The sequence below is a fragment of the Janthinobacterium sp. 64 genome (assembly GCF_002813325.1).
Classification (GTDB): Bacteria; Pseudomonadota; Gammaproteobacteria; order Burkholderiales; family Burkholderiaceae_D; genus Janthinobacterium.
Genome location: NZ_PHUG01000001.1, coordinates 2,621,575 through 2,679,245 on the forward strand (window position 1 = coordinate 2,621,575; position 57,671 = coordinate 2,679,245).

44 protein-coding genes and 1 tRNA gene (1 of these 45 running past the window's edge) are annotated in these 57,671 nt (G+C 64.6%); 25 read left to right on the forward strand and 20 right to left on the reverse strand.

Features of this window, described 5'->3' with window-relative positions; translation table 11 throughout:
- Nucleotides 1–107: 107 nt before the first annotated feature.
- The 3 genes from CLU91_RS11530 to CLU91_RS11540 are packed head-to-tail and all read right to left on the reverse strand — an operon-like array spanning nt 108 to nt 2,479.
- Nucleotides 108–653, reverse strand: coding sequence for a GNAT family N-acetyltransferase (locus tag CLU91_RS11530; RefSeq protein WP_232730708.1), 546 nt, complete (start codon nt 651–653; stop codon nt 108–110).
- Nucleotides 650–1,168, reverse strand: a complete 519-nt coding sequence (locus tag CLU91_RS11535; protein ID WP_100874263.1) for a GNAT family N-acetyltransferase — start codon at nt 1,166–1,168, stop codon at nt 650–652. Before CLU91_RS11535 ends, CLU91_RS11530 begins: the two co-directional genes overlap by 4 nt.
- 36 nt (nt 1,169–1,204) lie before the next feature.
- Complete coding sequence (locus CLU91_RS11540; RefSeq protein ID WP_100874264.1) at nt 1,205–2,479, reverse strand: amidohydrolase family protein; 1,275 nt, start codon at nt 2,477–2,479, stop codon at nt 1,205–1,207.
- Nucleotides 2,480–2,859: 380 nt separating this feature from the next.
- On the opposite strand from CLU91_RS11540, the gene CLU91_RS11545 reads away from it, so the two are divergent.
- The 5 genes from CLU91_RS11545 (at nt 2,860) to CLU91_RS11565 (ending at nt 11,652) form a co-directional block, all read left to right on the forward strand.
- Nucleotides 2,860–3,711, forward strand: coding sequence for a phasin family protein (locus tag CLU91_RS11545; protein WP_100874265.1), 852 nt, complete (start codon nt 2,860–2,862; stop codon nt 3,709–3,711).
- A gap of 165 nt (nt 3,712–3,876) precedes the next feature.
- Nucleotides 3,877–5,628: an ABC transporter ATP-binding protein gene (locus CLU91_RS11550; protein WP_100874266.1), complete on the forward strand. Its 1,752-nt coding sequence runs from the start codon at nt 3,877–3,879 to the stop codon at nt 5,626–5,628.
- The gene (locus CLU91_RS11555) at nt 5,618–7,423 is read left to right on the forward strand and encodes an ABC transporter ATP-binding protein (protein ID WP_100874267.1); all 1,806 of its coding nucleotides are present in this window, start codon (nt 5,618–5,620) and stop codon (nt 7,421–7,423) included. Before CLU91_RS11550 ends, CLU91_RS11555 begins: the two co-directional genes overlap by 11 nt.
- Before the next feature lie 341 nt (nt 7,424–7,764).
- Nucleotides 7,765–9,417 carry a methyl-accepting chemotaxis protein gene (locus CLU91_RS11560; RefSeq protein WP_100874268.1) on the forward strand — a complete coding sequence of 551 codons (1,653 nt, stop codon included), beginning with the start codon at nt 7,765–7,767 and terminating at the stop codon, nt 9,415–9,417.
- 111 nt (nt 9,418–9,528) lie between these two features.
- Nucleotides 9,529–11,652, forward strand: a complete 2,124-nt coding sequence (locus tag CLU91_RS11565; RefSeq protein WP_232730710.1) for a sensor domain-containing diguanylate cyclase — start codon at nt 9,529–9,531, stop codon at nt 11,650–11,652.
- 24 nt (nt 11,653–11,676) lie between these two features.
- Here CLU91_RS11565 and CLU91_RS11570 read toward each other — a convergent pair whose 3' ends face one another.
- Together CLU91_RS11570 and CLU91_RS11575 are read right to left on the reverse strand one after the other, a co-directional pair.
- Nucleotides 11,677–12,009, reverse strand: a complete 333-nt coding sequence (locus CLU91_RS11570; RefSeq protein ID WP_100874269.1) for a hypothetical protein — start codon at nt 12,007–12,009, stop codon at nt 11,677–11,679.
- A gap of 137 nt (nt 12,010–12,146) precedes the next feature.
- Nucleotides 12,147–13,424: a cytochrome-c peroxidase gene (locus CLU91_RS11575; protein WP_442906601.1), complete on the reverse strand. Its 1,278-nt coding sequence runs from the start codon at nt 13,422–13,424 to the stop codon at nt 12,147–12,149.
- 166 nt (nt 13,425–13,590) lie between these two features.
- Here CLU91_RS11575 and acpA point away from each other — a divergent pair, with 166 nt between their 5' ends.
- Nucleotides 13,591–15,711, forward strand: a complete 2,121-nt coding sequence (acpA, locus tag CLU91_RS11580; protein WP_100874271.1) for an acid phosphatase — start codon at nt 13,591–13,593, stop codon at nt 15,709–15,711.
- Between the two features lie 70 nt (nt 15,712–15,781).
- Here the strand turns inward: acpA and CLU91_RS11585 are convergent, their stop codons facing one another.
- Nucleotides 15,782–16,684, reverse strand: coding sequence for a hypothetical protein (locus CLU91_RS11585; protein ID WP_157814680.1), 903 nt, complete (start codon nt 16,682–16,684; stop codon nt 15,782–15,784).
- A 168-nt stretch (nt 16,685–16,852) separates the two neighbouring features.
- On the opposite strand from CLU91_RS11585, the gene CLU91_RS11590 reads away from it, so the two are divergent.
- Both CLU91_RS11590 and CLU91_RS11595 read left to right on the forward strand, forming a co-directional pair.
- Complete coding sequence (locus CLU91_RS11590; protein WP_157814681.1) at nt 16,853–17,749, forward strand: hypothetical protein; 897 nt, start codon at nt 16,853–16,855, stop codon at nt 17,747–17,749.
- The gene (locus CLU91_RS11595; RefSeq protein WP_100874274.1) at nt 17,746–19,248 is read left to right on the forward strand and encodes a hypothetical protein; all 1,503 of its coding nucleotides are present in this window, start codon (nt 17,746–17,748) and stop codon (nt 19,246–19,248) included. The genes CLU91_RS11590 and CLU91_RS11595 overlap by 4 nt, the downstream gene beginning before the upstream one ends.
- A gap of 76 nt (nt 19,249–19,324) precedes the next feature.
- Here CLU91_RS11595 and CLU91_RS11600 read toward each other — a convergent pair whose 3' ends face one another.
- Nucleotides 19,325–19,744 (reverse strand): hypothetical protein, encoded by a 420-nt coding sequence (locus CLU91_RS11600; protein ID WP_100874275.1) that lies wholly within the window; start codon nt 19,742–19,744, stop codon nt 19,325–19,327.
- A gap of 292 nt (nt 19,745–20,036) precedes the next feature.
- Between CLU91_RS11600 and CLU91_RS11605 the strand changes: the two genes are divergently transcribed.
- Nucleotides 20,037–21,107: a hypothetical protein gene (locus CLU91_RS11605; protein WP_100874276.1), complete on the forward strand. Its 1,071-nt coding sequence runs from the start codon at nt 20,037–20,039 to the stop codon at nt 21,105–21,107.
- Here the strand turns inward: CLU91_RS11605 and CLU91_RS11610 are convergent.
- Complete coding sequence (locus CLU91_RS11610) at nt 21,100–22,059, reverse strand: LysR family transcriptional regulator (RefSeq protein WP_232730711.1); 960 nt, start codon at nt 22,057–22,059, stop codon at nt 21,100–21,102. The genes CLU91_RS11605 and CLU91_RS11610 overlap by 8 nt on opposite strands.
- A 110-nt stretch (nt 22,060–22,169) precedes the next feature.
- Between CLU91_RS11610 and CLU91_RS11615 the strand changes: the two genes are divergently transcribed.
- A complete protein-coding gene (locus CLU91_RS11615; RefSeq protein WP_100874278.1) occupies nt 22,170–23,009 on the forward strand; it encodes a phytanoyl-CoA dioxygenase family protein in 840 nt (279 codons plus the stop codon).
- Nucleotides 23,009–23,830, forward strand: coding sequence for a sugar phosphate isomerase/epimerase family protein (locus tag CLU91_RS11620; RefSeq protein ID WP_100874279.1), 822 nt, complete (start codon nt 23,009–23,011; stop codon nt 23,828–23,830). The genes CLU91_RS11615 and CLU91_RS11620 overlap by 1 nt, the downstream gene beginning before the upstream one ends.
- On the opposite strand, the gene CLU91_RS11625 is transcribed toward CLU91_RS11620, so the two are convergent.
- Entirely contained in the window at nt 23,815–24,744 is a 930-nt protein-coding gene (locus tag CLU91_RS11625) for a LysR family transcriptional regulator (protein ID WP_100874280.1), read from the reverse strand. The genes CLU91_RS11620 and CLU91_RS11625 overlap by 16 nt on opposite strands.
- 120 nt (nt 24,745–24,864) lie before the next feature.
- On the opposite strand from CLU91_RS11625, the gene CLU91_RS11630 reads away from it, so the two are divergent.
- The 12 genes from CLU91_RS11630 to CLU91_RS11685 all read left to right on the forward strand — a co-directional run bounded on the left by CLU91_RS11630 (nt 24,865) and on the right by CLU91_RS11685 (nt 41,463).
- Entirely contained in the window at nt 24,865–25,740 is an 876-nt protein-coding gene (locus CLU91_RS11630; protein WP_100874281.1) for an aldo/keto reductase family oxidoreductase, read from the forward strand.
- 21 nt (nt 25,741–25,761) lie between these two features.
- Entirely contained in the window at nt 25,762–26,223 is a 462-nt protein-coding gene (locus tag CLU91_RS11635) for a MarR family winged helix-turn-helix transcriptional regulator (protein ID WP_100874282.1), read from the forward strand.
- Nucleotides 26,224–26,388: 165 nt separating this feature from the next.
- Complete coding sequence (locus CLU91_RS11640) at nt 26,389–28,764, forward strand: M1 family metallopeptidase (RefSeq protein WP_100874283.1); 2,376 nt, start codon at nt 26,389–26,391, stop codon at nt 28,762–28,764.
- Nucleotides 28,765–28,775: 11 nt separating this feature from the next.
- Nucleotides 28,776–29,249, forward strand: a complete 474-nt coding sequence (locus CLU91_RS11645; RefSeq protein WP_198521459.1) for a DUF6702 family protein — start codon at nt 28,776–28,778, stop codon at nt 29,247–29,249.
- 22 nt (nt 29,250–29,271) lie between these two features.
- Nucleotides 29,272–31,308: a TonB-dependent receptor gene (locus CLU91_RS11650; protein WP_100874285.1), complete on the forward strand. Its 2,037-nt coding sequence runs from the start codon at nt 29,272–29,274 to the stop codon at nt 31,306–31,308.
- A 105-nt stretch (nt 31,309–31,413) separates the two neighbouring features.
- A complete protein-coding gene (locus CLU91_RS11655) occupies nt 31,414–32,148 on the forward strand; it encodes a 2OG-Fe dioxygenase family protein (protein WP_100874286.1) in 735 nt (244 codons plus the stop codon).
- A 142-nt stretch (nt 32,149–32,290) separates the two neighbouring features.
- Nucleotides 32,291–33,652, forward strand: coding sequence for a hybrid sensor histidine kinase/response regulator (locus CLU91_RS11660; protein ID WP_100874287.1), 1,362 nt, complete (start codon nt 32,291–32,293; stop codon nt 33,650–33,652).
- 261 nt (nt 33,653–33,913) lie between these two features.
- A complete protein-coding gene (locus CLU91_RS11665) occupies nt 33,914–34,642 on the forward strand; it encodes a CerR family C-terminal domain-containing protein (RefSeq protein WP_100874288.1) in 729 nt (242 codons plus the stop codon).
- On the forward strand, nt 34,639–36,051 hold the full coding sequence (locus CLU91_RS11670) for an efflux transporter outer membrane subunit (RefSeq protein ID WP_232730712.1): 1,413 nt from the start codon (nt 34,639–34,641) through the stop codon (nt 36,049–36,051). Before CLU91_RS11665 ends, CLU91_RS11670 begins: the two co-directional genes overlap by 4 nt.
- Nucleotides 36,052–36,064: 13 nt before the next feature.
- Nucleotides 36,065–37,234 carry an efflux RND transporter periplasmic adaptor subunit gene (locus CLU91_RS11675; protein ID WP_100874289.1) on the forward strand — a complete coding sequence of 390 codons (1,170 nt, stop codon included), beginning with the start codon at nt 36,065–36,067 and terminating at the stop codon, nt 37,232–37,234.
- Between the two features lie 9 nt (nt 37,235–37,243).
- Nucleotides 37,244–40,360 (forward strand): efflux RND transporter permease subunit, encoded by a 3,117-nt coding sequence (locus tag CLU91_RS11680; protein WP_100874290.1) that lies wholly within the window; start codon nt 37,244–37,246, stop codon nt 40,358–40,360.
- Between the two features lie 131 nt (nt 40,361–40,491).
- Complete coding sequence (locus CLU91_RS11685; protein WP_100874291.1) at nt 40,492–41,463, forward strand: hypothetical protein; 972 nt, start codon at nt 40,492–40,494, stop codon at nt 41,461–41,463.
- Between the two features lie 51 nt (nt 41,464–41,514).
- Here the strand turns inward: CLU91_RS11685 and CLU91_RS11690 are convergent, their stop codons facing one another.
- From CLU91_RS11690 to CLU91_RS11715, 6 genes are all read right to left on the reverse strand, one after another.
- The gene (locus CLU91_RS11690) at nt 41,515–42,255 is read right to left on the reverse strand and encodes a tetratricopeptide repeat protein (RefSeq protein WP_100874292.1); all 741 of its coding nucleotides are present in this window, start codon (nt 42,253–42,255) and stop codon (nt 41,515–41,517) included.
- 91 nt (nt 42,256–42,346) lie between these two features.
- Nucleotides 42,347–43,741 carry an efflux transporter outer membrane subunit gene (locus CLU91_RS11695; protein ID WP_100874293.1) on the reverse strand — a complete coding sequence of 465 codons (1,395 nt, stop codon included), beginning with the start codon at nt 43,739–43,741 and terminating at the stop codon, nt 42,347–42,349.
- Nucleotides 43,738–44,907 carry an HlyD family secretion protein gene (locus CLU91_RS11700; protein ID WP_232730713.1) on the reverse strand — a complete coding sequence of 390 codons (1,170 nt, stop codon included), beginning with the start codon at nt 44,905–44,907 and terminating at the stop codon, nt 43,738–43,740. The genes CLU91_RS11695 and CLU91_RS11700 overlap by 4 nt, the downstream gene beginning before the upstream one ends.
- On the reverse strand, nt 44,894–46,588 hold the full coding sequence (locus CLU91_RS11705) for an MFS transporter (protein WP_198521313.1): 1,695 nt from the start codon (nt 46,586–46,588) through the stop codon (nt 44,894–44,896). The genes CLU91_RS11700 and CLU91_RS11705 overlap by 14 nt, the downstream gene beginning before the upstream one ends.
- A 207-nt stretch (nt 46,589–46,795) precedes the next feature.
- A complete protein-coding gene (locus CLU91_RS11710) occupies nt 46,796–49,207 on the reverse strand; it encodes a catalase (RefSeq protein WP_100874295.1) in 2,412 nt (803 codons plus the stop codon).
- 249 nt (nt 49,208–49,456) lie between these two features.
- The gene (locus CLU91_RS11715; protein ID WP_100874296.1) at nt 49,457–49,810 is read right to left on the reverse strand and encodes a DUF883 family protein; all 354 of its coding nucleotides are present in this window, start codon (nt 49,808–49,810) and stop codon (nt 49,457–49,459) included.
- A 331-nt stretch (nt 49,811–50,141) separates the two neighbouring features.
- Between CLU91_RS11715 and CLU91_RS11720 the strand changes: the two genes are divergently transcribed.
- Nucleotides 50,142–51,542: an aminotransferase-like domain-containing protein gene (locus CLU91_RS11720; protein ID WP_100874297.1), complete on the forward strand. Its 1,401-nt coding sequence runs from the start codon at nt 50,142–50,144 to the stop codon at nt 51,540–51,542.
- Between the two features lie 98 nt (nt 51,543–51,640).
- On the opposite strand, the gene CLU91_RS11725 is transcribed toward CLU91_RS11720, so the two are convergent.
- The 3 genes from CLU91_RS11725 to pepN all read right to left on the reverse strand — a co-directional run bounded on the left by CLU91_RS11725 (nt 51,641) and on the right by pepN (nt 55,575).
- Nucleotides 51,641–51,716, reverse strand: a tRNA-Thr gene (locus tag CLU91_RS11725).
- Nucleotides 51,717–51,832: 116 nt separating this feature from the next.
- Nucleotides 51,833–52,834, reverse strand: coding sequence for a class 1 fructose-bisphosphatase (locus CLU91_RS11730; RefSeq protein WP_100874298.1), 1,002 nt, complete (start codon nt 52,832–52,834; stop codon nt 51,833–51,835).
- Between the two features lie 86 nt (nt 52,835–52,920).
- A complete protein-coding gene (gene pepN, locus CLU91_RS11735; protein WP_100874299.1) occupies nt 52,921–55,575 on the reverse strand; it encodes an aminopeptidase N in 2,655 nt (884 codons plus the stop codon).
- Between the two features lie 197 nt (nt 55,576–55,772).
- Here pepN and CLU91_RS11740 point away from each other — a divergent pair, with 197 nt between their 5' ends.
- The gene (locus CLU91_RS11740) at nt 55,773–56,402 is read left to right on the forward strand and encodes a DUF4136 domain-containing protein (protein WP_100874300.1); all 630 of its coding nucleotides are present in this window, start codon (nt 55,773–55,775) and stop codon (nt 56,400–56,402) included.
- Between the two features lie 175 nt (nt 56,403–56,577).
- On the opposite strand, the gene CLU91_RS11745 is transcribed toward CLU91_RS11740, so the two are convergent.
- Nucleotides 56,578–57,567, reverse strand: a complete 990-nt coding sequence (locus CLU91_RS11745) for a quinone oxidoreductase family protein (RefSeq protein ID WP_100874301.1) — start codon at nt 57,565–57,567, stop codon at nt 56,578–56,580.
- Between the two features lie 23 nt (nt 57,568–57,590).
- A protein-coding gene (locus tag CLU91_RS11750; protein WP_035821766.1) for a methylglyoxal synthase crosses the window boundary here: on the reverse strand, nt 57,591–57,671 show its 3' portion. Its footprint extends 309 nt past the window's final position; only the last 81 of its 390 coding nucleotides appear in the window; the start codon falls outside the window, past its right edge — the gene reads right to left on this strand; the stop codon is at nt 57,591–57,593.

The window sequence follows — 57,671 nt, forward strand, 5'->3', positions numbered from 1 at the left end:
CCCGCGCATGGCGGCGATTTCACGTTATGGTAATCGCCCGGCGCCGCCGGCAGCACGCCTTTCCGCATACTTTTTCACACTTTGCCGATACGCGCCAGCCAGCGCGTTCAACCATGCTGGCGAAAATCCTTGCGATAGATATTCGTATCCTTGCCCGTCGGCGGCAGGCGCGAGAAGCGCTCGAAGCGCAAGCCCAGTTTATTGAGCAAATTGATCGACGCCTGGTTCTGCGGCGAGGTGATGCCGTACAGGGTGGGGATGCGCAGCGTGTGCCGGGCATGCCGCACGATGGCCGCCGTCGCCTCCCAGGCATAACCCTGGCCCCAGTAGGCGGGCAGCATGGCGTAGCCGATGTCGGGACCGGGCAGGCTGTCGCGGCGTATCATGCCGCCCATGCCGATGGCCACGCCGTCGCTGCGGCGCTCGATAATGTAAAAGCAATAGCCATGCTCGCGGAACTGCGCCATCGGACCGGCTTCCAGCGCCGCGCGCGCCGCAGCCACGGTATGGATGTTGCGGTCGCCGATATTGGCGATCCACGATGGCTCATTGATCAGCGCCAGGTAGAACGGCGCGTCTTCGGGCGTGAAGGTGCGCAGGCGCAGGCGGGGGGTCTCGATGACGATGATCGATTCCGTCACGGCGCCGCTCATGCCGGCCACTGCATCGGATCGGTCAGCAGCTGGTACATCACATAGGCATCGACATAGCCCAGCTGCGCGTGGCGGAAGGCCAGCGGCAGGGTAGCGACGATGCCAAAGCCCAGCTTTTTCCACAGGGTGACGGCGCCCAGGTTGGTGCTGACGACGAAGTTGAACTGCATCGCCAGGTAGCCCGCGCGGCGCGCTTCTTCCATGCAGTGCACGCCCATCATGCGCCCCACGCCCACGCCCTGCGCGGCCGGATCGACCATGAACGAGGCATTGGCCACGTGCGATCCATGCCCCGGCTGGTTCGCCACCAGCTTGTACATGCCCAGCAAGCGTTCGCTGCCCATCACGGCGACATAGCTTTGCACGCCGGGGCCGAACCAGTAGGCGTGGCATGCTTCACGCGTGGTATCGGCGGGGAAGGTGTAGGTATCGCCAGCGGCCACCAGGGTCTGGAAAATCGGCCACATGGCGTCGAAGTCGGCTTCCTGGGCCGGGCGGATGTCAATTTCTTTCAAGGCGGTGCTCCCGATAACAAATGATGGACGATTGTATCAGCGCCCCAGGCGGAAATTCACGCTATCTGGCCGGCCCGGCAAGTGCAGGCGCGATTGCGCGCGCGGCGCCTCGCTGATGATTTTCCCGCGCCGCAGTACCAGGCGCCGCGCCGCGCGCAGGCGCAGCGCTTCCACGGTGCTGCTGCAATCGAGGATCAGCAAGTCCGCATGGCAGCCGGGCGCGATGCCGTAGCCGTCCAGGCCCAGGATGGTCGCCGGCGTTTCCGTCACTGCCAGGAAGCAGTCGTGCATCGCTTGCTGGCCCGTCATCTGCGCCACGTGCAAACCCATGTGCGCCACTTCCAGCATGTCGCCCGAGCCGAGGCTGTACCACGGGTCCATCACGCAGTCGTGGCCAAAGGCGACGGGGATGCCGGCGGCCAGCATCTCGGGCACGCGCGTCATGCCGCGCCGCTTCGGATACGTGTCGTGGCGCGCCTGCAGGGTGATGTTGATGAGGGGGTTGGCAATGGCCGCCACGCCCGCCTCGCGGATCAGCGGCAGCAGCTTGCTCACATAATAATTGTCCATCGAATGCATGGACGTCAGGTGCGAGCCCGTCACCCTGCCCTGCATGCCAAGGCGCTGGCTGTGGAAGGCCAGGGTTTCGATGTGGCGCGACAGCGGGTCGTCCGACTCGTCGCAGTGCATGTCGACCATCAGGCCCCGCTCGCAGGCGAATTCGCACAGCAGGCGCACCGATTCGGCACCGTCGGCCATGGTGCGCTCGAAATGGGGAATGCCGCCGACCACGTCGACGCCCATGGCAATGGCGCGCTTTAAATTGTCAAAGGCGCCGGGACTGCGCAGAATGCCGTCCTGCGGAAAGGCCACCAGCTGCAGGTCGAGATACGGCGCCACCTGCCGCTTGACGTCGAGCAGCGCTTCGACGGCCAGCAGGCGCGGATCGCAGATATCGACGTGCGAGCGGATGGTCAGCAGTCCCCGCGCCACGGCCCAGTCGCAATACTGCAGGGCGCGTTGCACCAGCGCGTCCTGCGTCAGCTGCGGTTTCAATTCTCCCCACAGGGCGATGCCTTCGAGCAGGGTGCCGGACGCATTCACGCGCGGCAAGCCGTAGCTCAGCGTGGCGTCCATGTGGAAGTGCGCGTCGACGAACGGCGGCGTGACCAGGTCGCCGGCGGCGTCGATCTCTTGCGCGCCCGCCACGGGCAAGGCGGGGCCGACGGCGGCGATGCGGCCGCCCTCGATGGCGATATCGATGGCGCGGCGCCCGTCGGGAAGGCTGGCATTGCGGATGACTAAGTCCATGCGGACACTCCTTCGGTTGACTGCGGTGCCTGGTGTTTCCAGTGCATTGTCATCGTATTTTTCTCAAGAATGTTGCAGTGCAAGAATATACGCACTGGCAAAAGCGTAGCCATAGATTTCTTGGCAACGCTTTGCGCGCGCGCAAACTTCCGGCAAATGCTGGCAGGCGCGGAAATGCGGCAAGCCCGCGGCGCACGCCCTTGAGAAAATAGCTTTCAACTAACTCGAATCACCGCTAGAATATTCATATTGCGTTGCATCATAAAAAGTCCATAATCAGCTTTTAGCGCGCTACCCACTTTACAAAACGCGGCCAACTCTGGTTTTCGGGATTTTGCAGAGCGTTTTGCCAGCATTTTAATCCGTACAAAGGAGTAAATATGTTTCCGCTTCCAGAACAAATTTCCAGCGCCGCCAAGTCGCAACTGGAAAGCCAGTTGCAAATCTTCAGCACCCTGACCAGCAAAGTCTTTGAAAGCGCCGAGAAAATCATCGCGCTGAACTTGAACGCAGGCAAGGCCGCCCTGTCGCACACGGCAGAAACGGCGCAGCACCTGCTGGCAACGCAGGACCCGCGCGACTTCTTCAGCTACAGCAGCAGCCAGGCGCAGCCGAATATCGAAAGCGTGCTGGCCTACAGCCGCCAGCTGTTCGGCATCGCCTCGAGCACCCAGGCTGAATTGCTGGCTTCGGCCAAGGCCCGCCTTGACGAAGCCGCGGCTGTCCCTGCCGCCGCGCCTGCGCCTGCCGCTCCCGTTGCTGCGCCAGCGCCCGTTGCCGCCAAGCCTGCCGAAGTGGCCAAGCCTGTCGCCAAGGCAGCACCCGCCCCTGTTGCAGCTCCGGCAGCCAAACCAGAAGCAGCGCCTGCCAAGGTTGCCGAGAAGGCCGCCGACAAGCCCGCCGTGAAAGCGGTGGAAGCCAAGCCGGCGGCCAAACCGGCAGCCAAGCCGGAAGCGGCCAAGCCCGCAGCTGCAGTCGCACCTGCTCCTGCACCAGCGAAAGCCGCCGCGCCAGCACCGGCCAAACCGGCCGCAAAACCATTTCCTTCTAGCAAACCAGTCGCCAAACCGGCCAGCGCCGCCGGCAAGACTGTAGCCAAGGCTGCCGTGAAGCATGCGCCTGCCCCAGCCGCCAAGCCGGCAGCCAAGGCAGCGCCCAAAGGCACGCCATCGAAACAGCTCGACATGCTGGGTGGTGGCAAAGGCAGCGGCAGCGGCAGCGGCCGCAAGTAAGCCTCGCGCACGCCACTGAGGCAGCAAAACAACGGGCTACGGCCCGTTTTTTGCGTGCCCGTCCACAGCGCGCTTTTCCGCCTTGTTGTATCCTACGCGTACTTTCCGTCCGCGTGCCCGTCCTTCCGCCCCGCGACACCCCATTATTCAAAACAAAAGGTAACCATGAGTTTATCGAGGCTCATCGCCGGCTTCGTGCGTCAGCATTGGCCGGCGTATGCCGCCGCTGCCGTCATGCTGACAGGCGTGGCAACACTGACCGTCTGGATCCCGCGCCGCGTGGGCGCCATCATCGACGCGCTGGCCGCGCACCGCATGACGGCGGCCGAACTGTGGCTTGAGCTGCTGACCCTGCTCGCCGTCGGCGTCGTCATCTACTTCCTGCGCGTGGGCTGGCGCATCACCCTGTTCAAGGCCGCCTACCAGCTGGGCGTGATGCTGCGCACGCGCTTCTACACGCGCATGTCGCAGCAGGGCGCGTCGTTTTACCAGAACCAGCGCACGGGCGACCTGATGGCGCTGGCGACCAACGACATCGACGCCATCGAAATGGCCGCCGGCGAAGCCATGCTGGCCGGCTTCGACGGCACCTTGACCTTGCTGATGGTGCTGGGCATCATGCTGCTGGGCGTGGACTGGCGCCTGGCCTGCATCGCCTTGCTGCCCTTCCCCTTGATGGGACTGGCCTTCTGGCGCATTTCCAGCCATATCCACACGGCGTCGACGGATTCCTTAAAGCGCTTTTCCGCGCTGAACGACCATGTGCAAGAATCCTTGTCGGGCGTGCGCACCTTGCGCGCGCTGGGCCTGGAAGAGCGCAGCAGCCAGCAATTCTCCACCCTGGCCGGCCACGCGGCCAACGCCAGCCTGACGGCGCAGCGCTGGGAAGCGGCATATGAGCCGGCCGTCGGCCTGACCCTGACGGCCGCCACGGCGCTGACCCTGGGCCTGGGCGGCTACCTCGTGTGGCACGATCAATTGACCATCGGCGCGCTGACGAGCTTTTCCATGTACCTGGGCCAGCTGATCTGGCCCATGTTCGCCGCCGGCTGGGTACTTTCCCTGATCGAACGGGGCCGCGCCGCCTGGCAGCGCTTGCAACCGATGCTGGACGCGCCGCTGGCCATCGACGACCACGGCACGATCGACACCCTCACGCCCGGCCCCTTGCAACTGACGGACGTCGGCTTCGCCTACGCGGGCCAGACGGCGCCCGCGCTGTCCGGCATTTCGCTGCTGTTGCAGCCGGGCCAGACCCTGGGCCTGGTCGGCCCCACGGGCAGCGGCAAGTCGACCCTGCTGCGCGTGCTGCTGCGCCAGGTCACGCCGCAATCGGGCGCGGCCACGTGGAATGGGCAGCCGCTCGACGCCTACACCTTGCATGCGCTGCGCGCGGCCATCAGCTGGGTGCCGCAGGAGTCGTTTTTATTCTCCGCCAGCATCGCCGACAATATCGCCCTGGCCCGTCCCGGCGCTACGCGCGAGGACGTGGAACGGGCGGCGCAGCTGGCCGACATCCACGCCGATATTTTGCAGTTCCCGGACGGTTATCAGACGCACGTGGGTGAAAAGGGCATCACCCTGTCCGGCGGCCAGCGCCAGCGCGTGGCGATCGCCCGCGCACTCTTGGCCGACAACGGCTTGCTGCTGCTCGACGATGCCTTGTCCGCCGTCGACACGGGCACGGAAACGCGCATCCTGCAGCACCTGGAAGAACTGCGCCGCAAGCGCCCCGAGCGCAGCGCCATCATCGCCAGCCACCGCCTGAGCGCCGTCGTCAACGCGGACCTGATTTTGGTGCTGCGCGACGGCCACGTCACGGAAACGGGCAACCACGACGCGCTGATGCAGCGCGACGGCTGGTATGCCAGCCAGTGGCGCTATCAACAACTGGAGGCCAGCCTCGATGCCATCTAAGAACGACCAAGCCACCACCACGCCATCCGTGCGCCGCCAGGCCGCGCAAGCCATCGGCCTGCTGCGCCGCGCCGCCGCGCCCGATCTGCGCCATTTATACTGGGCCACGTTCTGGCTGATCCTCGCCGCCGCGCTGGAAGTGACGGGGCCGATTTTGGGCAAGGCCCTGATCGACCAGCACCTGCTGCCGCGCCACCTGGACTGGACGCGCATGTCGCTGCTGCTGGGCGGCTGCCTGCTGACGGGCTGGGTCGCTTCCGGCCTGCGCTATCTGCAGCTGGTGCGCCTGTCCGGCCTGGCCATGCGCTCGGTGCAGCGCCTGCGCGAAACCGTGTACCAGCACGTGCTGCGCCTGCCGATGAGTTTTTTCGACCGCGCCATCACGGGTCAGCTGGTCAGCCGGGTCACCAACGACACGGAGGCCGTGAAATCGCTGTACGTGCAGGTGCTGTTCGTCATCCTCGACAGCTCCATCGTGCTGGTCGGCACCATGGCCGCCATGGCTTTCCTCGACTGGCGCTTGATGCTGATCGTGCTGGCCCTGCTGCCGGCAGTGCTGCTCATCGTCTTTTTGTACCAGCGCTGGAGCGCGCCAGCCGTCACGCGCGCGCGCGCCCTGCGCAGCGAGATCAATGGCCAGATCGCCGAATCGATCGGCGGCATGAGCGTGCTGCAGGCGAATAACGCGGAAAAGCGCTTCGGCGCGCGCTTCACGGGCATCAACCAGGACCACTACACGGCGCGCATGCAGGAATTGCGCGCCAACGCCTGGCTGCTGCGCCCCGCGCTCGACATGCTCAACATCGTGCTGCTGGCCGTCGTCATCTTCAGCTTCGGCCAGCGCGAGATGGGTGCCGTGGAAGTGGGCGTGCTGTATGCGTTCATCAGCTATATCGCGCGCGTGATCGAGCCGCTGATCCAGATCACCATGCAGTTCAGCCAGTTGCAGCAGTCGGTGGTGGCGACGGCGCGCGTCTCGGCCCTGCTCGACGAAGCGCAGGCGCTCGAACACGCGCAGGGCAGGGAAACACCGGCCCTGCGGCAGGCGACAGCGGGCAGCGACGTGCCCGCCGTGGACATCCAGAACCTGACGTTCGCCTACGTGGAAAACCAGCCGGTGCTGCACGAGCTGTCGCTGACGATACCGCAAGGCGCGTTCTTCGGCATCGTCGGCCACACGGGCAGCGGCAAGTCGACCTTGCTGTCCTTGCTGCTGCGCTTTTACCCCGTCACGCAGGGCAGCATCGCCATCAATGGCGTGGCCCTCGACAGCATCGGCAATGAACACTTCCGTGCCGACGTGGGCCTGGTGCCGCAAGACCCCTTCCTGCTGGCCGCCTCGGCGCGCGAAAACATCGACATGGGCCGCGGCTACACGCAGCAGCAGATCGAGACGGCCGCGCGCGCCGCGCATGCGCACGACTTCATCGCCGCGCTGGAGCACGGCTACGATACGCCGCTGGGCGAAGGCGGCTCGCGCCTGTCGTCGGGGCAGAAGCAACTGATCGCGATTGCCCGCGCGCTGGCCGGCCAGCCGCGCATCTTGCTGCTGGACGAAGCGACCTCGCGCATCGATAGCCAGACGGAGCAGATCGTGCAGCTGGCCCTCAACGAGCTGCGCGGCAAGGTGACCATCATCGCCATCGCCCACCGCCTGTCGACCATCCGCGAGGCCGACCGTATCATCGTGCTCAACCATGGCCGCATCACGGAAGCGGGACCGCACGACGCCCTGATGCAGGTCGAGGGCGGTTTGTACCAGCGCCTGTACCTGCTGCAGCAACTGGCAATTTGATAGGCACGGGGCGCCGTTGCATGGCGCCACTTTTTTTCTGTGCGGCATTAAAAATGCCGTACGGACGGGAGTATATTCATCTGGCGGGCAGCGCCAACGGCCCCAACCACACTTCCGGGGGACGCCATGCGCAGCAAACTGTCGATCAGGAATATCTTTGCCGCCATCTTCCTGCTTAGAGCCTATCCCAGTAGGGAGCGTCTTCTGCTGGCCGCGCATCAGGAGCGCGGATAAGGCGTGAGGAGGACGCGTGGCGAGCCACGCAACGACGATCAACGCAGTCCCCGCTTCTGAGGGGCGCCAGCAGGAGATGTATTCATCTACTGGGATAGGCTCTCAGCCTGGCGCTCTCCATCGTCAGCCTGCTGGCCCTGTTCCGCGTCGCCACCAAACAGGCCGAAGCGAACCAGGTCACTGAAACGCGCTTCCAATCCTATCTGCTGGCCGATGAATTGCGGCAAAGCTCGGACGACCTGACCCGGCTGGCCCGCACCTACGTCGTCACGGGCGACGCCAGCTACGAGCAGCAATACATGGACATCCTCGACATCCGCAACGGCAAGAAGCCGCGCCCCGCCCACTACGAGCGCATCTACTGGGACTTCGTGGCGGCGGGCATGCCGGTGCCGGCGTCGACGGGCCCCAGCGTGCCACTGGCCGAGCTGATGCGCAAAGCCGGCTTCAGCGAGCAGGAATTCGCCAAACTGCAAGAGGCCCAGGCCAATTCCGACGGCCTGGTCAAGACCGAGGTGATCGCCATGAACGCCGTCAAGGGCTTGTTCGACGATGGCAGCGGCAACTTTACCAAGAAGGGTGCGCCCGACCCGGAAATGGCCCGCACCATCATGCACGATGCCCAATACCACCGCAACAAGGGCAAGATCATGCAGCCGGTGAATGAATTTCTCACGCTGCTCGACCAGCGCACGAGCGCGGCCGTGCAGACGGCGACGGGCGGCACCATGGCGGCCTATTCCGTCACCGTCGGCGTGCTGCTGGTGTCCGTCATGGTTTCGCTGCTGTGCCTGTTCCTCGTGTACCGCCACATCAAGCGCAGCCTGGACCAGGCGATCGTCACGGCGCAGCTGATCGCCGGCGGCGACCTGAGCATCGATGCCGTCATCGAAAGGGCCGACGAAATCGGCGTGCTGCTGCACGCGATGAACACCATCAACGCCAACCTGACGGGGCTGATCGGCGACATCCGCAACAGCACCGGCGAAATGTCGGTCGCCACGCACGAAATCGCGCTGGGCAATGCCGACCTGTCGGCGCGTACTGAAGCGCAAGCCAGTTCCCTCGAAGAAACGGCCAGTTCGATGGAAACGCTGACGGCGACGGTGCGGCAAAACGCCAGCAACGCCGGCGAGGCAAACCAGCTGGCCGCCACCGCCTCGGCCGTCGCCGTGCAGGGCGGCGCCGTCGTCGCCCAGGTGGTCAACACGATGGGCGCCATCAAGGAAAGTTCGGGCCAGATCGCCGACATCATCGGCGTCATCGACGGCATCGCCTTCCAGACCAACATCCTGGCCTTGAACGCCGCCGTCGAGGCGGCGCGGGCAGGCGAACAGGGGCGCGGCTTCGGCTTCGCCGTCGTCGCCGGCGAGGTGCGCAGCCTGGCCCACCGCAGTGCTGCCGCCGCCCAGGAAATCAAGACCCTGATCGGCGCCTCCGTGGAACGGGTCGATGCCGGCAGCAAGCTCGTCGACGAGGCGGGGCGCACCATGGCGCTGGTGGTGGAATCGATTCAGAAGGTGGCCGCCATCATGAGCGAGATCACCAGCGCCAGCCACGAGCAAAGCGCGGGGATCAGCGAGGTCAACCAGGCGGTCACGCAGATGGACAACATCACGCAACAGAACGCCGCCCTGGTCGAGCAGGCGGCGGCCGCGGCCGAAAGCTTGCAGGAACAGGCGCAAGCCCTGATCGAGGCCGTCGCCACGTTCCGCCTGAAAGGCAGCCCGCCGGCCACGGCCGCGCTGGCCCTGCGCTGACGTGCTGGCAAAGTGTGCAGTTTCGAAAAAATCTGCACACGGCATGATCTTTCTTGATTGCAACATCATATAATCGCTGCAGACAAGCATGGTCATTGCGGGGGCGGGACGTTGGCAGGCAGACACAGAGGGGCATCGTGGCGAAGGGCGCATTGGCTGCTGGTACTGGCCTGCCTGCTGCCGCCTGCCGTCCAGGCCCAGGTCGGCAACCTTGAGCAGCATATCGCCGCCGTGCGCGAAGATGGCCGTTTCGTGCCCGCGCGCGCGCTGCAGCGCCTGCAAGAGGTGGAAACGCAGGCGCGCAGCGCGCCCCTGCCCGTGCGCGCGGAATTCCTTACCCAGCTGAGCACCGTGCGCATGCGCCTGGGACAGAACGACATCGCCATGCAGCTGGCCGAGGAGCTGATCGCCTACGCCCGCATGAACAAGAGCGACGTGGCGCTGGCGAAAGGCATGCTCAGCAAGGCCTATGTCACGTTTGCCATGAACGAACGCCGCGCTTCGCACCTGCTGGCCTTCGAAGCGGAAAAGATCGCCAACCGCACGCACGACCTGCCCGTGCGCGTACAGGCCACCATCAGCGCGGGACAGTCGTGGGCCGAGGAAGGCAATTTCCCGTTTGCGCTGGCCAAGCTGCAGGCGGCCGTCGACCTGGCGCGCCAGAGCAATTCCCCCTCCAGCCTGGCCGCCGCCCTGAATGCCCTCACCCTGCTGTACACGCAGATGCGCGAATACGACAAGGGCTTCGAGGTACTCGACGAGCTGCTGGCCGTGTCAAGCACGCTGGAATCGCCGGGCCGCATGGCGCAGGCGAAGAATACGGAATACGGGCTGGCGCTCGACGCGCAGCAGCCGCAACGGGGCCAGCGCGCCCTGCTGGCGGCCCTGGCGCTGGAACGCCAGCTGGGCGCGCGCGGCATGGTGGCCGTGACCCTCGTCAATCTGTCGGACAGCTATCTGAAAGAAAGCGACTATGCACGCGCCCTGCGCTACGCGCATGAAGCCATCACGGCGGCGCGCCTGGTCAACAATGAACAGGTGGAGGCGACGGCGCGACTGAACATCGGCCAGGCGCTGATCGGCCAGGGACGCTTGCAGGAAGGCAAGCAAAGCGTGGCCACGGGCCTGGCCTACTACGAACGCACGGCCAACCAGCCGGACATGCAGGCCGTGCTGCTGGAATACGGCATGGCGCTGGAAAAGGCGGGCGACATGCGCGGCGCCGTCACGGCCTACCACCGCGAGCGGGGCATCTCGAACCAGCTGTTCGAAAAGCAGCGGCAGAAGGCCGTGTATGAGCTGCAAGAAAAATACGAAGCGGAAAAGAAGCAGCGCCAGATCGAACTGCTGAGCCGCGAAAATCAGCTGAAAAGCACGGAAATCGACAACCGCCGCCTGCAGCAGCGCGTGTGGTGGCTGCTGGCGCTGGTGCTGGCCATGGCGTCCGCCATCGTCGGCTTGCTGTACCGCAAGGTGCGCCACGCCAACGTGCAGCTGAAGGTGAAGAACCAGGAACTCAAGCGCCAGAGCTCGCGCGACCCGCTGACGGCCCTGTACAACCGCCGCCACTTCCAGGAATTCATGCGCAGCCATGCGGGCAAGCCGCTGCCGGCCGGCGGCGACGCCGATGTCGTGGGGGCACTGTTCCTGCTCGATGTCGACCATTTCAAGCACGTCAACGACCGTTACGGCCATGCGGCGGGCGACCTCGTGCTGACGACGATCGCCGAAACCTTGCACGACGTATTGCGCGAAACGGACATGATCGTGCGCTGGGGCGGCGAGGAATTCCTCGCCTTCCTGCCCGCCGTCGCGCGCGATGGCCTCGACGATATTGCACGGCGCATCCTCAACGGCATGGCGGCGCAAGTCATCCATTACCAGGGGCAAACCATCCAGGTGCACGTGTCCGTGGGCTTTGCGCCCTATCCGCTGACGCCGCTGGGACGCCCGCTCACGTGGGAACGCAGCGTCAACCTGATCGACATGGCGCTGTACCTGGCCAAGGCGCACGGACGCAACCGGGCGTATGGCTTGCGCGGTTTTCAACACGTGGAAAGAACGACCCTGGAAGCGGTGGAGCAAGACCTGGAACGCGCGTGGCGCGACGGCTTTGTCGATTTGAGCGTGGTGCTGGGGGGAACGGACGGGGTCGATGCTGCAAGCACAGCCACAGCGGCGCATGGCAAGCCAGCAGGCGCGAGCGAAGGCGTCGCGGCAGCCGCCATCACCTGACGGCAGCTACCGGTCCTGGCACGATTACTTGTGCGCGGCGTCCTGCATCTTTTCGCCGGCTTTTTCCACTTTCTTGCCCACGGCATCGGCCGCTTCGCTCATTTTCTTGTCGGCGTCAGCGGCGACCTGGTCCATCTTGGCGCCCGTGTCGGCAGCAGCCTTGCTCACGGCATCGTCGGCCTTGGTAGCGGCGGCCTTGATGTCGGCTTCAGCCTTGGCAGCGGCCGCATCGATCTTTTGGCCAGCCTGTTCCGCAGGACCTGCGGCGGCGACATCATCCTTTTTCTGGCAGGCAGCCAGTGCCACAACCATCATGCCGGCGGCACACACGGTCATCCAATTTTTGCTTGCTTTCATGATATTCCCTTTCATTGTTATCAAAAGACACAGATCAGTTCGCAATATACACCTGGCTAAAATTTTCTAGCGTTCGCTAACGCACATAAAAACAGGCTTTTGTGGCGTAGTTGTAAGCAATGGTATCTTGATATCTTTCAGCCATGTTTTCCCTGTGCCGAAGGGAGAGCCTGATAGCCATCCGTCAGGGTGTGCAGGAAGGCAATCACGTCGGCGATCTCCGCGTCGTTCAGGGCCGGCGCCTGGCCCGGCTGGCGGTCGAACGGCGCTTCCACGTTCACGTTCGCCACCAGGCCAGGCGGCAGGTCGTCGTATTTGCGCACCTTGCCGTTCTTATCCGTCGGATACCATTTTTGCGGCGCCGTATCGCGCTGCACGTAAAAGCGCAGCACCTGCTCCAGGCTGGTAAAGCTGCCGTTGTGGAAAAACACCTTGCGCAGGGCGACGTTGCGCAGGGACGGCGTCTTGAAGCTGCCGCAGTACTCTTTATGTTCCATCAAGTCGGTGCGGTCCGGGCCGCACAAGCCCATGTCGAAAAAGGCCGGATCCGCGTTGACGGGCAGCTTGCCATTGCGCGGCACGCCAATATTGATCAAGCCGTAATCCGTAAATTGGGGAAAGGCGCCGCCGGAAGTGACCTGGCTGATATGGCAGGACGCGCAATTGCCCTTGCGTTCATCGTTGAACAGAGCCAGGCCGCGCGCTTCCTGCGGGCTCAAGACGGCCTGCTTGCGCAGCACGGCGTCGTACTTGCTCGTGTACGGATAGAAGTCCAACGGGCTTTCCTGGAACACTTCCAGCGACATCAGCGCCCAGCGCAAGGCCTGGCCCGGCTGCTCGAAGATATCGGCGCCATACGTCTGGCGGAACTGCGCCGCCAGGGGGCCGGCCTTCAATTTGGCGATGACGGCGGCCGCATCGCGGTTGCCCATCTCGCGCGCTGACAACAACGGCGCCAGCGCCTGCTCATGGCCCGACTGGGCGCGCCCATCCCAGTTGCGCCCGCCCGTGGGACCGGCGTCGACGCTGTCGTCGCCATCGTCGTCATGATAGTGCTCGGTGAAGGCGGGCGCCGTCTGCAGGTAGCGCAGCGAGGGCGCGGCGCGCGTGCCCGCATCCTTCAATTCCGGGCCACCCAGCTGCACCGCCAGCCCATTTGGCGGGCCGTACGCATGCTCGGGACTGTGACAGCTGGCGCACGACATTTTTCCTGAGACAGACAGGCTGGGCTCGAAAAACATGGCGCGGCCCATGGCCGTCATCTGGGCCACGGAAGGCTGATGTTTCAGGGTGGGCGCGTAGGCGCCGGACAGATAGGCGGGCTTGGCGACGGCTTCTTTTTGCGCTGCAGGATGGCAGGCGGCCAGCAGGCAGGCGGCTACAAAGGCAAGCAGCAAGGGGGAGTTCGTTTTCATCATGGGCTGGCAGCGTAGCAACGGCATGTGACGGCTGCGTGACAAAACCCTGCAAAACCTCATGTATCAAGTCCGTACATTACGTCATGTAACAGGCGCTGACATGTCATGGAGCTGACATATTGCCTGCCTAGCATGCGACGTTTTCCACCCAAAAGGCATGCATATGAAACCGCACTCCCGCCCCGTCTTACGTCCCCTGCCTATCCTGCTGTCGCTGGGCCTGGCCGCCTGCGGCAGCAACTATGCGATCACGCCCAGCACCACGGGCCAGGTGATCGGCAGCTACTATGAAAACGCCCAGGTGTGCCTGGAAAGCGCCACGGCCAAGCTCACGTGCGACAGCGCCTCCACCGCCGTACGCACGGTGGCCGACGGCAGCTACACCTTGGACGGCAAGGGCGCCGTGCTGGTGACCGTCGGCACGGATGCCATCCGCCATGAAGCCATCGGCGACGCGGGCACCAAGGTCACGCAAAAACTGCTGCTGCGCGCCCCCGCCGGGCACAGCGCCTTCGTCAGCGCCCTGTCGACGGAACTGGCGCAAGTCATGGATGGCAATGGCGGCGACTTTGCGTCCGCCAGCGGCAAGCTGGCCGCGCGCATCGGCGTGTCCGAAGCGGGTCTGGCGTCGGACTTCAACAAGGCCAGCGGCGACGAGCTGGCGAAACTGAAGGCGGAAAACGCCAGCGTGACGGCCTTGATCGCCAGCGCCAGCGCACAGGCGGCGCCCGCCGACGCGCTGGCCGCACTGAATAGCAGCTTGGCGCTGAACAATATCCAGACCATCGTCGTCATCTACGCGGAAAACCGCGGCTTCGACAATCTGTACGGCCTGTTCCCGGGCGCCAACGGCGTACCGGGCGTCAATCCCACATCGACGTCCTCGTACGTGCCGCAGAAAGACATCGACGGCAGCACCCTGCCCGTGCTGCCGCCCACCTGGGGCGGCATGACGGCGGCAGGCCAGAGCACCGTCATCACGCAGGCGCAATCGGCCAACCTGCCCAACAAACCGTTCCAGATAGACGACGCCAATAGCCCACTGTACCTGCCGCAATCGGTGATCACGCGCGACCTGGTGCACCGCTTCTACAACAACCAGATGCAGATCAACGGCGGCGCCAACGACAAGTTCGCGGCCTATTCCGATGCGGGCGGCCTGTCGATGGGCTATTACGACGGCAGCAAGATGCAGCTGTGGGACATCGCGAAACAATATGCGCTGGCCGACAACCTGTTCATCGGCGCCTTCGGCGGCTCCTTCCTCACGCACCAGTACCTGATCTGCGCCTGCGCTCCCACGTATCCGAACGCGGATACGTCGGTGGCGAAAGGCTCGATCGCCAAGATCGACGTCGACGCCAACGGCAACTTCCTGCACCTGACGCCATCCGCCACGGCGCCGACCACGGTCTTGAACGGCGCGCCTGCCTATGCCAACGACGGCGCGCTGACGCCGGCCGACAGCACGGGCATGTTCTACGCCGTCAATACCATGCAGCCGCCGTTCCAGCCCAGCAGCAACGCGCCCGCCTCGGCCGACAGCAGCAAGCTGTTTGCGGACACGGGCAAGGCCAACACCCTGCCGCCGCAAACGCAGACGAATATCGGCGACCTGCTCTCTGGCAAGAACATCGACTGGGCCTGGTATGCGGGCGCCTGGAAGGACACGACGGCCCTGGCCACGGCCAGCGCGCGCGCCGGCAGCTTCCCGAATCCGCCCAACTTCCAGTTCCACCACCAGCCGTTCAACTATTTTGCCAACATGGACCCCGTGAAGGCGCCCGCCTACCGCGCCGCCCACCTGCGCGACTTCGACAGCCAGTTCCTGGCCGACGCGAGCGCCGGCAAGCTGCCGCCCGTGACCTTCTACAAGCCGCAGGGCAACTTGAACCAGCATGCGGGCTACGCCAGCGTGGCCGACGGCGACGCGCACATCGCCGGCGTCATCGCCCAGCTGAAGAAAAGTCCGCAATGGAAAAACATGCTGGTCATCGTCACCTACGATGAAAACGGCGGCTTTTATGACCACGCCGCGCCGCCGAAGGGCGACCGCTGGGGTCCAGGCACGCGCGTGCCGGCCATCCTCGTCTCGCCGTACGTGAAAAAGGGCTTGGTTGATCATACGCAATACGATTCAGCCTCCATCCTGCGCGCCATCACGCACCGCTTCTCGCTGCCCGTACTCGATGGTTTGAGCACGCGCGACAAGGCGCTGGTGGCCAACGGCGGCAAGCCCATGGGCGACTTCAGCGCCGCGCTGGCCTTGGTACCGCAAGAGTAAGGCTGAGTAAGCCTGAGTAAAATTCGCCCGCCCGGCTTGGCAGCGGCGGGCGTTTTACATGTTGTTGGCGCTACTGGCCCGGGGACGCATCGAGCAGCGAACGTTCGAGCAATTGCGACAACGCCGTGCGCAGCGCCTGCGTGCGCGCCGCCAGTTCCGGCCGTTGATAGCGCTCGGCGGCGATCAGGCTGCTTTCCAGGCAGACGCGGTCGCTTTTCGCCAGGCAAGCGTCGGCCAGATCGAGCTGGGCGCTGGCTTGCGCCACTTTGACCTTGGCGTCGAGTTCCAGCGTGTCGGGATCGTCGCCCCAGCGTTTTACGTAGACGGCCAGGCGCGTGGCGGCCACGTCCGGCTTGCCCGCGTCGAGCGCCTGGTTGACGCTGCCCTGCAGCGCCAGCCACGCCTGCGCCCGCTGCTGTTGCTTCTCGCAAGTAGCGGCGGACTTGGTGATGCTCGCCTGCAAGCGTTTGATCTGCGCGGCGGGCGCCCTGGCGCTTTTCAGCACGGCCAGCGCGCTACGCGCCCCGTCCAGGTCGCACTGCGCCGCCAGCGCAGTGGCGGCCTCGACCTGTTCCGCCACGCTGGCCGGCTTGTCTGCCGGCTTGTTATAAAACCAGATACCGGTCAGCACCACGGCCGCAGCGATCCAGGTGCGCAAGCGCACGGGTGGCCGTGGCGGCGGCACCGAACCCTTGATGGGAGGCTTGGCGGGCGGCGCCTTGGCTGGTGCTGGCGCGGGCGCCGCTGCGGCAGCCGGTGGCGGGGCAGGCTGGGGAGCCGGAGCGGGCTGGGGCGCAGCTTGCGGTGCAGGAACCGGTGGGGCGACGGGCACAGGCGGCGGCGCCACTGCCTTCGCCAGAACCGGCGCTGGCGCTACCTGGCGCGCGCCGCAAAACGGGCAATGCGCCACGCGCAGCGGCAAGGTCCGGCCGCAAGCGGCGTTGATGCAAACGTCATTCACTGTTTCAAGCACATTCCAACCTTTTCCTGGAGTCATTCCACTGCATTCTGCCGCAATATTACCTTACGCAAGCACGGCAACGGCGCACCGGCGCCGTGTTCCATGGCCTTGATACCGATCAAAAAGCCGCCGCCGCCGCGTCCTAAGCTGGAAGCACCGGCCAAGAACAAGGAGAACGCCATGTCAGCCCACCTGATCATCGAAGACGGCCAGCCCTGGTGGGACAGCGCCGACATCTGGGTCGTGCCAGGCAATGATCCGAATGGCCCGCCGGGCGCGCCCATCGCCGGCACCAGCAATTATCTGTGGGGCCGCGTGCACAACACGGGCGACAGCGCCTCGAACGGCGTGCGCGTGGACTTTTACTGGGCCGACCCGTCCGGCCAGATCGCCGTCGGTGCCGCCACGCAGATCGGTTCCGCGTTTGCCGACTTGCCGCCCGGCGCCACGCAGGAAGTGCTGTGCCTCGTGCCCTGGGTGCCCGTCATCGTCAACGGCGGCCACGAATGCCTGCTGGCCGTGGCCCATGGCGCGGGCGACATCAACCCGCTGCCCGACCCGCTGCCCAACGGCTTTGCCTTCCAGCCCAAACAGCACGAGCAGATCGCCCAGCGCAACGTCACCGTGGTGCTGGCGGCCAGGCGCGCGCAACTGCTGTCCATCGCGGTGGCGGCCCTGCCCCGCGCAACGAAAAAAGTGGAACTGCAGCTGGAGTATGGCGGCGAGCTGCCGGAACGCCTGCTGGCCACCCTGGGCCTGGAAAGATGGCAGCCGGCCAGGGAAGCGCACCTGGTAGCGGGTCTGGCGCGCACGCCCCATTGCAATGGCGATACGCCCGGCGAGCAAAAGCTGGCGCTGGACGTGCCGCGCGGCCAGGCGCAGGCCGTGTACCTGAGCGTGCGCGCCGAAGCCTTGCCGCCACGCCAATATGCGCTGCTGCGCGTGCTGGAAAGCCAGGACGGCAAGCTCATGGGCGGCATCACGTATCTCGTCACCGATCTGGAGAAAGAGCAAGCGCAAGAGCAGGCGCAAGAGCCCGCGCAAGAGCGGCACCACCCCGAGGAGCAAGCATCATGAGCGACACCCCCCTGCAGGTGCTGACGCGGCCATTCGCGATCGAGCCCGTCACCAATATCATGCTGCCCGATGGCATCTTCGACAATGCCATCTATGGCTTGCGCATCGCCGCCCACGTCACGAACACGTCGGGCAGCGCGCTGACGAATGTCACCGTATACCTGGAAAGCGTGGGCGACCCCGGCATCGTGCCCGTGGCGCGCACTTTTTTCTTTGCCAGCATTCCCGCTGGCGCGGCCATGCTGGTCATGTGGGATGCCGACTTCCAGCATGCGGCGCCAGGCAAGAGACTCGTCAGCTTTGTCGCCAAGGCGGACGGCTACGCGCCGCGCCGCTCGATCCAGCAGATTTTTGTGTCGCAAACGCGCTTCGACAGCGCCACCAATACCTACACGTGCACGGTCGAGGAAGGCACGCTGGAACTGTCCAAGCCGCAAGGCCACTTGCCGGGCAAGCGCTGGGGCAGCACGGGCAATGATGGCAAAGAGTGCCGCTGCCCGCCGGGACTGGGTCCCATCGTGCCGACCGGCATGACGCTCGTCTGGACGCCGAATCCCGCCTATGCGGGCACGCATGGCGAGCTGCCATTTTCCGATCCGTGGTGGAAGATCCTCGCCATCATCATCGCCATCATTGCCGCGCTGGTCGCCATCATTGCCGCCGCGCTCGGTTCAGGCAAGGCCAGCTTCAGCGTGGGCGGCAGCTTCGAGGAAACCGATCCCAGCGTCGATTGCTGCTCGCTGGAAGGGGCCGGCTCGGGCCAGCCCGAATTCACGGTGGCAGGCGTGGCCTCGGCCATCGCCTCGGGCGCCATCGCCGTCGCCTGCTCCGATATCGCGGACCCGTTCTGGCGTGGCCAGGAAGCAACACCACCGGCCGCCGGCGAACTGACTCTGGCCGAGCGCGTGGTGGCGAAATGGGTGTTGCCGGAAGCGCCGAATGCGGGCCTGCCCTACACGGCCGACATCAGCTGGGAGTATCAGCGTTTCACCACGGGCGCCACCTACCAGCATGCCGTCACCGAAACGCAAGTCAACATCCACGTGGCGGGGCCCGTGGAAACGGATACGCCCGCCGTCGTGCAAGCGTATGAACCGCTGTGGATACGCGCCAGTTTCCAGCGCGACAATGGCAATGTCTTCCGCGGCACGGAACTGTATGCCTTCGTGCTGTTCCAGGCGCCGCAGGGCCTGTATTTCGTCGCATCGCTGACCGACGACGGCCTGGGCTTCGATCCGGGCGCCAACGATGGCGTGTATGCAGGCAGCCTGGACTTGAAACGGGCGCACCGCACCCTGCTGCAATATGATCAAAAGGTCTACGGCACCTGGAGAGTCTTTGTCTTCGCGCAAGACGTCAACCTGACCAAGCCCGGCACGCCGCCGGAAATCGCCGCCCAGCACATCGGCGGCATGTTCGTCGCCAGCGCCATCGAAATCACCTTCGACGATACATTACCCTGCCCACTCAAGGCGCAGGCGAATATCGTCGTCGTGTAATGTAGGGGGGCAGACCCGCCGGGTCTGCCCCCCGGTCTAGACGTAGAACAACGCCTGGGCGTTTTACCAGCCGCGCTTAAACTTTGACGCTTTCAGCCTTGGCAATGACCGTGCGCGGAATGATATCCGTCACAGGGCAAGTCTCCATCGCATCCGAATACGCGAGCCAGCGCTGCAGGCTTTCCATGCGGCGGATGGTAATGCCCTTGCCGTTGATATAGCCGATCTGTTCGAAATTGGCGGGGCTGGTGGTCAGCTTCGACACGGTGGGCGCATTGTCGACCAGGCGGTCGTAGGCTTTGCGCGCCTTGTGCTCCCACTTGGCCAGCACGGGGTCGTCAAAGCGGTTGCTTTCAAAATACACGGTGATGGTGCGGTCGTGATTGGCAAAGCCGACGATCGCTGCACCCTTGCGTATGGTCAGCAAGACATCTTCCTTGACGCCCGTGACGGGAACGAATACGGCAGCGCGCCCATCCGCATCAGGCCGCTCCATGGGAATATCTTGTCCGATTATGCTCATCGCATCACGCTCTTAGTTCTGGCTTGTCAGCCTGTTGTATTGATATGGTTCTGTGGAACCGCGCCTGGCGCAGACGGGCTCTACCGCTGCTCCCTGCCCTGTCCAAGCCCGCCGTCAAGCGGTTTGTCAATAATACATTGCCGTGTAGCACTACACAAGATCACCGCGCCACGGGCAAGCGGCCCTACGCCCGATGGCGAATGGTGGCGCCCGCGGCAATCGCCTTATAATGCCGTGTTTACTTCACGCCAGACACCTACGCACCATGACGCTTCCCGAGAATGACTCCAGCCGGCTCGACGCCATCAGCGCCGCCGCCACCGAAGTAGCCGCGCAAAACGTGGCCGACCTGCTGGCCATGGCCATCTGTCACCGCCCGGACGAACCGTCCCTGATCGTCTGCGACAAGCGCAGCTGGCTCAACGTCGTGCTGACGGAGGCCTATCGCCAGGCCTTGCCGGACGCGAGCCTCATCGATTTCGACGAGGTCACGCCCGAGGCCGTGCTGGCCGCGTTTGCCGAACTGCCCGCTGGCAGCCTCGTCGTGCTGATCCAGTCGACCAGCTTCCGCCTGGAAGCGTTCCGCATCCGCATCGAGCTGTTCAAGCGTGGCCTGAAAGTGATCGAACACGTACACCTGTCGCGCATGCCCGGCGTGCAGGGGCTGCACTACATCGCCTCGCTGGCCTACGACCCCGCCTACTATCGCGGCGTTGGCCATGCACTGAAGGCGCGCATCGACGTCGCCCGCCACGGCATGGTCGACAGCGGCGGCGAACAGCTGGTGTTCGCCTCGCCGTTCGAATCGGCCAAACTCAATATCGGCGACTACAGCGGCATGAACAATATCGGCGGCCAGTTCCCGCTGGGCGAAGTGTTTACGGAAGCGCAGGACCTGGAAGCGGTCAATGGCCGCGTGCGCATTTTCGTCTTTGGCGACACGCAGTTCATGGTCAACCGCCCCGACACGCCGATCACCCTGATCATCGACAAGGGCAGAGTCACGGGCACGGAGCACGCCACGCCGGAATTTACCGCCATGCTGGAAATCATCCGCGCGCATGAAGGCGAAGTGTGGGTGCGCGAACTGGGCTTCGGCATGAACCGCGCCTTTTCGCGCGAACAGCTGGTCAACGACATCGGCACGTATGAGCGCATGTGCGGCATCCACCTGTCGCTGGGCGCCAAGCACGGCGTCTACACCAAACCGCAATTCAAGCGCAAGGATACGCGCTACCACGTCGACATCTTCGCCGTCACCGAAGCCGTCTATCTCGACGACGAGCGCGTGTACGCCGATGGCGCATGGACGCTGGAACCCGTCACCTTCAACTAAAAAATCCGGCCGCCGCCAGCTCGCGGTCCCACGGCGGCACAGGCTGGTATTCGGCCACCAGGAAATCGATCAGCGCGCGCACCTTCGGCGACATTTGCCGGCTGGCCGGATACAGGGCGCTCAAGTGATTCAGGGGCAGCTCCCAGCCGGACAGCACGGGCAGCAGGCTACCATCGAGCAGGTTGCACCAGGCGAGGAAGGTGGTGCTGTAGACGATGCCCAGGCCCCGCTGCGCCGCCTGGTGCAGCACCAGCCCATTGTTCGCCGTAAAACCTGCCTGCACGCGCACGCCCACTTCCTCGCGCTGTTCTCCCTCTCCCCGCTGGAAACGCCAGTGCGTGCCGTCGGTCAGGTGACTGAAATGCAGGCACTGGTGCTGCAATAGCTCTTGTGGCGTCTGCGGCACGCCCCATTGCGCCAGATAGGCGGGACTGGCGCATAGCACGGCGCGGCACGGCGCCAGCGGGCGCATGGCCAGCGCGCTGCTGTCCGGGATGCCGCCCACGCGTATCGTCAAATCAAAACCGTGGCGTATCGGGTCGAGCAGCGCGTCGTCGACAAACAACTCGGCCCGCACCTGCGGGTGCAGCAGACTGAAACGGGCCACGGCGTCGGCCAGCCACGCGCTGCCGAAACTCGATGGCGCCTGGATGCGCAGCGGCCCGGCCAGCTCCGCCCCCGCTCCCGCCTGCGCCACGTGCGCCACCATGCGCGCCGCTTCCTGTGCCTGGCTGACGGTGGCCATGCACGGCGCCAGATAGGCGCGGCCCGCGTCCGTCAAGCTCACTTCGCGCGTGGAGCGGTGCAGCAGGCGCGCATGCAGGCGTTCCTCCAGCTGAATGATGGTCTTGCTGACCATGGCGCGCGTCAGGCCCAGGCGCTGGCCCGCCACCGTAAAGCTGCGCTGGCGCGCCACTTCGACAAAGATTTCCATCGCTTTTAGTTGATCCATGTCAAAGATTGTCTGCGCTTTGGCGACAATCTGTCAACCGCCGGGCGATTGTTTGCCACCTCCGCCCATCCTACAATGGCGCTTTCCATAGACCTTCCGGAGCCGCCGCCATGCTGACCACTGAACAACAAGAACAATACCAACGCGACGGCTACCTGATACTGCCCGATTTCAAAGGGGCGGACGACATCGCCGCCTTGCGCGCGCGTGCCGAGCAGATTGTCAACGAATTCGACCCCAGCGTCAGCCAGTCCATCTTCACCACGCGCGACCAGGCGAAGAACACCAACGATTATTTTCTCGCCTCCGACAACACCATCCGCTGCTTCTTCGAGGAAGAAGCGTTCGGTCCGGACGGCCAGTTGAAGCAGGCGAAATCGCTGTCGATCAACAAGATCGGCCATGCGATGCATGACCTGGACCCCGTCTTCCGCGCTTTTTCGGCCGATCCGAAACTGGCCGAGGTGGCGCGCGACCTGGGCCTGGCGGACGCGCAGGTGTGGCAATCGATGTACATCTTCAAACAGCCCGGCATCGGCGGCGAAGTGCGCTGGCACCAGGACGCCACGTATTTCGAGACCACGCCGATCAGCGTGACCACCTTCTGGTTCGCGCTGGAAGACGCGACCCTGGACAACGGCTGCCTGTGGGCCGAACCGGGCGGCCACCGTGGCCCCCTGCGCGAACGCTTCATCCGCAACGGCGACGCCGTGCGCGTGGAAAAACTCGACGCCACGCCATGGCCCGACGACAGCACGGCCGTGCCCTTGGAAGTGAAGGCGGGCGCCCTCGTCTGCTTCCACGGCTTGCTGCCCCATTACAGCGCGCCGAACCGCTCACCCGTCTCGCGCCACGCCTACACCTTGCACGCCACCGACGGACAGACGCAATACGCGGCCCACAACTGGATACAGCGCGACGACTCCTTCCCCGTGCGGGGCTTCGTCTGATGCGCATCGAGGTTTTTGCCGCCCACTGGGGCAATAACGACCTGCCGCCCGAGGTCTTCATCGACAAGGTAGCGGCCGCCGGTTTCGACGGCATCGAGATGTCGCTGCCGCTGGACGCCGCCCTGCGCGAGGAATGGACGGACCGCATCGCCAAGGCAGGGCTGCAACTGATCGCCGCGCAGTGGGAAACCGTGTTCCACAGCGACTTCGAGCTGCACCGCGCGGCTCTCGCCGAACTGCTGGACAACGCCTGCCTGGCGCGCCCCGTGCTGGTCAACACGCATACGGGCAAGGATTTTTATACGCAGGCGCAAAACGCGGAATTGATTGACCTGGCCGCCGCCATCTCGGCAAAACACGGCGTGCCCATCGTGCATGAGCTCCACCGCAGCCGCTTTTCCGGCCACCCGATGCTGCTGCTGCCGTATCTGGCGCAGTATCCCGAGCTGCCCTTGACGGCCGACCTGTCGCACTGGTGCTGCGCCTGCGAGTCCTTGCTGGAAGACCAGCCGCACACCCTGGCGCAAGTACTGCCGCTGGTGCGCCACGTGCACGCGCGCGTGGGCCACGCACAGGGGCCGCAGGTGGCCGACTTCCGCGCGCCGGAAGCCAAGCCGGCCCTCGACGCCCACCTGGCCTGGTGGGATGCCATCGTCGCCCTGCGCCGCGCAGCCGGCGCCGAGCGCATGACGTTCACGCCGGAATTCGGCCCCGCGCCCTACACGCAAACCTTGCCATACACGCAGCAGCCCGTGAGCGACGCGTGGGAACAGAACGTCGCGATGCTGCAGCTTTTACGCCAGCGCTATCCGACAGACTGAGGAGGCTGCGCAAAATTGGCCTGCACGAAATCGATGAAGGTGCGCAGCGGCGCAGGCAAATGACGCCGGCCCGCATAGTATAAAAACGGGCCGGGAAAAGGCATCGCCCACTCTTCCAGCACGGGCTGCAGCTGGCCCGCATCGATATACGGCTGCAGCCACTCTTCAAACAGATACACGAGGCCATGGCCGGCGACGGCCATGCTGACCGCAAAATCGGCCGCCGTCGGCGTGACGATCACGGGGCCGTCCGGCTCCACGCTCACTTTTTGCCCGTCCCGCTCGAACTCCCATGGTGGCACCGCGCCACTGAGGAATTTGCCCAGCAGGCAGGCGTGCTGCAGCAGGTCGCGCGGATGCGCGGGCACGCCGCGCTGCGCCAGGTAGGACGGCGCGCCCGCCACCGCGAAGCGCTGCGTGCGCGGGCCGATGGGGATGGCGATCATGTCCTGCTCCAGCCGCTCGCCATAACGGATGCCCGCGTCGCAGCCACTGGCGACGACATCGACAAAATTATTATCGACCACCAGCTCGACCCTGATCTGCGGATAGGCGCGCAGGAACTGGTCGACCATGGGCTGCAAAAAGAAGCGCGCCGCGTTGACCGGCACGTTCAGGCGCAAGATGCCGCGCGGGCTGTCGCGCAAGTCGTTCAGCACATCGAGCGCGCTGCTCACTTCCTCAAGCGCCGGGCGCAAGCGCGTCAGCAGCAGCGCACCGGCTGCCGTCGGCGTGACGCTGCGCGTCGTGCGCTCCAGCAGGCGGATGCCCAGTTGCTGCTCCAGCCGCCGCAGCGCCTCGCTCATGGCGGACGCGGATTGCCCGCTGGCGCGCGCGGCCTGGCGAAAACCCTGGTGCCGGGCCACCAGGGCAAAGGCGGACAAGTCGGCCATGGAAGGGTTGTCTGCATGCATGGGAAGAGCTTTCATTGTGCGGAAATGAGTACAGCCTGTGCCGGATTGACCCGATTATCATACAGCGCAATCGGCCTTACGATGGTGGCTCTTGTCCTCAACGACCACACAGGAGCTGCCATGCACACGTATTCCCCCGCCCGCGACCAATTCACGCCCGCTCATTGCGACATTGCCTTCACCCGCGTGGGCTACGGCGCCATGCAACTGGCCGGCCCGCACGTCTGGGGGCCGCCGAAGGACCGCGCCGCCGCCGTCGCCGTGCTGCGCGAGGCGATCGAACTGGGCGTCAACCATATCGACACGTCGGACTTTTACGGCCCGCACGTCACCAACCAGATCATCCGCGAAGCGCTGCATCCCTATCGCGACGGTTTGACCATCGTCACCAAGATCGGCTTCGTGCGCGGCGCCGACCAATCCTGGCTGCCGGCCGCGTCGCCACAGCAATTGCGCGACGCCGTGCACGACAACTTGCGCAACCTGGGCCTGGACGTACTCGACGTGGTCAACCTGCGCGCACCGGGCATGGCCGGCCCGGACGGCTCGTCGCTTGCCGAGCCGCTGGCCGTGCTGGTGCAACTGCAGCGCGAAGGCCTGGTGCGCCATATCGGCCTGTCCAATGTCGATGCGGGCCAGGTGGCCGAGGCACAGCGCATCAGCCCCATCGTCTGCGTGCAGAACCACTACAACCTGGCGCACCGCGCGGACGATGCGCTGATCGACACCCTGGCCGCGCAAGGCATCGCCTATGTGCCCTTCTTTCCCCTCGGCGGCTTTTCGCCGCTGCAGTCCGACACCCTGAACCAGGTGGCGGCCGCCATGCAGGCCACGCCGATGCAGGTGGCGCTGGCCTGGCTGCTGCAGCGTGCGCCGAACATGCTGGTCATTCCCGGCACCTCGTCGGTGGCGCATCTGCGCGAAAACGTCGCGGCCGGCGCGCTCACGCTCGATGCACAGGCGCTGGCGGCATTGAGGTCGCTTGCAACTAAGTAGCGCACTATATATACTGTGCCCATGGATACCACTACCGCTCCCAATCCCCTGCACCAGGTGCCGCGCCTGGACGGCCAGCTGTGCTTTGCGCTGTACTCGACCTCGCTTGCCATGAACAAGCTGTACCGCAAGCTGCTGCGTAAACTCGGTCTGACCTATTCGCAATACCTGGTGATGATGGTGTTGTGGGAGCGCGACGGCCTGACGGTGTCGGAAGTGGGCGAGCGCCTGTTCCTCGATTCGGCCACCCTCACGCCCTTGCTCAAGCGCATGGAGCAATCGGGCTTGCTGACGCGCACGCGCGCCGCCAGCGACGAGCGCCAGGTCATCATTTCCCTGACGCCGCAGGGCGACCAGCTGCGCCACGAAGCGGCCCTGCTGCCCGAAGCCATCCTGACGGCCAGCCACTGCAGCGTGGAGCAGGTTGTGGACATGAAACAACAACTGAACCAGTTGCGCGACAGCCTGATGAAAAGTGAGTAAAAACGCCGCTTTTCCGAGCAAAATCAGGCAAAGCATCGCCCTGACAGCGCCAGGCAAAAGCTGGCGTAAAATCCGCCTTTCTTTATTACAAATCGATACATGGACGGCTTCACCCTGCGTATAGAATAGTTGCCACTATTTCCTTACAACAACATCAGGGTGACCATGCGCATACCTTTCGGCTCCGTAGCCTCGTTGGCTCTGTGCTTTACCGTGTCGGCTTTCGCTGCCGAGCCATTCGACGACAAGTTCCGCCAGCTCGAAGAAGTGCTGCCCACCCCGAATACCTACCGCACCGCCTCCGGCGCGCCAGGCCACGCCTACTGGCAGCAGCGCGCCGACTACACGATCCGCGCCACGCTCGATGAAGCCAAACGCGAAATCACCGGCAGCGGCAGCATCACCTACCATAACCAGTCGCCCGACACGCTCGGCTACCTGTGGCTACAGCTGGACCAGAACATCTACAAGCCCGATTCCGACGCGCGCCGCATGGCCACGGCGCCCTCGCGCCAGGCCTGGGCCAAAACGGCGGGAGAAGACACGATGAAATTCGAAGGCTTGCGCGGCATCCTCGCGCGCGGCGACTTCCAGGGCGGCTTCCATATCCGCGCCTTAAAAGGTACCGATGGCCAGCCTTTGAAGTACGTTATCAACCGCACCATGATGCGCATCGACCTGCCGCAGCCGCTGAAGCCGGGCCAGGACTTCGTCTTCCAGATCGACTGGGATTACCGCATCAACGAACAGAAGGTGCTGGGCGGGCGCGCCGGCTATGAAGTCTTCGACGACAAGAACGCCCTGTTCGAAGTGGCGCAGTGGTTCCCGCGCATGGCGGCCTATTACGATGCGGCTGGCTGGCAGCACAAGCAGTTCCTCGGCTCGGGCGAATTCACGCTGGAGTTCGGCGACTACGACGTGCAGCTGACGGTGCCAGCCGACCATATCGTCGCCTCCACGGGCCAGCTGCAAAACCCGCAGGACGTGCTGTCTGCCGCACAGCGCGAGCGCCTGGAAAAAGCGCGCAGCAGCGACAAGCCCGTCGTCATCGTCACGCAAAAGGAAGCGGAAGCGGCCGAGAAAACAGTGAGCCGCGCGCAAAAGACGTGGCACTTCAAGGCAGCCAACGTGCGCGACTTTGCCTGGGCCTCGAGCCGCAAGTTCATCTGGGATGCGCAGGGCTACAAGAAGGGCGGCAGCGACGTGATGGCCATGTCCTACTATCCGAAAGAGGGCAATCCGCTGTGGGAAAAATACAGCACGCAAGCCATCGTGCACACGATCGAGCAGTACAACAAGTACAGCATGGCCTACCCGTATCCGACGGCCATTTCCGTCAACGGCCCCGTGGGCGGCATGGAGTATCCGATGATCTCGTTCAACGGACCCCGTCCGGTGAAAGACAAAAAGACGGGCGAGCTGACCTATTCGAAGCGCACCAAGTATGGCCTGATCGGCGTGATCATCCACGAAGTAGGCCACAACTACTACCCGATGATCATCAACTCGGACGAGCGCCAGTGGACGTGGATGGATGAAGGCCTCAACACCTTCGTGCAATACCTGGCGCAGCAGGCGTGGGAAGAGAACTACCCGGCCTCGCGCGGCGAACCGCGCGAAATCGTCGACTACATGCGTTCGCGCGACCAGGTGCCGATCATGACCAATTCCGAGTCCTTGCTGCAGTTCGGTAACAACGCCTACGCCAAGCCGGCGGCGGGCCTGAACATCCTGCGCGAAACCATCCTCGGGCGCGAACTGTTCGACTACGCCTTCAAGGAATATGCGCAGCGCTGGAAGTTCAAGCGCCCCACGCCCGCCGACTTTTTCCGCACCATGGAAGACGCTTCCGGCACGGACCTGGACTGGTTCTGGCGCGGCTGGTTTTATACCACCGATCCGGTCGACATCAGCATCGACGGCATCAGCGAATACGGCGTGAGTTCAAAAGACCCTGCCACGGAAAAAGCCTGGAAAAAGGCGCAGAAGGAGGCCCAGCCGGAATCGGTCACGAACCGCGCCAACAAGGGCATGCCGCGCCGCGTCGATGCGCATCCGGAACTGAAGGATTTCTACAACCAGCACGACGACTTCACGGTGACCAACAAGGACCGCAATGCCTATGCCGAAGCGCTGGCCAACCTGGAGCCGTGGGAAAAGGACTTGCTGAAACAGGGCAAGCATTTGTACCTGGTCGACCTGTCGAACGTGGGCGGCATGGTCATGCCATTGATACTCGAAATCGAACTGAAAAGCGGCAAGAAGTACGTCGAGCGCGTGCCGGCCGAAGTGTGGCGCTATTCGCCGAAAAAAATCACCAAGGTCGTCATCACCGATGAACCGATGGTGGGACTGGTGCAGGACCCGTACTGGGAAACGGCCGACATCGACACGAGCAACAATAGCTGGCCGAGACAGATCACGCCATCGCGCCTGGAACTGTTCAAGAGCGAGAAGTCGCCCAGGGATAACCTGATGCGCGACTTTCACACGCCGCTGAAAGGCCAGAACGGCGGCGCGGCCAAGGGCGACGAAGCGTGAAGCGCTGGCGCATGTTCGCGGCAAGCCTGCTGGCCTGCGCCAGCATGGCGGCCGGCGCCCACAATTTCCACATGGGCATCGCCGACATCAGCTACAACGCGGCCAGCGGCAGCACGGAAGTGGTGCACACCTACACGGGCCACGACGTCGAGGCGCTGCTGACGAACCTGTACCAGCGCCAGTTCGACCTGGGCCAGGAAGACAGCGAAGCGGCCCTGCGCCGCTATGTCGAAAAACAGTTTTACCTGGTGGGACCGGATGGCAAACGCTTGCGCCTGAACTGGGTCGGCATGAAAGTCAATGCCGACAACGTGGTGATCTTCCAGGAGATCGAACGCACGCGCCTGGCCCCCGCCACGCGCATCCACAACCAGCTGCTGACCGACTTCCTGCCCAGCCAGCGCAATACCCTCAACGTGCAGGACAGCGGCACGATCCAGACGCTGATTTTCGACCGCCAGAACACGGAACTGCCGATCCGCTAATCCCCGCTTCCCCCATACACCCATGACGCCACGCTCTCTTCCCCTCTTCCTCGCCGCCCTGTTTTCCGCCACCGCCGCCCATGCCGACGACATCTTCCAGCGCGTGCTGGTCGACGGATCGCGCCTGAACCAGCTGGGCGTGGCCGATTCGGCCAACACGGGCAGCGTCACGCAACGGCAGCTCGATGCGCGCACCAGCTACCGGCCCGGCGAATTGCTCGAAGCCGTGCCGGGGCTGATCGTCAGCCAGCATAGCGGCGAGGGCAAGGCCAACCAGTTCTACCTGCGCGGTTTCAACCTCGATCACGGCACGGACTTGCGCACCACCGTCGACGAGATGCCCGTCAACCAGCGCAGCCATGGCCACGGACAGGGCTGGACGGACCTGAACTTTTTGATCCCCGAACTGGCCATGCGCCTCGATTACAAAAAGGGGCCGTATGCGGCGGCGCAAGGCGATTTTTCCTCGGCCGGCGCGGCGTCCGTCGTCTACGCGAACCGCCTGACGCAGGGCGTCGCCAGCGTGGGTATCGGGCAAAACGGCTTTCGCCGCGCCCTGCTGGCCGACTCACTCGATGCGGGCGACGGCAGCCTGCTGTATGCGCTCGAAGCGCAGCACAACGACGGCCCGTTCACGCAGCCGGACCGCTACCGCAAGCTCAATGGCGTGCTGCGCTACAGCGAAGGCTATGCCAACAACGGCTTCAATGTCACGGCCATGGCGTATGATGCCAGCTGGAATGCCACCGACCAGATCCCGCTGCGCGCCGTGCAAGACGGCACCCTGGGCCGCTTCGACGCCATCGATGCCAGCGACGGCGGCAAGGCGCAGCGCTACAGCCTGTCGGGCGCCTGGCGCCAGACAACGGACGACATGTCGTCCAGGGTCAGCGCGTATGTGATCGCCAACCGCCTGGCCCTGTTCTCGAATTTCACGTATGCGCTGGACGATCCCGATAACGGCGACCAGTTCGCCCAGCCCGACCGGCGCGTGACGTCCGGCGTCAACGCCAGCCACACCTGGCACCGCCACACGGACAGGGGCAGCAGCGACACCACCATCGGCCTGCAGCTACAGAACGACAATATCCACAATGGCCTGTACCACACGCGGCAGCGGCAGATCCTGTCGACCACGCGGCAAGACCATATCGTCGAATCGAGCCTCGGCGTGTATGCCGAAAACAGCACGCGCTGGTCGCGGTCGCTGCGCAGCGTGGCCGGCCTGCGCGCCGACGCCTACCGCTTCGACGTGCGCAGCGACCGCGCCGCCAATTCGGGCAAGGCCAGCGACCATTTGTTCAGCCCCAGCCTGAGCGTGATCGCCGGACCGTGGCGCGATACGGAAGCGTATCTCAACATCGGCAACGGCTTTCACAGCAACGACGCGCGCGGCACGACAATCACGGTCGACCCGAAATCGGGCGAAGCGGCCGACAAGGTCACGCCCCTGGTGCGTTCGCGCGGACTGGAACTGGGCTTGCGCAGCGCCGCCATCGCCGGCCTGCAAACGTCGCTGTCGCTGTACCGGCTGGACTTCGATTCCGAACTGCTGTTCATCGGCGACGCGGGCGCCACCGAGGCGGGCCGCCCCAGCCGCCGCTACGGCATCGAGTTTTCCAGCTACTACAAGGCGGCCAGCTGGCTGTCGCTGGACCTGGACCTGGCGTATGCGCGGGCGCGCTCGCGCGGCAGCGACCCGGCCGGCGACTTCATCCCCGGCGCCATCGAAGGCGTGGCCCAGCTGGCCATGACGGTGACGCCGCGCGGGCCATGGTCAGGCTCTTTGCGCCTGCGCTACTTCGGCCCGCGCCCCCTGACGGAAGACAACAGCGTGCGCTCGTCGGCCAGCGTGGGATTGAACGGGCGCCTCGCCTACCAGATCGACAAGACCTTGCGCGTGGAGCTCGAAGGCTACAACCTGGCCAACCGGCGCGACTCGGCCATCGACTATTACTATGCCTCGCGCCTGCCCGGCGAAGCGCAGCCCGTCGACGATATCCACTTCCATCCGGTGGAATCGCGCTCGCTGCGCCTGACCCTGGTAAAGAATTTTTGACTCGGCAAGCATAATTCCTGGCGGACGTAGCACAAGAGTCGCCGCGAAGTCGTAGAATGCCAGGCTGGATAAACTGAGACAGGCCGCGTTGCGGCCCGCACCGCCATGAGCACTTCCGCACCGATCTTTACCGACCCGTCCCACGTCAAGGACGCCTTGCGCGATGACGGCTATGCCGTCCTGCGCCCGCAGGACGTGGCCGCGCTGGCCGGCTGCCCTTTGGCCGCATTGCGCGCGCTGGAACCAAGCTGGAATACTCTGGCGCTGGACAATTACCTGAAAGATGGCGGCCGCTATCGCCGCCGGCGCCACTCGTGCTTCGTGCAGGATGGTGAGCGCCTGACGCAGACGGCGCACCGCCCGCACTGGCAACCGGTCGAATACAACGCCCTGCATGGCGGCATGCACCGCCTGTTCGAGCCGGTCGAGCCGGCCATCGTCGCGCAGCCAGCCTGGCAGCAGCTGATCCGCGCGCTGGGTGACGCCTGCTCGCAGGTCAAGGGCAGCCAGCCGTGGTTCATCGAGGCGCACCAGTTCCGCATCGATACGACCGATGGCATCGGCCGCCCCACGCCGGAAGGCGCGCACCGCGACGGCGTCGATTTCGTCGCCGTGCTGCTGATCGGGCGCGAACAGGTCAAGGGTGGCGAGACGCGCATCTTCGAAGCCCATGGTCCCAACGGCAAGCGCTTTACCCTGACCGAGCCGTGGTCGCTGCTGCTGCTTGACGATGCGGCGGTGATCCACGAATCGACGCCGATCCAGCCCATCGGCGAGCATGGCCACCGCGATACGCTGGTGCTGACGTATCGCGCCGGCCAGTTCCAGGGCGAAAACTGACAGACGGCCACAGCATTCACTGTGGCCAAAATAGTTACTTGCAAGTTACTTTTACAGACCTAAATCCGATATAGTCATACGATGTCGATATTGCGCGCGCACCGCGCCCAGCATCACCACACTGAAATTCTAGGAGAGGTCTGTGGACTCCAACAACCAAATCAAGCCTGACGAAATCGAGATCCTGATCGTCGAGGACAGCCCGACCCAGGCGGAGCGATTGCGCCGCCTGATCCAGTCGCTGCACTACAACGCGCGCGTGGCGGCGAACGGCCAGCTGGCCCTGGCCGCCATCCGCGAGCGCAAGCCGCACCTGGTGCTGTCCGATATCGTCATGCCTGAAATGAATGGCTACGACCTGTGCCGCGCCATCAAGTCCGATCCGACCCTGCGCGACATTCCCGTGATCCTCGTCACCTCGCTCAACGACCCGAAGGACATCATCCGCGGCATCGAGTGCGGCGCCGACAATTTCATCCGCAAGCCCTACGCGGAAGACTACCTGCTCAACCGCATCAGCCACATGCTGATGAACCAGAAGCTGCGCAAGAACCAGAACGTGGAAATCGGCATCGCCCTGTACCTGGGCGACCAGAAGCACTTCATCAATGCGGAACGCCAGCAAATCCTCGACCTGCTGATCTCGACGTATGAACAAGCGGTGCAGGTCAACGGCGAACTGCAGGCGCGTGAACGCCAGGTGATTGAACTGAACATGCGCCTGGCGCACCATGCGGCCGAACTGGAAACCATCAACCGCGAAATCGCCCTGAAAAACCTGGAACTGGCCGAGGCCAGCCGCATGAAGTCCGCCTTCATCGCCAATATGTCGCATGAACTGCGCACGCCGCTGAACGCCATCATCGGCTTCACCGGCGCACTGCTGATGAAACTGCCCGGCCCCCTGACGTCGGACCAGGACAAGCAGCTCAATACCATCCGCGCCAGCGCGCGCCATCTGCTCTCGCTGATCAACGACATCCTCGACGTGGCCAAGATCGAAGCGGGCAAGCTGACCCTGTCGATCGAACCCGTGCACTGCCAGGAGCTGATGACCGAAGTGGCCGACACCTTGCGTCCCCTGGCCCAGCAAAAGGGCCTGGCGCTGGAAATGGCACTGGGCGAGCCAGGCCAATCTCCCGCCATCATCGACACGGACCGCCGCGCGCTGACGCAAATCCTCATCAACCTGCTCAACAACGCCATCAAGTTCACGGAACAGGGCACGGTGCGCATCAGCCTGTCGCAGCGCGACGAAGACGGCGTGCTGGTGACGGAAATGAGCATCGCCGACAGCGGCGCCGGCATCAAGGAAGAAGACCAGGCCAAGCTGTTCCAGGCCTTCTCGCAACTCGATTCCACCTCCACGCGCCACGTGGAAGGCGCGGGACTGGGGCTGTACCTGTGCCAGAACCTGGCCAACGCCATCGGCGGCGCCCTGTTCTTCAACAGCGACTACGGCTCCGGCAGCACGTTTACGCTGGCCCTGCGCAGCAAGCCCTGATGCGGGTGCGCCGCAGCATAAATCTGGATTTATTGCCATCTGAAGCAGATCGATACCGTAGTTCTACGGTATTGCACCGCACCATTTTCAGCGCTATAGTGGAACTGTCTCCTCCAATTCGTTCCCTGAACATTGGATTACGCCCGCGCTAATACGCGGGCTTTTTTTTGCCTGCGTTTTCCACGCATCTTCATCCTTTCTTAACTAAATCAAACGATTTAGTTATATCAATCGTTTGAGATATATGATTAAATCTCCGGCATGATTGAAAAAAATATTCCACACACATCACATGCCGACGACGGACGCAAGCCCCGTTCCGATGGCGAACAGTCACGCGAGCGGCTGCTGCATAGCGCCATCCGCCTGTTTGCCGAACAGGGCTACGCCAAGACCTCCACGCGCGAACTGGCGCAGGCGGCCGGCACGAACGCAGCGGCCATCCGCTACTATTTTGGCGACAAGGCGGGCCTGTACCGCGCCGCCTTTGCGCAGCAGTCAGCCGACCCGCAAGACAATATCGCCCTGTTCGACCAGCCCCATTTCACCTTGCGCCAAAGCCTGGAAGGCTTTTATGCGCAGTTGCTCGCCCCCATGCAGCAGGGCGACATCGCGCGCGACTGCATGCGCCTGTGGTGCCGCGAAATGCTCGAACCGACGGGCCTGTGGGCGCGCGAGATCGACCAGAACATCCGCCCCGAACACGAGGCGCTGACGCGCGTGCTGGCACGCCACCTGGGTGCGCCCGACAACAGCGACGACATGCACCGGCTGGCGTTTTCCATCGCTTCGCTGGCCCTGCAGCACATGGTGGGCACCGAGGTGCTGCAAACCTTGCGTCCGCAATTGCTGGAATCGCCGCACGCGATCGACACCTGGCTGGCGCGCCTGACCGACTACGCGCTGGCCATGGCCGACGTGGAGCGCCAGCGCCTGGCCACGCCGCCCTCTCCCCCTACCGTTCAACGACAAGCAGAAGGACCAGCATGACGACCATTCGATGCACCGTTCAACGCGCCCTGGCCGCCAGCATCTTGCTGGCGCTGGGCGGCTGCGCCCTGCAGGCGCCGCCCGCGGCGGTGGCCGCCAGCGCACCCGCGCAATGGCAGGCGCCGCTGCCGCACAATGGCAGCCTGACGGACCTGGCCAGCTGGTGGCAGGGCCAGGGCGACAGCCTGCTGGTGGAATTGATCACCGATGCGCAGCAGGTCAGCCCGACCATCGCCGCCGCCGGCACGCGCATCGCGCAGGCGCGCGCGGACCGCATCGCCAGCGGCGCCGCGCTGGCGCCCAGGCTCGACGCGACGGGCAGCGTGGTGCGCACCAGCCAGCAATCGGCGCAACCGAGCGGCACCACTTCGCAGGCCGCGCTGCAAGCGTCGTGGGAAATCGACGTGTTTGGCGCCAACCGCGCCACGCGCGATGCGGCGCAGGAGCGCTACGACAGCGCCCGGGCGCTCTGGCATGAGGCGCGCGTCTCGGTCGCCGCCGAAGTGGCGAACCAGTACTACGCCTTGCGCACCTGCCGGCAATTGCAGGCCGTGTCCGAACAGGATGCCGTCTCGCGCCGGGACTCGGCGCGCCTGACGGAACTGAGCGCCGGCGCCGGCTTCCAGCCGCCCGCCAACGCCGCCCTGGCCCGCGCCAGCGCCGCCGAAGGCGCCAGCCGCGCCATCGAACAGCGCGCCGCCTGCGACGTGAACATCAAGGCGCTGGTGGCCCTGTCGGCCATGCCGGAAGAGACGCTGCGCCAGAAGCTGGCGGCCAGCCCCGCCATCCTGCCTTCGCCTGTGGCAATCGCGGAACTGCCGGCGCACACGCTGGGCCAGCGTCCCGACATCTACAGCGCCGAGCGCGAAGTGGCGGCCGCCAGCTTCGAAGTGCGCGGTGCGCAGGCGCAACGTTATCCCCGTCTGAGCCTGGCCGGCTCCATCGGCAAGGGCAATATCCGCGCCGGCGGCACCAGCATCACGGCCAGCACCTGGAGCATCGGTCCGCTGGCCGTCAGCCTGCCCATCTTCGACGGCGGCACCCGCCGCGCGCAGGTCGACGCAGCCACGGCGCGCTACGACGAAGCGGTGGTGAAATACCGCGCCGGCGTGCGCCAGGCCGTGCGCGAAGTGGAAGAGGCGCTGGTCAACCTGGCCAGCACGGACGAGCGCAGCGGCCACGCGAAAACGGCCCTGGAAGGCTACCGCGTGTCGTTCGTCGCCACGGAAGACCGCTACAAGAATGGCCTGGCCAGCCTGATCGAACTGGAAGACGCGCGCCGCACGCGCCTGGCCGCCGAAAACACCGTGGTCAACCTCGAGCGCGAACGCAGCGCCGCCTGGGTGGCGCTGTACCGCGCCGCCGGCGGCGGCTGGACCAGCAGCGCCATCGCCAACAATGCCCCCTGACGGATACGACAACATGAAAAAAATGACCTTGAAACCGATGGCGCTCGCGCTGGCCGCCCTTTGCGTGGTGCTGGGCGCCGGCGTGGCCCTGTACTCCCCTTCCTCGACGGCGGCCGACGACGCCAAGGACAAGAACGCGGCACCAAAGCCTGCGCTGACCGTCACCACGGCCAAGCCGCAAACGGCCAGCCTGCCCATCAAGCTGAAGGCCAACGGCAACGTGGCCGCCTGGCAGGAAGCCGTCATCGGCAGCGAATCAAACGGCTTGCGCCTGACCGACGTGCGCGTCAACGTGGGCGACGTGGTGCGCGCCGGCCAGGTGCTGGCCGTGTTCTCGAACGACACGGTCAACGCCGACGTGGCGCAGGCAAAAGCCGCCGTGCTGGAAGCACAAGCCAATGCCGCCGAGGCGGCCGCCAACGCGCAGCGTGCCCGCTCGCTGCAAAGCACGGGCGCCATCAGCGCGCAGCAGATCAGCCAGTACCTGACGGCCGAACAGACGGCCAACGCGCGCATCGCGTCCGCCAAGGCGCAACTGGCGTCGCAGCAGTTGCGCCTGAAATACACGCAGGTGGTGGCGCCCGACAGCGGCATCATCTCGTCGCGCTCAGCCACCGTGGGGTCGGTGGTGGGCGCCGGCACGGAGCTGTTCCGTATGATCCGCCAGGGCCGCCTCGAATGGCGCGCTGAAGTGACGGCCACCGAGCTGCTGAACCTGAAACCGGGCACCCTGGCGCAAGTCAAGGCGGCCAATGGCAGCATCCTGACGGGCAAGGTGCGCATGATCGCCCCCACCGTCGATCCGCAGACGCGCTCCGCCCTCGTGTACGTGGACCTGCCGGCCAGCACGGGCAACAATGCGCCGTTCAAGGCCGGCATGTACGCCAGCGGCGAATTTGAACTCGGCACCTCGGGCGCGCTGACGGTGCCGCAGCAGGCCATTGCCGTGCGCGACGGCTTCAGCTATGTCTTCCGCCTCAATGCCGACCAGCGGGTCAGCCAGATCAAGGTGCAGGCCGGACGGCGCCTGAGCGACCGCATTGAAATCCTGGGCGGCATCACGGCCGACACGACGATTGTCGTCAGCGGCGCCGGCTTCCTCAATGACGGCGATCTGGTACGCAATGTGGCGACACCGGTAGCGGCACCGGCGGCAGCCAAGCCGGCCGCAGCGAAAAAATAAGGAGAGGCCATGAATTTTTCCTCCCTCTCGATCAAGAACCCGATCCCGGCCATCATGCTGTTCGCGCTGCTGACCCTGGCCGGTCTGCTGGCCTACAAGGCCAATCCGGTGCAGGATTTCCCCGACATCGAACTGCCCATCGTCACCGTCAGCGCCGTGCTGCCCGGCGCCGCGCCGGCCCAGCTGGAAACGGAAGTGGCGCGCAAGATCGAAGACTCCGTCGCCACCTTGCAAGGCGTGAAAAACATCTACACCAAAGTGCTCGATGGCGTCGTCACGGTGACCGTCGAATTCATCCTGGAAAAGCAGATCGCCGAAGCCGTCAACGACGTGCGCGACGCCGTCGCCCGCGTGAAAGCGGACATGCCGGCCGAGCTGCGCGACCCCACCGTCACCAAGGCGTCCACCGCCGGCAGGGTCGTGCTGACCTTTATCGCCACGGCGAAACCCGGTGTCGACAATCCGCTCGACTCTCCCGACCTGTCCTGGTTCGTCGACAACACGGTGGCCAAGCGCCTCCTGACCGTGCCCGGCGTGGGCGCCGTCACCCGTGTCGGCGGCGTCTACCGCGAGATCCAGGTGGAACTCGACGAGGCGCGCATGGCTGCCTTGAAAGTGTCGGCGCTCGACGTGTCGCGTCAGCTGCGTCTGGTGCAGCGCGAAGCGCCTGGCGGGCGGGGTGACATCAGCGGCGCCGAGCAATCGGTGCGCACCATCGCCACCGTCAAGACGGCCGATGAACTGTCGCGCGTGGAAGTGCCGCTGCCGGACGGGCGCCATGTGCGCCTGGACCAGGTGGCCACCGTGCGCGACACCATCGCCGAACCGCGCGCGCTGGCCGAACAGGATGGCAAGACGGTCGTCGCTTTCGAGGTGTTCCGCACCAAGGGCGCCAGCGAAGTGGCCGTCGCCAGGGGCGCGCGCGACGCCATCGCCGACCTGCAGAAGGAGAACCCCAACGTGGTGCTGCAGCAGTCGATCGACAATGCCTTCCCCGTCGAGGAAAACTTCGAAGGTTCGATGGAGCTGCTGTACGAAGGCGCGCTGCTGGCCGTGCTGGTGGTGTGGTGGTTCCTGCGCGACTGGCGCGCCACGCTGGTGGCCGCCGCCGCCCTGCCCCTGTCCGTGATGCCCGCTTTCCTCGGCATCTACTGGTTCGGCTACACGCTCAATACCGTCACCCTGCTGTCGCTGGCGCTGGTCGTCGGCGTGCTGGTCGACGACGCCATCGTGGAAATTGAAAACATCGAGCGCCATCTGCGCATGGGCAAATCGCCCATGCAAGCGGCCATGGAAGCGGCCGACGAAATCGGCATGGCGGTGATCGCCACCACCTTCGCGCTGGTGGCCGTGTTCCTGCCGACGGCTTTCATGAGCGGCATCCCCGGCCTGTTCTTCAAGCAGTTCGGCTGGACGGCCGTGCTGGCCGTGCTGGCCTCCCTGGTGGTGGCGCGCCTGCTCACGCCGATGATGGCGGCCTACATCTTGAAACCGCTGCCGCACAAGGAAGAACACGATGGCTGGCTGATGACGCGCTATCTGCACGTGATGCGCTGGTGCCTGAACCACCGCGGCGTCACGGCCATCGCCGCGGCCCTGTTCTTTGTCGGCGCCATCGCGCTGGTGCCGCTGCTGCCGACGGGTTTCGTGCCGGCCGCCGACCGCGCGCAGACGCAAATCAACCTGGAATTGCCGCCCGGTTCCACCCTGGGCGAAACGCAGGCCGTGGCAGCCCTGGCGCGCGATGCGGCCATGCGCACGCCGGGCATCGAGGGCGTCTTCAGTTCGATAGGCGGCGGCTCCAGCGGTGACGCCTTCGCCCCCGGCGCAGCGGCCGAAGCACGCCGCGCCGTGCTGACCCTGACCACCGTGCACCGCACGCAGCGCAAGGAATCGATGGCGGACCTGGAAACGCAGTTGCGCAACAAGCTCGATACCATCCCCGGCGCGCGCTTCACGGTGGGCCCACCCGACACGGGCGTCAAGATGCAGCTGGTGCTGCGTTCGGAAGACCCGGTGGCGTTGATGGCGGCGGCGCAAAAGGTCGAGCGCGAACTGCGCGGCCTGAAGGGCATCGGCAACGTCAATTCCAGCGCCTCGCTGGTGCGCCCGGAAATCATCGTGCGTCCCGATTTTGCCAAGGCGGCCGACCTGGGCGTGACGGCGGCAGCCATCGGCGAGACGGTGCGCGTGGCCACGGCCGGCGACTACGATACGGACCTGACGAAAATGAACCTGCCCGAGCGACAAGTGCCGATCCGCGTCAAGCTGCCCAACAGCGTGCGCGCCGACCTGGCCGCCATCGAGCGCCTGAGCGTGCCCGGCAAGAATGGCCCCGTGCGCCTGGCGAACGTGGCCACGGTGTCGATGGAAAGCGGCCCGGCGCAGATCGACCGCTTGAACCGCAGCCGCAACGTGACCCTCGACGTGGAACTCGGTTCGCGCACCCTCGGCGAATTGAATGAAGAAGCGCGCGCGCTGCCGTCGATGAAGAATCTGCCGCCGTCCGTGAAGATCGCCGAACTGGGCGACGCGCAGGAGATGGCCTCGCTGTTCGCCAGCTTCGGCCTGGCCATGCTGATCGGCGTGCTGTGCATCTACTGCGTGCTGGTGCTGCTGTTCAAGGACTTCATGCAGCCGGTGACCATCCTGGCGGCGCTGCCGCTGTCGATCGGCGGCGCCTTCGTGGCGCTCTTGATCACGGGCAGCGCCCTGTCGATGCCGTCGATGATCGGCCTGATCATGCTGATGGGGATCGTCACCAAGAACTCGATCCTGCTGGTCGACTATGCGATCCTGGCGCGCCAGGCCGGCATGAACCGCTTCGACGCGCTGGTCGACGCCTGCCACAAGCGCAGCCGCCCCATCCTGATGACGACGATCGCCATGGGCGCCGGCATGATGCCGCTGGCGCTGGGCTGGGGTGCCGATCCCAGCTTCCGTTCGCCGATGGCCATTACCGTCATCGGCGGCCTGATCACGTCGACCTTATTGAGCCTCTTGGTGGTACCGGCCGTGTTCACCTATATCGACGACCTCGAGCACCTGCTCAAGCGCGGCATGGCGAAACTGCGCCGCCAGAAGGCCCCGCTGCGCCGCGATGACAGGGCGGCGCTGGAAAAATAAGCGCTGCCATTGTTTGCAAAATCGCCCCCTGCGGGCAAGGAAGCGAAGGACCGGCCGCCAGGCCGCGCTCCCTCGCTTCCATCTATCTGGCATACTGCGCCCATTCTCCATGAACGCAATCTGCCCTGCCTATGAATTACCGCACCCCACTCGTCCTGCTGATGGTATCCGCACTGCTCGGCGCCTGCTCGGAAAAGACCGCCCCAGCCAGCGCCGGCCTGGCAGCTGACGTGGTCACCGAAGTCCCTGCTGCCGCAGCAGACACCGCATCGGCCGAACACGTGCCGCCGCCATCCGCCACCGCACCGAGGACGGAAGCGATGAACACGCCACAGGCGCGCGAGCGCGAAGTGGGCATGATGCGCGCCGTCTTCGGCAAGGACTACCGCAGCGACAGCGACGATGCGCTGGCCGACCTGCCAGATCCCGACAACCACGTCGACAAGCTCAGTTACGTGGTCAGCGCCGTCAGCCACAAGCTGCTGCCCGATGGCAGCGCCATCCTGGTGGCGAATGCGGAAACGGCCAACACGGAAGGCACGGCGGAATCGGCGCATGCCTCGCCGGGACTGTTGAACGTCTTTTTCCTGACCCCCAAGGGCCAGCCGGAAGAAGGCAAGTGGCAAGTCGTGAAACGCCTGGAAAACATCGCTGCCCTGGGCTCGTCGGGGCAACTCGGTGAAGTCCACTGGGTCATGCTGGGCGCGAACAAGCCTGGACTGGCGATCCGCCATGGCTATACGGGCCAGGGTTACACCATCACGCAACTGGCCCTGTTTGAAATCGGCGACGGCAAGGTCAGCTCACTCGACGGTGCCATCGACCTGTATTCGGACAATATGGGCGCCTGCGGGCCTGAAACGGACGAGTGCTGGCTGGTCAAGGGAAACTGGCGCTTCGCGCCGGCGCGCAATGGCGGCGCCTACGACGACTTGCTGATCGATTTCAAGGGCGCCTCTGAAAAGATCAAGCCTGGCGTCACCGTCAAGCCGGACGAAGACCCGCCGCGCATCGCCACGCCCCTGAACGGCCACGCGCGCTATGGCTTCGATGGCAAGGGATATAAATTGGTTGAAGGCAAGAACCCGGTGCCTGGCGTCTAGCAGGACCAGGCCAGGGGTCAGACCCGCCGGGTCTGACCCCACGCAAGCCAGCTACCTGCGCGCCGCCTCCAGGCGCGCCAGCAGCGGCGCATACATCGAGCGCGTATGGCTGCTCCAGCGGGCCATGGCGTTGTCGATATCGAGCAGCAGGCGTTCCGACAACACCTTGTCGCCCTGCTGCAGCGCCCAGATCGCGCACTCGGCGCGGCAGTCGAAGCTGTTGTAGCGCGTCAGCGCGTCGTCGAATTCCGCCTTCGCTTCCACCTGGCGCCCGCTTTGCGCCAGCGCGCGCGCCGTCAGCAGCGACACCATCTCGGGACGAAAATGCATATCCGTGCGGCGAATGAATTCCAGGTGCGTCAGCGCTTCGGCGCCGCGCGCGCATTCCAGGTAGGCGCGTGCCGCACCGAGGCGAATTTCCAGGTCCGATGCAAACGCGCCCTGCAGGCAGGCCTCGTAGGTCGATGCCGCTTCCTGCGCATTGCCCGCTTCGAGCTGCGCGCTGGCCAGGCGCATCTGGTTTTGCGCCGTCGGCGTATACTCGAAGGCGGCCTTCGCCTCGCGCAATTCGCGGTTCGGATCGAGCACCTGCACGGCCACCGAAGCGACCTTGCGCGCGCCTTGCGGCAGGCGCGAATTGGGCAGGTAGATGGCGAAGAAATACACCACGCTGCCCAGCAGCGGGAACATGAATAAAATGAGCAGCCAGTACAGTTGCTGCCCGTTGCGCACCACGTGAATCGCAAAAAATACCGCGATCAGAATGTGTATGCCTATGCCAAAAATCGTCATGCTGCGACCTCGTTCGTGATGGGAGCGGCTGGCACCATGCCGCCGCTTTCCCTGCTCAGAATATTACACTGGCCGCGCCGTGCACACGTGCCTATTGCGTCTTGGCCGACCAGCCGCCGCCCATGGCGCGGTACAGGTCGACGGAAGCGACGAGGATGCGCGTCTTCAGCTGCAGCAGGCCTACATCCGCGCTGTACAGGGTGCGCTGGGCGTCGAGTTCTTCCAGGTACGATGCGTAGCCATTGCGGTAGCGGTTGTGCGCGATGCGCAAGGTGTCCGCCGCCGTGGCGCGGCGCGCGTCGTTTTCCACGGCTTGCTGCCGCAGCCGGTAGATGGCGCCCAGGCTGTTCTCCGTTTCGGCGAAGGCATTCCTCACCACGTTTTCATACGTGTACACCAACTGGTCGCGCTGCGCGCCGGCCGCCTCCGTCTGCGCCTGCACCCGCCCGCCATCGAACAGGGGGCCGGCCGCCAGCGCCGTCAGGCGCCACAGGGCCGTCGGCGCATGCAGGAAATCGGTGAGCGTTGTCGCCTGCCCGCCGCCGACGGCCGTCAGCTTGAACGAGGGCAGCAGCTGGTCGCGCGTGGCGGCCAGGCTGGCGTTGGCGGCCGCCAGGTTGTGTTCCGCGCGCGCGATGTCGGGCCGCCGGCGCAGCAATTCCGACGGCAGGCCTGCCGGCACGCCCGGCGCCGCCAGCTCGGCCAGCGGCAAGCCGCGCGCGATGGGGCCGGGATTGCCGCCGACGAGAATCGCCAGCGCGTTTTCCTGCTCGAATATCTGCCGCTGCAGCTGTGGCACTTGCTCGGCCGCTGCATGGTATTCCGATTGCGCCTGCAGCCATTCCAGCCGCGAGCTGTAGCCCACCTCGAACTGCTTGCGCGCCAGCTCGCGCGACTGTTCGCGCAACTGCAGGGTCGATTGCGTCAGCGCCAGCTGCGCATCGAGTCCGCGCAGATTCAGGTAAGCGGTGGCCACGCTGGCGGCGATCGACAGGGCCGCCGCATCGAGGCTGGCCTGCTCGGCGCGATAGCTCTCGCCGGCCGCATCGCTCAGGCTGGCCAGCCGGCCCCACACGTCGATTTCATAGCTGGCCTGCAGTTCGGCCTGGAAGACGTTCGTCACATACGGCTTGCCGCTCGACGCCAGGGTGCGCGTGCGCGTGGGCGAACCGTCGAAGGCCAGGTTGGGCGCGTGGTTTGCATCGGCCTGCGCCAGGCGCGCGCGGTATTCCTGCACGCGGGCGCGCGCCACGCGCAAGTCGCCGTTGCGCGCCAGCGCCTCGCCCACCAGGTCACTCAAGACCGGATCGCCAAAAGCCTGCCACCACAGCTGCTCGACTTGGGCCTGGGTCGCCGCTGGTGCGCCGATGGCTTGCGCGCGCCAGCCGGACGGCAGCTGCAGTGCCGACGCAGGCTGCGGTGGCGCGTTGGCGGCGCAGCCTGCCAGCGCCAGCGCGGCGGCCATCAGCAATAAACGGTGCTTCATGGCCTGGCCTTCTTCGGCGCAGGCGGCGGCGCGGGATTGTCCGCCGAGTCGTTCAGCACGGCGGAGGTGTCGACGCTGACCACCACCGACATGCCGGGCACGAGCCGGCGCGCATTCGCCTGGCCCGCATCGATGCGGATGCGCACGGGAATGCGCTGGGCGATTTTGAGGTAATTGCCCGTCGCGTTATCGGCCGGCAGCACGGAAAATTCGGAACCGGTGGCCGGCGAAATGCGCTCCACCTGGCCCGTCAGCACGGCGCCGTCAAGCGCGTCGACGTGGAAGGTGGCGCTCTGCCCTTCCTGCACGCCGTTCATCTGCGTTTCCTTGAAATTGGCGATCACCCACATCTGGCGCGGCACCAGCGCCATCAGCTGCGCGCCCGAATTCACGTACGCGCCCTGGCGCACCGTCACCTGGCCCAGCTGGCCATCGGATGGCGCCACGATGCGCGTGTTATCGAGGTCGATCTTCGCCGCCTTGACGGCCGCCTGCGCATTCGCCACGGCCGCTTCCAGCGACAGCTTGTTGACCACAACGGAATGCGCGCTTTGCTGGGCGATGTCGAGGTTGGCCCGGGCCTGCGCCAGCGCTGCCGCCATCTGCGCCTGCGCGGCGCGCGACTGGTCGTGTTCGCGCTGCGACAGCGAACCATCGGCCACCAGCTGCTCCACGCGATTCAAATCGGCGCTGGCCTTGCGCGCCTGCGCTTCCGCATTCGCCATCACGGCCTGGCTGACGGCGATGCCCGCTTCAGCGCTGGCCTTCTGCTGCGCCCAGTTCGACAGCGCCGCCTGCTGCGCGGCCAGCTGCGCCTGCGCCTGCTCGTAGCGCTGCTGGTAGATGCGGTCGTCGATGCGCACCAGCAGCTGGCCCTCCTTGACGTCCATGAAATCCTGCACCGTCACTTCCACCACATAGCCCGACAGCTGCGTGCCGATGATGGTCACCTGCCCGCGCACGGTGGCGTTTTCCGTCGTCACGATGGGACTCGTGAACGGCGGCAGCCGCCACGCGTACAGCACGATCAGCACGCCCACCAGGGCCACGGCGGCAAAGGCCAGCGCGGACAGCCACTGGTGGCGCCGGTCCGGCTGCGCCATGGAAGGGGCGGCAGGTGCGGGTGCGGTGGGCGGTACTGGTGGCGGCGTATTATTTTCTGTCATTGCTCGGTTCCGAATTGGTAAGGGGGACGATGGCCATGGCCGTCTGCGCATCGCGCACGGGGCCGGCCAGGCGGCGCGCGCCGGTGGTGATGCGGGTCCAGGACTGGCTGACCAGCATCCAGATCAGGGTGGCGATGGCGACGCCTGCGATCATCAAAAAAACGTCGTTGTAGGCCAGCACATTGGCTTCGCGCGTGGCGATGGCGCCCAGGCGCGCCACGCCCTGGGCGCTGCGCAAGGCCGGATCCGTCAGCACGCCGCCATAGCTTGCGGCGCCCGACTGCACGCGCGCGGCCACCTGCGGATCGAGCATGGTGAGATGCTCGACCAGGTAGCTGGAATGGTATTTTTCGCGCGCCGTCTGGATGGTGCCGACGATGGCCGAACCAAGCAAACCACCCAGGTTCTGCGTCATGGTAAACATCACGGAAAAACTCACCAGGTTGCGCGGTTCGGCGATCACGGCGCCCATGCCGGCCACCATGGTGGGACCGAGGAAATACGTGCCGCCAAAGGCCAGCAGGAACTGGCTCACATACATGTTGACGGGCCGCGTCTGGCTGGTGGCGTGCGCGTCGATCAGGGCACCAAAGGCGATCAGCAGCAGCGCGAACATCAGCGAGCGGTTCAGGGTGGCCGGATTGATCGTCAGCGCGCTGACCACCAGCCCTGCCACGCTGCCCAGCAGGACCACGATGAACAGGTTCTGCATCTGGTCCGTGTTCAGGCCCAGCGCCTGCAAAAAGCCCACGGCGCCCGTCGATTCAGACAGCACGATGCGAAACAGCAGCACCGATAAAAACAGCTTGGCGATCTTGCCCGTGGTGAGCCAGCGCGTGTTGAGCAGCGGGCGCGCGCGGTTATGTTCGATGGCCAGCGAGGCGGCGATCAGCACGATGGAGCAGGCCAGGCACACGCCGACCCATTCGGACTCCATCCACCACGCCGTGCGCCCCTGCGCCAGCACGGCGCACAGCAGGGCCACGCCGGGCGCGAACAGGATGAAAGTAAGAAAGTCGAGCGGCTCGAACGTCTGCACGCGGTCGCCCGGAGGCAGTTTCAGGGCCAGCACGCAACCCAGCGCCAGCAGCGCCAGTCCCAGCTCGAACAGGTACAGGCCGTGCCACTCGCCGATCTGCAGCAGTTCGGAAGTGAAGATGCGCGCCAGCGGCAGCGCCAGCTGGGCAAAGCCCAGGCCCAGCACCACGCCCTTCAGGCGGTGGCGCGCGGGAAACGCCTGCAGGGTGTAGTACAGGCCCAGCACGCCCAGCGCGCCGCCCACCATGCCATGCGCGGCGCGCACGGCGATCGCCGACGGCAAGGTATTCGCGTACAAGTGGGCGAAGGTGACGAGCGCATACAGCACCAGGAACGCTTCCGTGAACAGGCGCAGGCCGAACTGCTGGCGGAACTTCACCAGCAGCAGATTCATGGAGACGATGGTCATCACATAGGCGGCCGGCAGCCACTGCATCTGGTAGGCATAGGCGGCCAGCGAACCTTGCAGGTTCAGCAAATTGGCCGTCACCAGCCCGTTGCCCAGTCCCCCTGTCAGCGCGACGATCAGGCCGACGATGAAATACGCGACACGCTTGGGCGTCGAATGTTCGGGCATCGATGGCGACCCGGGCAAGGTCGGGCGTTCGCCCGGCCCCCAGGTGCGAGGTGTGTACTTGTCCATGCGGTAATCGCGATCCGGTTTGCTGAAGCCGTTCCTTGCTGCCGTTCTGCTTCCTTCAAGCAAATAGTTGCAAATGAACAGTTCTAGTCAGCAGCATATCACCGCAGGACGTTTTTATTGTTTACATTGTTGCATGGCGTTGCGCCTGCGGCGCAAACAGGGTAGGCAACGGGGCCGGCGGCGCCGGCCCTGTGCTGATGCCGCCAATCACACCCTGGGCGGATCCGTCTCGCGCGCAAACGCCCGGTGCGCGGCCAGCGCCTTTTTAAAGGCCGCCACGGCTTTCACCAGGTCGCCGGACGGCGCGACGATGATGGCGGGATCGGGCTGGCCATCGGGCAGGGTCGCCGGCACACCAGCCTTGTCCAGCAAGTCCTTGCCCGCGCCGATGGCCAGCATCGGCTTGCAGTGCCGGTATTGCAGGCGCAGGAAGTCGAGCGCGTTGGCGTCCTCGCCCAGTTGCTGCACGGCGCCCTGGCCGTCCGGCACCACGACGGCGTCGAACAGCACGGACGGTCCCGCTTCGAGCGAGATTTCCACGTCGAGCGGCGCGCCGCCGCTCGTATCGACTTTCCCCAGGTGGCTGCCCACCAGGCGCGGTACGGCGCCATCGGCCAGCAGCGCGGCATAGATATTGCGCACCTGCGCGCCATCGTTGCCCGGCCCCACCAGGATGGCCACGCGCAGGGTATGGATGCCCGTCTTTCCGGGGCGGAAAAACAGCGACAGGGCCGGCGATGGCGGATAACTGGGCACGGGCAGCGACGGGTTGGCAGGCATGGCCGGCGGCAGCGCCAGGCCCAGGCCATCGGCCAGGCGTTGCGCCAGCGTCTCGTCGACGTTGCGCAGCATGGCGACGATGCGCTGGCGGATCGCCACCGTTTGCACCTTGCTCAGTTCAAAGCGGAATGCATGCACGATATGGTCTTGTTCGACCGGCGTCTGGCTGATCCAGAACAAACGCGCCTGGGCATAATGCTCGGCGAATTTCTCGGGCTTGCCGCGCACCTTGTCGCCCTCGGCGGAAGCGGGAAAACTGTTGAAACCCTTCGCGCCCGCCTGGAACGGACAGCCGCCCGCCAGCGAGTTCGGTTCGTACGCGACCCGGCCCCGGTTGATGGCCTGGCGGTGCATGCCGTCGCGCTGGTTGTTGTGCACGGGCGCCAGCGGCGCATTGATGGGAATTTCGTGGAAATTGGGGCCGCCCAGGCGCGTCAGCTGGGTATCGACATAGGAATGGATGCGTCCCTGCAGCAGCGGGTCATTGCTGAAATCGATGCCGGGCACGATGTGCGCCGTGCAAAAGGCCACCTGCTCCGTCTCGGCGAAAAAATTGTCCGGGTTGCGGTTCAAGACCATTTTCCCGACGGGGATGAGCGGGACGACTTCTTCGGGAATCAGCTTGGTGGGGTCGAGCACGTCGAAGGGGAACGCTTCCGCCTGCGCTTCCGTGAAGACCTGGAACGACAGCTCGTATTCCGGGTATTCTCCGCACTCGATGGATTCCCACAGGTCGCGCCGGTGGAAGTCGGAATCGGCGCCGCTGATCTTGACGGCTTCGTCCCACACGAGCGAATGCGTGCCGGCCATCGGCGACCAGTGGAATTTGCAGAACACGGACTGGCCCTTGGCATTGACGAGCCGGAAGGTGTGCACGCCGAAGCCCTGCATCATCCGATAACTGCGCGGGATGGCGCGGTCAGACATGACCCACATCAGCATGTGCGTGATTTCCGGCGACAGCGAGGCGAAGTCCCAGAAGGTGTCGTGCGCGCTGGCCGCCTGCGGCATGCCATGGTGCGGCTCGGGCTTGACGGCATGGACCACGTCGGGGAACTTCATCGCGTCCTGGATGAAGAAGACGGGGATGTTATTGCCCACCAAATCCCAGTTGCCCTCGTCCGTATAAAACTTCACGGCAAAGCCGCGCACGTCGCGCGCCGTATCGGTGGAACCGCGTTCGCCGGCCACCGTGGAAAAGCGCACGAAGACGGGCGTGCGCTTGCCCGCCTTGGCGAACGGCGCGGCGCGTGTATGCTTGCTTTGCTCCTTGTAGCATTCGAAGTAACCGTGGGCGGCCGAACCGCGCGCATGCACGACTCTCTCGGGGATGCGTTCATGGTCGAAATGCGTGAGCTTTTCACGCAAGATAAAATCTTCCATCAGGGTGGGGCCGCGCAAGCCCGCCTTCAGCGAATTCTGGTTGTCGCCCACGGGCACGCCCTGGTTGGTCGTCAGCACGCAGCCGCGGTCGTCGCTGCGGGCGCCATCGAGCGAGGCGTTACGCGCGTTCTCGCCCAGCGCGGGCTGGCCAGCGCCCGTCTTCGGAGAAGGTAGCGTTTCGCCCGCGGTGCTGGCCGTGGCCAGCGGCTCGCCCGTTGCCACATGCACGCCTTCGGGCGGCGTGCGCGCCGCCTCGCCGTACTGGCCATCTTCCTTGGGATTGACGGCCATGGCGGCGGCCAACTGCTGGCTGGCGGCCGTCTTTTGCAGCAGCGCGCGGGTCACGTCATTGTCCGCGCCCAGGCTGTGCGGCGCATTGCTGTCGGATGGTCCGGACATGCTGCTCATGACGGAGCCAGCACCGTCCGTGGACGGCGTTTTCTTGTTGGTAGCCATTACGTCTCCTGTGAGTAGTTTGCCCCGGGAGAACGCTACAACTCCCTCATTCAGCGCACGAACAGGGCAATCAAAATAATGATGGGAATAGGTACACCGATCAACCACAACAAAATGGAGCGCATCATCACTCTCCTTTACTGCTTGATACTGCCTTGTGCGCGCGGGCGCCGGTTCGCCCCGCCATGACGGCGAAGGGAACAGCGCCCGCGACAAAACCTTCCAGGAAGGCGCGAAGCTTATTTACGCTTATTTACGCGAACCCAGCAGTTTCGACAGGCCATAACCGGCTGCCGCCGCAATCAGCAGCGACATGGCAGGACGCTCGCGCACATAGCCGCGCCCCGTTTCGCCGGCGCGCTGGCAGGCGACGCCCAATTGCTTGCCGCGCGCCATCAGGCGTTCGGAAGCCTTGCTGACGGTATCGCTGACCTGCTCGATGCGCTCGCCCACCTGGTCCACGCCGTCATGGGCGCGCGTGGCGACCTTGTCGGCCAGGGGCTGGGCCTGGCTTGCCACTTTGTCGATGGTGCGGTGCAAGTCCTGGCGGGTATCCTGGGTGGTGCCGTTCATCTCGGAGCTGGTTTTTTCAATCGCGTTCATGATGGTTTCCTTTAACAGTGAATCATTTCAACCATGCTCGATGCCGTGACCGAATCATGATTGTCCTCGCTTCGGGGAAAAAGAAGCGGCTAAACGCTGCCGGGCTGAGCCATATCAAATACGGGATCAGCAGCAAGCTGTTGGCACTACCTTAACCGCCCCCGCCGTGCGCCACCGTGCGCTGCCACACCTTGAAGCCAGACTTAAATGCCTGATAGAAATAACAATCTCCGCCGGCTTGGCGGGGCCAGCGGGGAATCCAAATATGTATGGATTTTTAAGGGGATTTTCCGCATAATTGCCAGAGGCAATATCCATACATATAAACAGAATGTCCAAATCAAAAGCCATACAAGAAGATAGCCAGGCCAGTGCGTGGATCACGCCCTTCGTACAGCACGGCGGTCCGCGCTACCTGCAGATTGCCGACATGCTCGAGCGCGCGCTGTCCGACGGCAGCCTGCGCCCTGGCGACCGCTTGCCGCCACAGCGCCGTCTGGCCGCGCTGTTCCAGATCGACCTGACGACGGTGACGCGCGCCTATGACGAAGCCAAGCGCCGCAATCTGCTGGAGGGGCATGGCGCGCGCGGCACCTATGTGGCCGCGCCAAAAGTGGAATTGACGCAGATGATGGACCTGAGCATGAACATCCCGCCACCTCCCGCAGGCGTGGATTTCGACGACCTGCTGAAACAGGGCGTGGCGCAGGTGCTGATGCGCACGGACAGCGATCTGTTGATGAGTTATCACCTGGGCGGCGGCGGCAAGGCCGACCGTGCGGCGGGCGCCGTCTGGCTCGCGCCCATGTTCGACCACGTCGAGGCGGAGCAGGTGGTGGCCTGCCCTGGCGCGCAGGCGGCGCTGGCAGCGCTGATATTGACCCTGAGCCGGCCCGGCGACAGCATATTGACGGAGCCAGCCGTGTATCCGGGCTTGCGCTCGGCAGCGGGACAGCTCAATCGCAAGACCATCGTCGTGGAAACGGACGCGGACGGCATGCTGCCCGATGCGCTGGAAAAAGCCGGCCGCAAGCACCGTGCGCGCCTGGTCTACCTGAATCCCACCCTGCAAAACCCCACCGCACACACCATGCCGGCCGCGCGGCGCCTGGCCATCACACAGGTGGCCATACGCTGCGGCATGCACATCATCGAGGACGACCCGTACTGGCTGCTGGCCTCCGACGCGCCGCCGCCGCTGGCCCATTACGCGCCGGGCAACGTGTCGTATATCGCCACCCTGTCGAAATGCCTGGCGCCCGGTTTGCGCATGGCCTACGCGCTGGTGCCCGACGCGCAGCTGCGCGAGCGCTTCGTGCAAGCCCTGCGCGCGTTTTCCCTGATGGCCACGCCGCTGACGACGGCGCTGGCGACGCAATGGATACACGACGGCTCCGCGCAGGCACTGCTGGCGGGCGTGCGCAGCGAAGCCGATGCGCGCCAGGACGTCATCCGCACGATGTTGACGGGCACCAGCCACCCGCGCAGCGACGGCATCCACGTCTGGTTTTCACTACCCAGCTACTGGACCTCGCGCGAACTGGCCGCCACCGCCCGCGCCCAGGGCGTGGCCGTCACGGCCTCGGACGCCTTCCACGCCAGCAAACCACCGAACGCCATCCGCATCTCCCTGGGCAGCATCCGCGACCGCGCGCGCCTGGCCAACGCCTTGAAAAAACTGTCGCTGCTGCTGGCGCACAAGCCGGTGCTGCACCAGGAGTTCGTCATTTAGGCGGTAGATGAGCGCGTCGGTGCAGGCTGGCGGGGAACAACGCTTCAGACGAAAAAAAACCACCGTTTGTGCGGTGGTTTTTTTCTACTGCGAATACTTGGTGCCGTTGGCCGGAATCGAACTGGCGACCTTCACATTACGAATGTGCTGCTCTACCAACTGAGCTACAACGGCGAAGACCCACATTCTACAAACAATGCACAAAATTTGCTAGTGTCAACGCGAACTTTTTTGCATTTTTTTCGCGGCCCGGCTGAGGGCCGCGAAAAATCGTGGAAAAGTGCGGCTTTTTACTCTGCGTGGTAGGCCGTCACACGGGCCACTTCTTCTTTCGAGCCGAGGAACACGGGCACGCGCTGGTGCAGCTTGTGCGGGGCGATGTCCATGATGCGCTGCTGGCCGTCGGTGGCGGCGCCGCCGGCTTGCTCGACGATGAAGGCCATCGGGTTCGCTTCGTACATCAGGCGCAGCTTGCCCGGCATCGAGGTGTCGCGCAGGTCGGCCGGGTACATGAAGATGCCGCCGCGGTTCAGGATGCGGTGCACGTCAGCTACCATCGAAGCGATCCAGCGCATGTTGAAATTGGTGCCGCGTGGGCCCGTGTCGCCGGCCAGCAGTTCGTCGACATAGCGTTTCACGGGCGGATGCCAGTGGCGCGCGTTCGACATGTTGATGGCGAATTCCTTCGTCGTCGGCGGAATCTGCATATTGCTTTGCGTGAGGACCCACGAACCCATTTCGCGGTCCAGGGTAAAGCAGTTCACGCCATTACCGAAGGTCAGCACCAGCATGGTTTGAGGGCCGTACACGGCGTAGCCGGCGGCGACCTGCTTGCTGCCCGCCTGCATGAAGTCCTGCTCGGTCGGCTGGCCCATGCCCTCCGGCGCTTTCAGTACCGAGAAGATGGTGCCGATCGAGACGTTGACGTCGATATTCGACGAGCCATCGAGTGGGTCGAACAGCAGCATGTATTCGCCCTTCGGATAGCGGTTCGGGATCGGGTGGATCGATTCCATTTCTTCCGACGCCATGGCCGCCAGGTGGCCGCCCCATTCGTTCGCTTCGAGCAGGATCTCGTTGGAGATGATGTCGAGTTTTTTCTGCACTTCGCCCTGCACGTTTTCCGTGTCGGCCGTGCCCAGCACTTCACCGAGGGCACCCTTGCCGACGGCGTGGCTGATGGTCTTGCAGGCGCGCGCGACGACTTCGATCAGCAGGCGCAGCTCGGCCGGGATGCTGTTGTTCGAGCGCTGCTCTTCAACCAGGTATTGCGTAAGACTGATGCGTTTCATGACTTCCCTTTTTGTTTTAATGGTGTTTCTTTGCTTAACCCAAAGGCAAAAGCTGGGGGTCAGACCCGGCGGGTCTGACCCCTGAATTAGTTCGCGAGTGCCTTGCTGACCACTTCCATCACGTCATTCGACAGGCTGGCCTGGCCGGCGACTTGTTCCAGCGCGTCGCGCATGTGGCTTTGCAGTGCGGGCACGTAACGGCGCCAGCGGTCCATCGAGCGCGCCAGGCGGGCGGCCACCTGCGGGTTCAGGGCGTCGAGCGCGATGACTTGCTCGGCCCAGAAGGCGTAGCCGCTGCCATCGGCCGCATGGAACTGCGATGGATTGCCGTTGGTGAAATTGAAGATCAGGCTGCGCGCGCGGTTCGGATTTTTCAAGGTGAAGGCCGGGTGCGTCATCAACTGGCGCACGGCTTGCACATCGGTCGTTGGCGCGGCCGCCTGCATGGCGAACCACTTGTCGACCACCAGCGCTTCGTTCTCGAAATCGGTATAGAAGCTGGTCAGCGCCGCCTGCGCATGCGGCTGCGAGCCGGAATGAATCAGCGCGGCCAGCGCCGCGGCGCGGTCGGTCATGTTGCCGGCATTGTCGAACTGCAGCCGCGCCAGGTCCAGCTCCGCCGCCCCGGGCGCGATCAACAGATACGACAGGGCCAGGTTTTTCAGTGCCCGCTTGCCGGCCGACAGGGCGTCGGGGCTGTATTCGCCCGGCGTCTGGTTGGCGTGGTACTGCGCCAGCAATTCGGGCTTCAAGGCTGCCGCGATGGTGGTGCGCATGAACTGGCGCGCCGCGTGGATCGCTTGCGGGTCGACTTGCGCCATGCGCTCGGCGATGATGGTTTCCGACGGCAGGATCAGGGCCAGCTCGCGGAAGGCGGGATCGAGCGTGTCATCGGCCAGCAAGGCGCGCTGCGCGGCGATGAAGGTGTCGTCCAGCGCCAGGGCCGCGCCGCTGCTGACGGCATTGGCCAATTTCAGCAAGCGTTCCATGGCCAGGCGCTGACCCGCTTCCCAGCGGTTGACCGGGTCGCTGTCATGGCGGAACAGGTGCAGCAGCTCGGCATCCGTATAGCCATATTCGAGCACCACGGGCGCGGAAAAGTCGCGCAGCAGCGATGGCACGGGCACTTCCATCACATTCGTAAAACGGAAAGTTTGTGACGCCTCGGTCAGTTCCAGCACGACGCTGGTGGCGCCATTCGATGCCACGCCGTCCACATGCAGCGGCAGGTCGCGGCCATCGGCAGCCAGCAAGCCGACGGTGACGGGGATGTGGAATGGCAGTTTTTTCGGCTGGTCCGGCGTGGCGGGGCAGCTTTGCGCCAGCGTCAGTTCAAACGTCCGGCTGTCCGCGTCGTAGCGCGTGGAAGCGCTGACGATGGGCGTGCCGGCCTGGCTGTACCAGCGCTCGAACTGGGTGAAATCGCGGCCATTCGCGTCCGCCATGGCGGCGCGGAAGTCGTCGCACTGCACGGCCTGGCCATCATGGCGTTCAAAATACAAGTCCATGCCCTTGCGGAAACCGTCGCGGCCCACCAGGGTCTGGTACATGCGCACCACTTCGGCGCCTTTTTCGTAAATGGTGACCGTATAAAAGTTATTGATCTCGACGAAGGAATCGGGACGCACGGGATGGGCCATCGGACCCGCGTCTTCGGGGAATTGCGCCTGGCGCAAGGTGCGCACCTGGTCGATGCGCGTGACGGCGCGGCCCGTGTCCGTGCCGATCATGTCGGCCGAGAATTCCTGGTCGCGAAATACCGTCAAGCCTTCCTTCAGCGACAGCTGGAACCAGTCGCGGCAAGTGACGCGGTTGCCCGTCCAGTTATGGAAGTACTCGTGGCCCACCACCGCTTCGATGCCCGCGTAATCGACGTCGGTCGCCACGCGCGAATTGGCCAGCACATACTTGGTGTTGAAAATATTCAGGCCCTTGTTTTCCATGGCGCCCATGTTGAAGTCGCCCACGGCAACGATCATGAAACGGTCCAGGTCCAGCTCCAGGCCGAAGCGCTCCTCGTCCCAGCGGATCGAGTTTTTCAGCGACTGCATGGCGTAGTCGGTTTTATCGAGGTTGCCCTCTTCCACCCATACCTGCAGCAGCACTTCGCGGCCCGACTTCAGGGTGTAGCGCTCTTCCTGGCACACCAGGCGCGCGGCGACCAGCGCGAACAGGTAGGACGGCTTCTTGAACGGGTCTTCCCACTTGGCGTAATGGCGGCCGTCGCCGAGGTCGCCCTCCTCGATCAGGTTGCCATTCGATAGCAGCACCGGATAGTGTTCCTTGTCGGCGCGCAGCATGACCGTGTATTTGGCCATCACGTCCGGGCGGTCCGGGAAGAAGGTGATGCGGCGGAAGCCTTCCGCTTCGCACTGCGTGAAGAAGTTATGGTTCGATACATACAGGCCGGACAGCGAGGTGTTGTCCTGTGGCGCCAGCACGGTCTCGATCTCGAGCAGCACGTCGTCCGGCGCCTTGGGAATGGTCAGCATGCCGGCCGTCAGCTTGTATTGCGACGGTTTCAGCAGCTTGCCATTCAGGCGCACCAGCACCAGTTCGATGTGTTCGCCGTGCAATTCGATGCTGCGGCTGGTGCTGGCGGGGTTGTGGCGCATGTGGATCCGGCTCGCCACCACTGTGCGGGCGGGATCAAGATCGAAACCAAGTTCGACGCTGTCGACCAGGAAGCTGGGCGGCGTGTAATCTTTGCGGTAAATCGTCTGAGGGCTGTCTGTGCGCATAGGGATTGGGGTGGGAGCGGAGGCAAAAGCCTATTTTACCAACACCAGCCCCCGATAGTCGCGATTCGGCGCAGGAATGTTGGATTCCCTTACAGGCCGACATGCTCGGTAACATTCTGTAATAATGAATTGAAACAAATAGAACTATTCTTATAATACTAAGCGATAAATTGCGTCTACTATCAGGAGATCATGCAATGAAACGATATCTCACCATCATGATGGCCGCATTGACCGTGTTGCTGACCGGCTGCGCCACCACCATACGCAGCGATGTGACCGTCTTCCACGAGTGGCCTGCGCAATTGCAGGACAAATCGTATGCGTTTGAAGCGCCAGCGGCGGAAAACGATACGCTGGAATACCGCAGCTACCAGAACCTGGTGCGCGCGGAACTGGCCAAGCACGGCTTCGGCGAAGCGTCCGGCCCTGCCGCAGCCAATTTGCGCGTGGCGATGCAGTTTTCCACCGTCGACTATCCTGAGCGCGTGCTGCAAGCGACCGATCCATTCTGGTATGGCCCCGGCTACTGGCCTGGCCGCTACGGCTATCGCTACGGCGCATGGCCAGGCTATGGCCGCTTTGGCTATAACCCCTACTGGTATGGTCCGATGGACGTGGAAGAAAGCGTGCGCCATAAATACGAACGCGAATTGCGCATCACGATCAATGACCGCAATGGCAAGAAACTGTATGACGTGACCGTGCAATCGACCAGCAACAAGCGCGCCACGTCGCAAGTGATGCCGGCCATGGTAGCGAGCGCCTTTGCCGACTTCCCCGGTCAGAGCGGTGTCCCCAGGAAAGTCGAAGTCAAGATAGAGTAATGACGCGGCAATACAAAAAACCGGCTGGTGCAGCAATGCGCCAGCCGGTTTTTTTTCACCTAAGAATAATACGCCTCGGCGGCAAAGGTGAGCACGCCGATCAGGGCCACGGCCAGCGCCAGCACGATCAGCAGGCGGCCGAACTTCGGCGCGCCGTCGTTTCCGCTGCCGCCGCTCATGGCACGATGATGGTCGAGCCGGTCGTCTTGCGCCCTTCCAGGTCCGTGTGTGCCTGGGCGATATGGGCCAGATTGTAGCGCTGGTTGATCTCGATCTTGACTTCGCCGCTGCTGACGACGCCGAACAGCGAGGCCGCCATCTCTTCCAGGTTGGCGCGGTTCGAGGCATAGCTGAACAGGGCCGGGCGCGTGATGAAGAGCGAACCGCGCGATGCCAGTTCACTGAGGGTAAACGCCGGCACGGGGCCGGAGGCGTTGCCGAAACTGACCATCATGCCCAGCGGCGCCAGGCAGTCGAGCGAGCCCGTAAACGTATCCTTGCCGATGGAATCGTAGACGACGGAGACGCCCTTGCCGCCCGTGATCTCGCGCACGCGCTCGACGAAATTTTCCGTGTTGTAGTTGATGACGTGGGCCGCGCCGTGCGCCTTGGCCAGCGCTACTTTTTCATCGGAACCGGCCGTGCCGATCAGGTTTACGCCCAGCACCTTGGCCCACTGGCAGGCGATCAGGCCCACGCCGCCCGCGGCCGCGTGGAATAGTACCGTGTCGCCCGCCTTCAGGGCCACCGTGCGGTGGAACAGGTATTGCACCGTCAAGCCTTGCAGCATCATGGCGGCAGCCGTATCGAAAGCTATGCGCTCGGGCAACACCAGCAGCAGGGCCGCCGGCAAGTTGCGCTGCTGCGCATACGCGCCATTGATGCGCGCCGCATACGCCACCCGGTCGCCGACCTTCACTTCCGTGACGCCCTCGCCCACAGCCTCGACGATGCCCGCCCCCTCGACGCCGAGGCCATTGGGCAGAGGCTGCGGGTACAAGCCCGTGCGGAAATACACGTCGATGAAATTGAGGCCGATCGCCTCGTGTTTCACGCGCGCTTCGCCGGGGCCGGGCGGCGGCAGTTCCACATCCACATATTCCATCACTTCCGGGCCGCCCACGCGCTGCATGCGGATGGCCTTGGTGGTAATCGTTGCGCTCATGCTCATCTCCTTGTCTGGGTGAATCAGGCGGCAGCAACGGCCTGCGCCTGCAGTTGCGACAGCACCAGGTGCGCCGACGACAGATTCGTTGCGCACGCCACGTT

What these genes read in the sequence shown, in the direction of transcription:
- CLU91_RS11530 (WP_232730708.1), bottom strand. Translation starts at nt 653, where the DNA reads ATGAGCGGCGCCGTGACGGAATCGATCATCGTCATCGAGACCCCCCGC.
- CLU91_RS11540 (WP_100874264.1), bottom strand. Translation starts at nt 2,479, where the DNA reads ATGGACTTAGTCATCCGCAATGCCAGCCTTCCCGACGGGCGCCGCGCC.
- CLU91_RS11545 (WP_100874265.1), top strand. Translation starts at nt 2,860, where the DNA reads ATGTTTCCGCTTCCAGAACAAATTTCCAGCGCCGCCAAGTCGCAACTG.
- CLU91_RS11550 (WP_100874266.1), top strand. Translation starts at nt 3,877, where the DNA reads ATGAGTTTATCGAGGCTCATCGCCGGCTTCGTGCGTCAGCATTGGCCG.
- CLU91_RS11555 (WP_100874267.1), top strand. Translation starts at nt 5,618, where the DNA reads ATGCCATCTAAGAACGACCAAGCCACCACCACGCCATCCGTGCGCCGC.
- CLU91_RS11570 (WP_100874269.1), bottom strand. Translation starts at nt 12,009, where the DNA reads ATGAAAGCAAGCAAAAATTGGATGACCGTGTGTGCCGCCGGCATGATG.
- CLU91_RS11575 (WP_442906601.1), bottom strand. Translation starts at nt 13,424, where the DNA reads ATGAAAACGAACTCCCCCTTGCTGCTTGCCTTTGTAGCCGCCTGCCTG.
- acpA (WP_100874271.1), top strand. Translation starts at nt 13,591, where the DNA reads ATGAAACCGCACTCCCGCCCCGTCTTACGTCCCCTGCCTATCCTGCTG.
- CLU91_RS11590 (WP_157814681.1), top strand. Translation starts at nt 16,853, where the DNA reads ATGTCAGCCCACCTGATCATCGAAGACGGCCAGCCCTGGTGGGACAGC.
- CLU91_RS11595 (WP_100874274.1), top strand. Translation starts at nt 17,746, where the DNA reads ATGAGCGACACCCCCCTGCAGGTGCTGACGCGGCCATTCGCGATCGAG.
- CLU91_RS11600 (WP_100874275.1), bottom strand. Translation starts at nt 19,744, where the DNA reads ATGGAGCGGCCTGATGCGGATGGGCGCGCTGCCGTATTCGTTCCCGTC.
- CLU91_RS11605 (WP_100874276.1), top strand. Translation starts at nt 20,037, where the DNA reads ATGACGCTTCCCGAGAATGACTCCAGCCGGCTCGACGCCATCAGCGCC.
- CLU91_RS11610 (WP_232730711.1), bottom strand. Translation starts at nt 22,059, where the DNA reads ATGGATCAACTAAAAGCGATGGAAATCTTTGTCGAAGTGGCGCGCCAG.
- CLU91_RS11615 (WP_100874278.1), top strand. Translation starts at nt 22,170, where the DNA reads ATGCTGACCACTGAACAACAAGAACAATACCAACGCGACGGCTACCTG.
- CLU91_RS11620 (WP_100874279.1), top strand. Translation starts at nt 23,009, where the DNA reads ATGCGCATCGAGGTTTTTGCCGCCCACTGGGGCAATAACGACCTGCCG.
- CLU91_RS11625 (WP_100874280.1), bottom strand. Translation starts at nt 24,744, where the DNA reads ATGCATGCAGACAACCCTTCCATGGCCGACTTGTCCGCCTTTGCCCTG.
- CLU91_RS11630 (WP_100874281.1), top strand. Translation starts at nt 24,865, where the DNA reads ATGCACACGTATTCCCCCGCCCGCGACCAATTCACGCCCGCTCATTGC.
- CLU91_RS11635 (WP_100874282.1), top strand. Translation starts at nt 25,762, where the DNA reads ATGGATACCACTACCGCTCCCAATCCCCTGCACCAGGTGCCGCGCCTG.
- CLU91_RS11640 (WP_100874283.1), top strand. Translation starts at nt 26,389, where the DNA reads ATGCGCATACCTTTCGGCTCCGTAGCCTCGTTGGCTCTGTGCTTTACC.
- CLU91_RS11645 (WP_198521459.1), top strand. Translation starts at nt 28,776, where the DNA reads ATGTTCGCGGCAAGCCTGCTGGCCTGCGCCAGCATGGCGGCCGGCGCC.
- CLU91_RS11650 (WP_100874285.1), top strand. Translation starts at nt 29,272, where the DNA reads ATGACGCCACGCTCTCTTCCCCTCTTCCTCGCCGCCCTGTTTTCCGCC.
- CLU91_RS11655 (WP_100874286.1), top strand. Translation starts at nt 31,414, where the DNA reads ATGAGCACTTCCGCACCGATCTTTACCGACCCGTCCCACGTCAAGGAC.
- CLU91_RS11665 (WP_100874288.1), top strand. Translation starts at nt 33,914, where the DNA reads ATGATTGAAAAAAATATTCCACACACATCACATGCCGACGACGGACGC.
- CLU91_RS11670 (WP_232730712.1), top strand. Translation starts at nt 34,639, where the DNA reads ATGACGACCATTCGATGCACCGTTCAACGCGCCCTGGCCGCCAGCATC.
- CLU91_RS11675 (WP_100874289.1), top strand. Translation starts at nt 36,065, where the DNA reads ATGAAAAAAATGACCTTGAAACCGATGGCGCTCGCGCTGGCCGCCCTT.
- CLU91_RS11680 (WP_100874290.1), top strand. Translation starts at nt 37,244, where the DNA reads ATGAATTTTTCCTCCCTCTCGATCAAGAACCCGATCCCGGCCATCATG.
- CLU91_RS11685 (WP_100874291.1), top strand. Translation starts at nt 40,492, where the DNA reads ATGAATTACCGCACCCCACTCGTCCTGCTGATGGTATCCGCACTGCTC.
- CLU91_RS11690 (WP_100874292.1), bottom strand. Translation starts at nt 42,255, where the DNA reads ATGACGATTTTTGGCATAGGCATACACATTCTGATCGCGGTATTTTTT.
- CLU91_RS11695 (WP_100874293.1), bottom strand. Translation starts at nt 43,741, where the DNA reads ATGAAGCACCGTTTATTGCTGATGGCCGCCGCGCTGGCGCTGGCAGGC.
- CLU91_RS11700 (WP_232730713.1), bottom strand. Translation starts at nt 44,907, where the DNA reads ATGACAGAAAATAATACGCCGCCACCAGTACCGCCCACCGCACCCGCA.
- CLU91_RS11705 (WP_198521313.1), bottom strand. Translation starts at nt 46,588, where the DNA reads ATGGACAAGTACACACCTCGCACCTGGGGGCCGGGCGAACGCCCGACC.
- CLU91_RS11710 (WP_100874295.1), bottom strand. Translation starts at nt 49,207, where the DNA reads ATGGCTACCAACAAGAAAACGCCGTCCACGGACGGTGCTGGCTCCGTC.
- CLU91_RS11715 (WP_100874296.1), bottom strand. Translation starts at nt 49,810, where the DNA reads ATGAACGCGATTGAAAAAACCAGCTCCGAGATGAACGGCACCACCCAG.
- CLU91_RS11720 (WP_100874297.1), top strand. Translation starts at nt 50,142, where the DNA reads ATGTCCAAATCAAAAGCCATACAAGAAGATAGCCAGGCCAGTGCGTGG.
- CLU91_RS11730 (WP_100874298.1), bottom strand. Translation starts at nt 52,834, where the DNA reads ATGAAACGCATCAGTCTTACGCAATACCTGGTTGAAGAGCAGCGCTCG.
- pepN (WP_100874299.1), bottom strand. Translation starts at nt 55,575, where the DNA reads ATGCGCACAGACAGCCCTCAGACGATTTACCGCAAAGATTACACGCCG.
- CLU91_RS11740 (WP_100874300.1), top strand. Translation starts at nt 55,773, where the DNA reads ATGAAACGATATCTCACCATCATGATGGCCGCATTGACCGTGTTGCTG.
- CLU91_RS11745 (WP_100874301.1), bottom strand. Translation starts at nt 57,567, where the DNA reads ATGAGCGCAACGATTACCACCAAGGCCATCCGCATGCAGCGCGTGGGC.